Origin of the sequence: Mesorhizobium sp. M1365 (genome assembly GCF_040317865.1) — a bacterium.
In the GTDB taxonomy this organism is placed as follows: Bacteria; Pseudomonadota; Alphaproteobacteria; order Rhizobiales; family Rhizobiaceae; genus Mesorhizobium.
Map to the genome: position 1 here is coordinate 283680 of NZ_JAMYLG010000003.1, position 55133 is coordinate 338812.

Sequence of the window (55133 nt, forward strand, 5' to 3'; positions counted from 1 at the left end):
TCTCAACTACGGTTGAGGTTCTAGAAGTCCTCCCATACTGCGGCATGTACTCATTTGGACGTGAAGAACGCTCCAATACTTCAGACCAGCGTCTGAGAAAGCCTGGGGGACCGGATGACCAAGACAAGCACAAACAGGGTCGACTGGCGCGCGCTGTGGGCGAGCGGCGACCTGGCGCGCTTCTGCTTCATCAGCCTCGGCATCCTGCTGCACGCCACCAACGAAACCATGGTGGCAACGGTCATGCCGGCCATGGTCGGCGAACTCGCCGGCGTGCAACTGGTCGGCTGGTCGCTGGCGATCTACGAGCTCGGCGCCATCGTTGCCGGTGCGGCCGCCGGACGGCTGGTGAGCTATGTCGCGCTGCGCACCAACATGATGGTCGCCGCAATGCTCTATGCCGCCGGCGCGCTGGTCTGCGCCACCGCGCCTTCGATGCCGCTGTTCCTCTGCGGCCGCCTGATCGAAGGGCTCGGTGGCGGCGCGCTGGTGTCGCTCGCCTTCGTCTCGGTCGAGCGGCTGTTTGCCCGCGCGATCTGGCCGCAGCTTTTCGGCGTCATGTCGGCGATCTGGGGCGTCGCCGCCTTCAGCGGCCCCGTGCTCGGCGCGGTCATGACCGAATTCTCGTCCTGGCGCTGGGCCTTCGGCGTCTTTACCCTCGGAGGCACGGCCATGGCGCTGGCAAGCTTCATCGTGCTCGACACACCGGAAGCAACAAGGCCGCAGGCGACGGGCGGCTCGGCGCCGCCCTTTCCCTTTGCGGCACTTGGCTGCCTCGCCGTCAGCGTCGTGCTGATTGCCACCGCCGGCGTCGACATCGCCCTGCTGCGCTCGTCGCTGCTGCTCACCCTCGGCCTGGTCGGCCTGGCGCTGTTTATCTACATCGACGCACTGAAGCCGCGCTCGCGCCTGTTCCCGTCGCGGCTGTTCTCATGGCGCTCGCCGGTTGGCGCGGGCATGACCATGGTCGCCGCGTTCTCGGTGGCGACCTGCTCCTTTACCGTCTACGGTCCGCTGCTTCTGACCAGCCTGCACGGCATTCCGATCCTGACCACCGGCTACATCATCGCCGCCGAATCGATCGCCTGGTCGATCCTGTCGATCCTCGTCGCCAATGCGCCGCCGGAACGCGAGCGGCTGATCATCGTCGGCGGGGCGCTGATGATCGCCACGGGCGTCGCCGGTTTCGCCTATACGGTGCCGGCCGGCTCTATCCCGTTGATCCTGCTTTGTGCCTTGCTGCAAGGCGGCGGTTTCGGCATCGCCTGGCCGTTCGTCACGCGTGTCATCGTGGCATCGGCCAAGGAAGGCGAGCAGACGATCGCCTCGGCCGCTGTGCCGACCATGCAGCGCATCGGTTATGCCGTGGGTGCGGCACTGACCGGCATCGTCGCCAACGCCAGCGGCTTTTCCGAAGGCCTGAACCGTGAGGCCGCGGCAAGTGTCGCCGCCTGGCTGTTCCTGGCGTTTATCCCGCTCGGAATCCTGGGATGCCTTGCCGCCTTGCGGATTTCGGGGGCGACCGACACGAAGCCGGCGAAGCTGTCAATCTCCGTGGGGGAGATTGACTAGACAACGACCGTCTTCATCCGGTCGGCGATCAGCGCCGCGAGCCGCGTCGCCACCTCGTCCTTGCTCATCTCCGGCCATTCCTCGACGCCGGCCTTCGAGACGATCCGCACCTTGTTGCGGTCGCCGCCCATCACGCCCGGGGAACCATCTTCATGCGAGACATCATTGGCAACGATAAGATCGGCGCCCTTTTTTGCAAGCTTGGCCTGGGCATTCCTGACCAGGTCCTGCGTCTCGGCGGCGAAACCGACCACCAGCATCGGCCGCTTTTTGTGATGCCCGACACCGGCGAGAATATCGGGATTTTCCACCATCTGCAGCGCCGGTGGCCCCTCGCCCGCCACCTTCTTGATCTTTTCCCCGGCCGAACTTTGAGTGCGCCAGTCGGCGACAGCCGCGACGAACACTGCCGCGTCGGCCGGCAGCAGCTGCTCGACGGCGTCCTTCATCTCGACGGCCGTTTCGACGTGCAGCGTGGCGACGCCGGCCGGATCGGCAATGCCGACCGGGCCGGAGACGAGACGCACGTCGGCACCGAGCCTGGCCAGCGCCGCCGCAATGGCGTGGCCCTGCTTGCCCGACGACCGGTTGGCGATGTAGCGGACCGGGTCGATCGGTTCATGCGTCGGCCCGGAGGTGACAATGATCTTCCTGCCCGCCAGCGGCTTTGGCCGGCTGTCGAGCAGCGCCTCGATCGCGGCGACGATCTCCAGCGGCTCGGCCATGCGGCCCTCGCCCACCTCGTTGCTTTCGGCCATCTCGCCCTTCGCCGGGCCGACGAATGCGACGCCGTCCTTGCTCAGCGTCGCGCGGTTGCGGCGGGCCGCCGGATGCGCCCACATTTTCGGGTTCATCGCCGGCGCCATCAAAACTCGCTTGTCGGTGGCGATGAGCACGGTCGAGGCAAGGTCGTTGGCATGGCCATTGGCGAGCTTTGCCATCAGGTCGGCGGTGGCCGGCGCCACGACCAAAAGGTCGGCCTCGCGCGACAGCCTGATATGGCCGATGTCGTGCTCGTCCTGCCGGTCGAACAATTCGGTGAAAACATGGTCGGCCGACAGCGCCCCGGCCGACAGCGTAGTGACGAACTCCTGCGCCGCCGCGGTCATCACCACCCGCACTGCCGCGCCGCGCTCGCGCAGCCGGCGGATCAGGTCGAGCGCCTTGTAGGCGGCGATGCCGCCGCCGATGATCAGCAGGATGCGCTTGCCGGAGAGGATGCCTCGCGGGCTGGAGACGGCGACCACCGGCGCTGCTGGACTCTGCGAACTCGTCAGTTCGCGCAGTGTTTTCTCGATCTGGTCGATGCGACCGGCCGAACCGAACTGACCTTCGACCGCTGCGCGGATCATCACCCGCGCCTGGTCTTCCATCGACCGGCCATTCTCCGCCGCCAGTCGGCGCAGCAGGTCCTTGACCTCGTCATCAAGGTTGCGGATCGTGATGCTGGCCATCTGATTGCACCTTGCCCGGAATTGCTGAGTGCAATGATAGCAATGCAATCACTTTGCAACAAGCGCTAGAAAATACGCCAGGCGATATACACGAGCGTCAATGCGATCACCCACAGCGCCAGCCGGCCGGAGCGGGTGTAGCGCGCCTCGGCCTTGCCGATCGCGCGTGCGGTCCTTTCGTCGAAACGCAGGCCGTGTTCGGCCATCAGGTCGATCTCACGCGACAGCCGCTCGGTGCGGGCGGCGAGGTCCGGTGCCTGGCGGGCCAGCGCCAGCAGCGCGTTGGCACCGTCGCGCGCATCGGCCAGCAGGGCGCGCGGGCCGAGGTTGCGGGCAATCCAGCCGCTCACCACCGGCTCCGACGTCTTCCACATGTTGAAGGCCGGGTCGAGCGTGCGGGCGACGCCTTCGACGACGACCATGGTCTTCTGCAGCAGCACCAGCTCGGACCGCGTCGCCATGTCGAAGAGGTCGGTCACTTCGAACAGCAGCGTCAGCAGCTTGGCCATCGAGATGGTCTCGGCAGGCTGGCCGTGGATCGGTTCGCCGATCGCCCGGATCGCCTGGGCGAAGGCCGCGACATTGTGCTGGCGCGGCACATAGCCAGCCTCGAAATGCACCTCGGCGACGCGCTGGTAATCGCGCGTGATGAAGCCGTAGAGAATTTCGGCGAGGAAGCGGCGCTCCTTTTTGCCGAGCCGGCCGGCAATGCCGAGATCGACGGCGACGATAGTGCCATTGGCTTCTATAAACAGGTTGCCCGGGTGCATGTCGGCGTGGAAGAAACCGTCACGCAGCGTATGGCGCAGAAACGACTGGACGAGGTTGGCGGCAATCGCCTTCAGGTCGTGGCCGGCGGCGGTCAGGCCGGCAATATCGTTCATCTTGATGCCGTCGACCCACTCCATGGTCAGCACGTCACGACCGGTGCGCTCCCAGTCGACCGACGGCACACGGAAGCCGGGATCGTCCTTGGTATTCTCGCCGAGCTCCGAAAAAGCCGCTGCCTCCAGCCTCAAATCCATTTCGATCTTGGTAGTCTGGGCCAGCGTCTCCGTCACCTCGACCGGCCGCAGCCGGCGCGACGACGGGATGTACTTTTCCTGCAGCCGGGCGGCGAGGAAATAGCTTTCGAGATCGCGAAAGAAGCGGTGGCGCACGCCCGGCCGGATGACCTTCACCGCCACTCGCCTAACGACGCCGTCCTGCAGCGTTTCGGCGGTATGGACCTGGGCGATCGAGGCGGCGGCGACGGCCTCGCCAAAACTGACATAGAGCTCGTCGACCCTGCGTCCGAGCGAGGCCTCTATCGCGGCGACAGCCTCGGCCTTGGGAAACGTCTGCATCTTGTCCTGCAGCATGGCAAGATCAAGCGCGATATCGTTGCCGACGACATCCGGCCGTGTCGCCAGGAACTGGCCGAGCTTGACGTAGGACGGGCCGAGCCGCACGACCGCCTTGGCCAGCCTGTCGCCGCGCTCATAGGCAAGCGCCCGACGGCGGGTGAACAGCCGGGCCATGCGCCAGCCGAATTTCGGCAAGCCGAAGAGCTCGTCACCGGGCAAAGCCGCGATGACACCCTCGCGCACAAGCACCCAGCCGGCCCGCACGAGCCTGAAACCAGCGCCGATGCTGCTCATGGCTGGCTTTGCCCTGCCGGTTTCCTGAACTGGCGCAAGGCACGTCGGAAAATGCGGGCCAGCCTCAAAGCTTCCAGCCCGAATGAAGCGCGGCGATGCCGCCGGAATAATTGCGGAATGAGGCGCGCTCGAAGCCTGCGCGCGAAATCATCGCCGCGAAATTCTGCTGATTGGGAAACTTGCGGATCGATTCGACCAGATAGGAATAGGGCTCGTCATCGCCGGTCACCACCTTGCCGATCCGCGGAATGGCGTTGAACGACCATGCTTCATAGACCTTGTCGAGCAGCGGCATCTCGACCTCGGAGAATTCAAGGCAGAGAAAGCGCCCGCCAGGCTTCAGCACGCGATAGGCTTCGGCAAGCGCCACATCGATGCGCGGCACGTTGCGGATGCCGAAAGCGATGGTGTAGGCGTCGAAAGTAGCGTCGGCAAAAGGCAGTTCCTCGGCGTTGGCTTCGACGAAATCGGTATTTGCCGACAGGCCTTTTTTCTCGGCCCGATCGCGGCCGACGGCGAGCATCGAGCCGTTGATATCGAGAACCGTTGCATGAGCGTGCCTGCCGCTCGCCTCGACGATGCGGAAGGCGACATCGCCGGTGCCGCCGGCAACGTCGAGAACGCTCCAGCCCGGCCGCTTCGGTGGATTGAGCCAGGCGACCATGGCGTCCTTCCACAATCGATGCAAGCCGGCCGACATCAGGTCGTTCATCAGGTCGTAGCGGTTCGCCACCTTGTGGAAAACATCATTGACCAGGGACTGCTTGTCGCCTGGCCCTACCCGCTTGAAACCATAGGAGGTTTCCATGCCGCCCGCAGCAGTGGTTCTTTCAACCGACATCGTTTTGATCCGCCATAAAATCGGCGGGACCATAGCCGATCGATGGTGCGGGCGCTATTGTTTAAGGCGCGGTGTTCGGCCGCGCTTCGAAGCAGGTTCCGGAAAAGTGTCACACGGTTTTTCGACAGGAACTTGCGTCATAAGAAAAAGCCTGACGGGATAATTGAATGCCTTTGAAAGCAGAACTGCACTGCCACATCGAAGGGGCAGCGGCGCCTGAACTCGTCCTCCGCCAGGCTGAGAAATACGGCAAGGATGCCTCGCCCTACATCCAGGACGGCTCCTTCGTCTGGCACGACTTCACCTCTTTCCTCGCCGCCTACGACTTCTCGTCGGACCTGTTCCGCACCGAAGAAGACTATGCGCGGCTGGCCGACCATTACCTGACCAGCCTCGCCCGCGACGGCGCCATCTATTCCGAGGTTTTCACCTCGCCCGACCATGCCAACAAGGCCGGGCTGTCGCCAAAGGCCTATACCGACGCGCTCGGCGAAGGCATGGCCCGCGCCAAGGCGAAGACCGGCATCGAAGGCCGCATGATCGTCACCGGCGTGCGCAATTTCGGTGTCGAATCGATCGAGCGGGCGGCGCGTTTCGCCGCGCGCTGCGGGCATCCGCTGGTGACCGGTTTCGGCGTCGCCGGCGACGAGCGGATAGGCGACCTGGAAGATTATGTCAGGGCCTTCGAGATCGCCCGCGAGGCCGGCCTCGGCATCACCGTCCATGCCGGCGAATTGATGGGCTGGGAGAGCGTCGAGGCGGCACTCGACCACATCCGCCCGTCTCGCATCGGCCATGGCGTGCGCGCCATCGAGAACCCCGAGCTTGTGCGGCGCATCGCCGACGAAGGCGTCGTGCTCGAATGCTGCCCTGGCTCCAACATCGCCCTGAAACTCTTCGACAGCTTCGCCGACCATCCCTTCCCCGCCTTGCGGGCAGCGGGCTGCAAGGTGACGCTCAACTCCGATGACCCGCCCTACTTCTGGACCTCGCTGAAACGCGAATACGACATCGCTGCCGAGCATTTTGCGATGGACGACAAGGCGCTCACCGCCGTCACCAGGACGGCCATCGAGGCAGCCTTCGTCGACAGGAAGACCAGGGCGGTGCTGCTGGGCAGGCTCGGCGCCAAGGGCAGGTGAATGGTGAATGGTTCACCCGGCGCTTCGGTTCGTCAGCCGCGAGTTTTTCCGCGCAACCAAGGACTCGCAAACCAGTTCACTATTCACTATTCACCATTCACCATTCACTTGCGCAGTTGGAGAACACCATGAAGGGCGTCACCGTCGTCGACCATCCGCTTGTCCAGCACAAGCTGACCATCATGCGCAAGAAGGAAACCTCGACGGCCGGCTTCCGGCGGCTGCTGCGCGAGATCTCGCTGCTGCTCGGCTACGAGGTCACCCGCAACCTGGAACTGACGACGACGACCATCGAGACGCCGATCGAGACGATGGAGGCGCCGACGCTGGAGGGCAAGAAACTGGTCTTCGCCTCGGTGCTGCGCGCCGGCAACGGCTTGCTCGAAGGCCTGCTCGATCTGGTGCCGGCGGCGCGTGTCGCCCATATCGGCCTCTATCGCGACCATGAGACGCTGGAAGCGGTCGAGTATTTCTTCAAGGCGCCAGGCGACCTCGCCGACCGGCTGGTGATCGTCGTCGATCCGATGCTGGCGACCGCCAATTCGGCGATCGCTGCGATCGACAAGCTGAAAGGCCGCGGTGCCACCAACATCCGCTTCCTCTGCCTGCTGGCGGCACCAGAGGGCCTCGAGCGGTTTACCCAGGCGCATCCCGATGTTCCGGTCTTCACCGCTTCCATCGACCGCCAACTCAACGAAAAGGGCTACATCATGCCGGGTCTCGGCGATGCCGGCGACCGCATGTACGGCACCAAATAGATCCGTTTACCGATTGTTTACGCAAACGGCTGGTTTCCGCACTCGTTAAAGCGGCAATCACCATGTCGGACTAAGGATCGGCAACCACAAAGGCCGGTCCATGCTGCGCAAGCTCCTCATCCTTGGCGTGTTTGCCGGAACGTCGGCATCGCTGCCGATCGTGTATCAGTCCAATTCACAGGTAATCGAGCGGCTGTTGAAATCCGCCATCGGAGCCAGGCCGGCCGACACACAAACCAACCTGAATCTCGCCGCCGTCCCGGACAGGCCGGCAACGCCGCAGCCGCTCGGCCGCAAGGTCGTCGTCACCGCGGACGCGCGCGGGCATTTCATGTCGGTCTTCAAGTTGAACGGTCGCCAGGTCGACGGCATGATCGACACCGGTGCGACGCTCGTCGCCATCAACACCTCGACCGCGCGCAGGATCGGCATCTCGCTCAATTCGACGGACTTCAGCCATCAGGTCAACACCGCCAATGGTGCGATCAAGGCCGCCGTGGTGACGATTGATCGCCTGCAGATCGGCAAGATCACCGTCGAGGGCGTCGAGGCCGTCGTGCTCGATGACAGGGCGCTGCACACCAACCTGATCGGCATGAGCTTTCTGCAGCGGCTCGAAAAATACCAGGTCGAAGGCGGCAAGCTGCTGCTGGTTCAGTAGAACGTGATCCCGAACCGCAGGTCCGCGCCAGCGAAAAGTTGGGGACCAGTCTTCGGACAAGATCGTGGTCCAAAGAAAGATAGAACCCATCCGATACCGTCGGAATGGCTCTACCCGCGGGGCAGGATCCGCCGGATGACGGTTTTCTCCGTGGCCGGTTTGGAAGTGCCGATGGTATAGGCCGAAAGCACGGCGGCCGCGGCCGCTTCGGCATCCCCGGCATTGCGGGCATGGACCAGCGCCAGCGCTTCGCCGGCCCGCACTTCAGCGCCGACCGGCAACAGCCTGGTGATGCCGACGGCGTGATCGATCCTGTCGTCGGGCCGCGTCCGCCCGCCGCCAAGCCCGACCACGGCAAGCCCGATCTCGCGGGTCGCGATGCCGGTGACAAAGCCGTTCGCGCTCGCCTTGACCGCGAATTCCGTTGCCGCTTTCGGCAGATATTTTTCCGGATTGTCGACAAAGTCGACGGGACCGCCCAGTGCCGCCACCATGCGCGCGAAGATGGAAGCGGCGCGGCCGCCGGCCAGCGTCTCGGCGGCGCGGCGCAGGCCGTCCTGGTTGGACGACACCAGGCCTGCCGATTGCAGCATCTCGGCGGCCAGCGCCAGCGTCACGTCCTCCAGCCGCCGGTCGCGAAAGCGGCCGGTGAGAAAATCGACTGCGTTGCGCACCTCGACCGCATTGCCGGCGGCGGACGCCAGCGGCTCGTTCATGCCGGTGACCAGCGCCGAGGCCTTAAGGCCGGCGCCATTGGCGACGTCGACCAGGCTGTTGGCCAGTGCGGTTGCGTCGCGCGATTTCTCCATGAAGGCGCCGTTGCCGACCTTGACGTCAAGCACCAGCGAATTGAGGCCGGCGGCCAGCTTCTTCGACAGGATCGAAGCAGTGATCAGCGGCACCGATTCCACCGTTCCCGTCACATCGCGGATGGCGTAGAGCCTGGCGTCGGCGGGTGCGAGATCGGCGGTCTGGCCGATGATGGCGCAGCCGGTTTCGAGCACCGTCTTGCGGAAGCGCGCAACATCCGGCTGGCTGATATAGCCGGGGATGGCATCCATCTTGTCCAGCGTGCCGCCGGTATGGCCCAGACCCCTGCCGGAAATCATCGGCACATAGGCGCCGCAGGCAGCGACGATCGGCGCCAGCATCAAGGAGACATTGTCGCCGACGCCGCCGGTCGAATGCTTGTCGGTGACCGGACCGGGCAGATCCGACCAGTCGAGCACATCGCCGGAATCGCGCATCGCCATAGTCAGCGCCACCGCCTCGTCGCGGCTCATGCCGTTGAAGAACACCGCCATGGCAAAGGCGCCGACCTGCGCGTCGGTGACTGTGCCGGCGGTCAGACCCTCGATGAAGAACGCTGTCTCCTCAGCCGAGAGCTTCTGGCCGTCGCGCTTGCGGCGGATGATTTCCTGGGGAAGCATCAGGCGTCGACCCTGTGCTCCGGAAGCCCGTCCTGAAAAACACGCTGCAGAATGGTCGCCAGCCGCGCGCCGCCGACCGGTGCCATGTCCTTGGTCTCCTGGTGCGACAGCTCGGCTCCGGTCATGCCGGCGGCAAGGTTGGTCACGACCGAACACGCGGCGACGCGCAGCCCGAGGAAGCGGGCGAGAATGACCTCCGGCACCGTCGACATGCCGACGGCGTTGGCGCCCATGACGCGCGCCATGCGGATCTCGGCGGGCGTCTCGAAGCATGGGCCGGAGAACCACATATAGACGCCCTTGTGCAGCTTGGTACCGGTGGCCTTCGCCGCCTGCTCGATGGCGGAGCGGAGACCGGCGTCATAGGCTTCGGTCAGGCCGACGAAACGGCGGTCGCTCGGTTCGCCGATCAGCGGGTTGGAGCCCGAGAAATTGATGTGATCGGTGATCAGCATCACCGAGCCCGGGCCCATCCCGGGATCGACCGAACCGGCGGCGTTGGTGAGGATCAGCCTGGAGATGCCGAGGCCGGCGAGCACCTCGAGTGCCGGCCGCATCGCCGCCGCGTTGCCGTGCTCGTAATAATGCGCCCGGCCGGACAGCATCAGCACCGGCGTGCCGGCAAAGAGCCCCGCCACCACCTCGCCGGCATGGCCGCTGACTCCGCTTCGGGGAAACCCCGGCAAGTCGGCGTAGGAGATTCGCACCGCATCCTCGACTTGGTCGACAAGCCCGCCAAGCCCTGACCCCAGCACCAAGGCGGTAGTCGGCGCCAGCCCGTCCAGCCTTTCGACGAGGTGATCGAGCGCTTCCTTCATTTCAGCACATCGCCTTCAAACCCGTATGGCAGCAACTCGCCCATGGTCACGGTCTCGACCACGCCGCTATCATCGCAGAGATAGAACTTCGTCTCCGGCCGGCAGAATTCCGCCAGCCGCTGCCGGCAGCCGCCGCAGGGCGAGCATTTTGCCACGCGTTCGGCGATCACGGCGATTTCCGTGATTTTGCCGCCGCCGCCCATGATGTAGTTGGCAAGTGCGGTGGTTTCGGCGCACCAGCCCTCCGGATAGGACGCGATCTCGACATTGGCGCCGGTGAAGACACGGCCGTCCTCGGTGCGCAACGCCGCGCCGACCGGAAATTTCGAATAGGGCGCATAGGCCTTGGCCATGGCGGCTTTCGCCGCTTCGAACAGATCATGAGCCATAATAGATCAGCGTTCCTTGACATAAGGCACGCCGCCGGCGCGCGGCGGGATTGCCTTGCCGATGAAGCCGGCAAGCAGGATGACGGTCAGCACATAGGGCAGCGCCTGCATGAATTGCACCGGCACCTTGCCGATCAGCGGCAGCGGCGTGCCTTGCAGGCGGATCGACGCGGCGTCGAGGAAGCCGAACAGCAGGCAGGCGAACATGGCGTTGACCGGTTTCCATTTGGCGAAGATCAGCGCGGCCAGCGCGATATAGCCCTTGCCGGCGGTCATGTCCTTCACGAAGCCGCCATTCTGCACCATCGACAGATAGGCTCCGGCAATGCCGGTGAGCACGCCGGTGCAGATCAGCGCCCGATAGCGCAGCCAGGCGACTGATATGCCGGCGGTGTCGACCGCGGCCGGGTTCTCGCCGACGGCGCGCAGGCGCAAGCCGAAGCGGGTGCGAAACAGCACCCACCAGGTGAACGGCACGGCCAGGAAGGCGAGATAGACCAGCACGGAATGGCCGGAGATGAGTTCCGAATAGATCGGCCCGAGAATCGGAACGCTCCTGAGCGCCTCTGCGCCCGGCCAGATGATTGCCTCGAAGCGCTCGCCGGCGGCCAGCGCCGGCGTGCGCCCGCCTTGCTGGAACCAGGCCTGGCCGAGCATGATCGTCGATCCGGCGGCAATGAAATTGATCGCGACGCCGGAAACGATCTGGTTGCCGCGATGGGTGATCGAGGCAAAGCCGTGGATCAGCGCGAAGGCAACCGAGATGAGGATGGCCATGCCGAGGCCGAGATAGGCCGAGTGGAAGACCGAGGCGGCGGCCGCACCGGCGAAGGCGCCGACAAGCATCTTGCCCTCGAGCCCGATGTCGAAGACGCCGGCCCGCTCCGAATAGAGGCCGGCGAGACAGGCGAGCAGCAAGGGCACAGACAGGCGGATGGTCGAGTCCAGGACCTGTACGATGGCGTTGAAGAAATCCATCTCAGGCGCCCTTCCCCTTGACCGCTTCCATGCCGACCGATTTCGGGCTGAGCGAGGCGAACAACGCCTGGACGTAGGGCCGGAACATATGCTCGAGCGCGCCGGCGAACAGGATCACGAGGCCCTGGATGATGACGATCATGTCGCGGCTGATCACCGGCATCTCGAAGGCGAGCTCGGCGCCGCCCTGGTAGAGCATGCCGAACAGGATCGCCGCCAGCACGATGCCGACCGGGTGCAGGCGTCCCATCAGTGCCACCGCGATGCCGACGAAACCGGCGCCCGAAACGAATTCGAGCGCGACATTGTGCTGGTCGCCCATCGTCGGGTTGAGCGCCATCATGCCGGCCAGCGCGCCCGAGATCATCATCGCAATGATGATGATGCGGATCTCCGAAATGCCGGCATAACGCGCCGCTTTCGGGCTGTGGCCATAGGTGCGCATCTCGTAGCCGAGCTTCGTGCGCCAGATCAGCACCCACACCAGAAAGGCCATGGCTAGCGCCAGCAGGGAACTGACGTTGAATGGCGCCGAACGGATTTTGGCGCCGAACAATTCGATGACCCAGTTGAGCTTCGGCAATTGCGCGCCTTCGAGGAAGGTGCGCGTCTGCGGCGCCATCGAGCCGGGCGGCTTCAGCATCCCCACCAGCGCATAGACCATGACGCTGGCGGCGATGAAATTGAACATGATGGTGGTGATGACGATGTGCGAGCCGCGCTTGGCCTGCAGATAGGCCGGGATCAGCGCCCACAGCCCGCCCATCGCCGCGGCGGCGATAATGGCGATCGGGAAGGTCAGCCACCAGGGCAGCACGCTGTCGAAGGCCAGGCAAACAATGCCGATGCCGAGACCGGCGATATAGCCCTGGCCCTCGCCGCCGATGTTGAACAGGCCGCAATGCGCCGCAACCGCCACCGAAAGCCCACTGAAGATGAAGGTGGTGGCATAGAAAAGCGTGAACGCGATGCCTTGGCCGCGGCCGAAGGCACCCTCGACCAGGATGACGGCTGCACGCAGCGGGTTCTCGCCGACCAATATGACGACGAAGCCGGCGACGACGAATGCGACGAACAGATTGATCAGCGGGATCAGCACGTAATCGGCCCAGGCCGGCAGCTTGGCATAGGGGGTGCTCACTCGGCGGCCTCCCGGTGCTCGACGCCGGCCATCAGCAGGCCGAGCTCGCCCTCGGTCGCGTCGGGGCCGCGTTCGCCGACGATGCGGCCGGCAAACATCACCAGGATGCGGTCGGACAGCGAGCGGATCTCGTCGAGCTCGACCGAAACCACCAGCACCGCCTTGCCCTGGTCGCGCATGGCGATGAGGCGCTTGTGGATGAATTCGATGGCGCCGACATCGACGCCGCGTGTCGGCTGGCCGACGATCAACACGCCGGGATCTTGTTCCATTTCCCGCGCCAGCACGATCTTCTGCTGGTTGCCGCCGGAGAAATTGGCGGTCTTGAGGCGGCAGTCCGCCGGGCGGATGTCATATTTGACGATCTTGTCCCGGGCATCGTTACGGATGGCGTCGATGTCAAGGAACGGCCCCTTCAGATAGCGCGCGTCGTCCTGGTAGCCGAGGATCGAATTCTCGTTTTCCTCGAAGGCCAGCACGAGCCCGACATGATGGCGGTCCTCCGGCACATGGGCGAGGCCGCGCTCGCGCAGCTCGCCAGGGTCGGCGGCGCCGGTGAGGTCGATCGGCTTGCCGTCGAGCATGACCGAGCCCGAAACGGCATGCCTGATGCCGGAAATCGCCTCGAGCAATTCGGACTGCCCGTTGCCGGCGACGCCGGCAATGCCGACGATCTCGCCGGCATGGACGTCGAAGGAGACGTCGTCGACCATGGTGACGCCGCGGGAATCCTTGACCGTCAGGTTCTTGACCGCAAGCTTGACGCCGCCGGCCTTCGCCTCGCCCTTTTCGACGCGCAGCAGCACGCGCCGGCCGACCATCAGCTCGGCCAGCTCCTCGACCGTGGTCTTCCTGGTTTCGCGTGTCGCCACCATCGTGCCCTGGCGCATCACCGACACCGTGTCGGTGATCGCCATGATCTCGCGCAGCTTATGGGTGATCAGCACGATCGTCTTGCCCTGCTCCTTCAGCTGCCTGAGGATGCGGAACAGGTGGTCGGCCTCGGCCGGCGTCAGCACGCCTGTCGGCTCATCGAGGATCAGGATCTCGGCGCCGCGATAGAGCGCCTTGAGGATTTCGACGCGTTGCTGCAGGCCGACCGGCAACTCCTCGATGATGGCGTCGGGATCGACTTCGAGCCCGTATTCGCGCTCGAGCCGCTCCAGCTCGGAACGCGCCTTGGCAATGCTCTTCTTCAGCAGCGCATCGCTTTCGGCGCCGAGAATGACGTTTTCCAGCACCGAGAAATTGTCGACCAGCATGAAATGCTGATGCACCATGCCGATGCCGAGCGCGATCGCATCATTCGGTGTCTTGATCGATGCCGGCTGGCCGCCGACACGGATCTCGCCGGAATCGGCTTGGTAGAAACCATAGAGGATCGACATCAGCGTCGACTTGCCGGCGCCGTTTTCGCCGACGATGCCATGGATGGTGCCGCGCATAATCTCCAGATTGATGTCGCGGTTGGCGCGCACGGCGCCAAAGCTCTTGTCGATGCCGATCAGCTCGATTGCGGCTTGCGCCATGCAGCCTGTTCCCACTGTTATTTTTTTACCGCTTGGTCAAACGCCTAGCATGACGCCCAGTCTGTGCCAATTGGGTCCGTAGCAATTGGCCGGAGCAGGTTCACTCTCGACAAATCCCGCCATGCTTGTCAATTTCCAACGTGGCCGCAGCCTGCACAATCGCCTGATCGAGGATTTCAAATGACCATGCCCGAGGACCGGCTGACGACGCTGGAAATCCGCGCCGCCGAGCAGGAGAAGACCATCGAGGAACTGTCCGGCCAGATCGCCGAGCAGTGGAAGGTGATCGAGCGCATGCAGCGCAAGCTCGACGCGCTGGCCGAGCGCTTCCTGGCGCTGGAGGAACAGGCCGCGCCCGACGTGCCGGTGACCAAGCCGCCGCACTGGTGAGCGGGCCGACAAGACAAAACCGCCGGGCTTTCACCCGGCGGCTCGTCACTTCAGCAGTGCCAGTCGATCAATAACAGCAATCGATCAATACGGGCAGGCATTGTCCGACATGTAGTCGTGCACCTTGATGGTGCCGGCTATGATGTCGGCCTTGGCTTTTTCGACCGCCGCCTTCATCGCATCGTCGACAAGCGCCTTGTTGTTGTCGTCCATGGCGTAGTCGACCCCGCCTTCCTTGAGGCCGAGATCGTTGACGCCCGCCGTGAACTTGTCGTTCTTGGCATCCATGAAGGTGTTGTAGACGGCAACGTCGACGCGCTTGACCATCGAGGTCAGCACCTTGCCGGGCTGCAGGCCGTTCTGGTTGGAATCAACGCCGATGCCGAGCTTGCCGGCGTCGGCCGCTGCCTGCAGCACACCGACACCGGTGCCGCCTGCCGCTGCGTAGATTACGTCGGCGCCCTGGTCGATCTGCGTCTTGGCGATCTCGCCGCCCTTGGCCGGATCGTTCCAGGCTGCCGGCGTATCGCCGGTCATGTTCTGGATGACGTCGGTGGCCCCGGCCGCCTTGGCGCCGCCGACATAGCCGCAGCCGAACCTGCGGATCAGCGGAATATCCATGCCGCCGACGAAGCCGACCTTCTTGGTCTTGGAAGCCATCGCCGCCATCACGCCGACGAGGTACGAGCCTTCCTGCTCCTTATAGACCAGGGAGCGGACATTGGGCTTGTCGACGACCATGTCGATGATGGCGAATTTGGTCTCGGGGAACTCGGTGGCGATCTTGTCAAGCGCGTCAGCCCACGAGAAGCCCGCCATGACGATCGGGTTGCGGCCGTCCTCGGCGAAACGGCGCAGCGCCTGCTCGCGCTGGGTGGCGTTGCTGACCTCGAATTCCACATAGGGGATGCCGGTCTCGGTCTTGAACTTTTCAGCGCCGTGGAAGGACGCCTCGTTGAACGACTTGTCAAACTTGCCGCCGAGATCATAGAGGATCGCGGGTTGAATGTCCGCGGCGAAGGCCGGAAGAACCATTGCAGCTGCGGCCATGAGGCCGAGAACGATACGTTTCATGTGATCCACACCCCTGTCGGTTATTTGTCCATTATGCACCGCATGCCGGCCCGGTTCTCCGGCAGGCATACGGTGTCGGGCAGGAGTGTCTTCCTCCCGCTTCGGGTCAATCTGGCACGGCCCGAAACAAAATTCACGTGGAATTTTGACCCTTTGGAAAAGCATGGCGCCGCATCGCGGCGCCACAGCATATTCCTTGCGTCGGGGGCATAAAATCAGGCGGAGACGGCGGCCGGAATGGCGCAGGTGACGCCGGTTCCCTGCAGGCCGCAATAGCCGTAAGGGTTCTTCGCCAGATATTGCTGGTGGTCTTCCTCGGCGAAGTAGAATTCCGGCGCCGGCGCGATCTCGGTGGTGATCTTGCCGCGTCCGGCACCGCGCAGCGAAGCCTCGTAGGCATCGCGCGAGGCGAGCGCCGCCTGGTACTGCGCGTCGTTGAACGTATAGATCGCCGAACGGTAGGTGGTGCCGACATCATTGCCCTGGCGCATGCCTTGCGTCGGGTCGTGGCTTTCCCAGAACAGCTTCAAGAGCTCGGCATAGGACACGATCTTGGGATCGTAGATGACGAGCACGACTTCGGCATGGCCTGTCAGGCCCGTGCAGGTTTCCTGATAGGTCGGGTTGGGCGTGACGCCGCCGGCATAGCCGGCCGCCGTGACCCATACGCCCTCGACTTGCCAGAACAGGCGCTCGGCGCCCCAGAAGCAGCCCAGCCCGAACGTCGCCATTTCCATCCCTTCGGGATAAGGACCCTTGAGCGGCCTGTTCGAGACAAAGTGCTTCGATGCCGTCGGGATCGGCCGGTCGCGGCCGGGCAACGCCTCGGAGGGTTTCGGCAGGTTGAGCTTCTTGTTCAGCATGTCGCTAAGAAACATGTGTGGCTTCCTTTTCTTCTTGGTTGAGCCTTCCTGGTACGGGATCACCGGGTCAGGCTGGAAATGTCAGGTTGCGGCGAACCGCCCGCTGGGGCGCTGCCGCCTGTAACCGATGGCATAAAGAATGAACGCCAGCACCGCGAACACGGCAAAGCCGGGCTGGCTGAGCACCCAGGCGATGGCACCGTCCCACAGCAGCGGGTTGACCTTGTCGCGGACGAAGCTTTCGAAGGCGCTGCGCGTATCCGGCGAAACCGCGAGCCAGCTGGTGTTGAGCGGAGTCATCACCAGCGCCGAAGCCGCCACCGAGCGGGTCGCATCGAGCACGGCCATGATGACCGAAACCGAAAGCGCGATCATTGCGGCAAGACGGAAGATAAAGCGGAACATCCGGACCCTTCCTCCCCAGGAGTTTATCAGAATGTCGTGTGGACTGTTAAATAGGATCTGCGTGCTTTATCCGCAATCGCGACACGCGAAGTTGAACCTGCGGCAGCCGGGTTCGCCGGGACCGGTGGCGCGCCGGGGACGGCAAGCACACCTCGGCCGCTCCTTTCGATAGGCTCCCAACGGGTGCCCCGGCGACATGGGCTGAGCATCCGTATCCGGCAAAGCGAATAGGCTGCTGTTATGTCTTGGCATTCGGCACCGGATCGACTAGATGAGCCCCGCGTCTGTTGCTTTGACGGCTCAGGCGCGGGGAAAGGGTATCCGCTGGTTGACGGCGCCCACGGCCGGAATTCCGGCACCGGAATCCCAAAGGAGATGCATCTCCCCAACCGGCGCGGCGAAACCGGCCGCGTCGAAAATGCTAAAGAGACGGAGAGGTGGCCGAGTGGTTGAAGGCGCACGCCTGGAAAGTGTGTTTACGGGAAACCGTAACGCGGGTTCGAATCCCGCTCTCTCCGCCAGTTAAATCTCACCGGCTCGCCGAGTCTGAAGGGACACTGGACGGCGACTGCCGCTGCGATGCAGTATCTTGAGGCAGGCAGAGGGGGGCGCGAGCGGCTTTCATCTTCGCCGCACTCTTACCTCAGATCAGCCCACAACCGATCGGCCCGCGCTTCACCAGAAGCACGGGCTTAGTCGACACGGCACTGTCGCCGCCCCGTCTAGCGCGGGACCGCTTGTATTTCCGAGACTGAGCGCTCTGTTTCGGCGGAGAAAACCACGAAGGCAAAGATCAGCACGGCGGCAGCGACAATCATTGAGCCAGTGGCGACAATCGGCTCGAGCGCCGGATTTCCCTGCAGCATCAGGTAAAGCGCCGGCAGCATCACGACCAGGCCGAGATTGTAGACGCCGTAGTGGATCATCGCGCTCCTGCGGGCGGCCTTCGCCGGGTTCAGGGCATAGTAGCCGCCGAATATTGCACTGGTGACCCATCCCAGCAGGTTGATGTGCGCGTGAGCCGGAAACGCGCCGTGATCGCCTGAAATTGCCATCTGCAGGCCAGCTGCAATTCCCAGAATAAGAAAGACGATGGCTGTCTTGAAAAAGAGCTCCGAAACCTTAGGCATGTCATTCTCCCAAACCCGTTTTGCCGCCGCATCATGCTGTGGTTCCGGCGACCTTGCCAAGGGGACCGTCAGACCTGCATTTGTCGCCGGCCTGACAGCCCGTTGGCGGCCGGCCGCCGGGCCTGGCCGGTTGCGAGATCGGCCGGCAAAAAATATGCGCTCACGCTAATTTGATTGCAATATCACCCGCCAGGCTTCCATGTCGTTCTCACAAGGGAAGTGCCCTGCACGATGGTGGTGCCATACGCGCCAAAGGTCTGCCCGTCAGTGTTGCAGCAAGGCCTCGCCGAACTTCTCCCACAGCTGTGCGCAATCTGTTGCTCTGAGGCTGGGGGTTCCGACTGGGCCATATCTGATGACGGCGGCGTGAACATCATAGCCAACGATAGGTGCATTGGCGACAAAGTGGATAGCCTCGCCCAATCGGCGGGGGCCAATTGGCGCATCGGTTTTGTTGGTGATATCGAAGACACCACGAATATCCGCTTCCTGATTCCTGGCTGCCAACGCAGCCGCCATTACCCTTTCTTGCATCATCGAAATCTCTCCTATCGGTCTAAGTCTAAGAACCGCGGCTTGTGCCGGTCCGGCAGCTGACAACCGGCAAATCGAAGTGCCTTTTGCAGCATCTCGATTGGCTCTTGCTGCGAGCCACTCCGCCCGCTCCCGCGGCAAGCCGATAAGGCAACTGCCAGCGAAATCCGCAGGCACATCCACGGTCGCATCAAACACGGCCCACGTGCCAGTCGGCTCCTGAACGGGCAAAAACCTCATAACAGCGCCTGCTAATATACTATGCCGACTGTGAGGACGAGACTTTTTCCTGCATCAACTAAACGAATGAGAGCTGGTGTCGAAGTGCCGGGCGACGCTCGTCGAAAACAAATCGTCGGCGACATCGCCTGGATCGAAGGTGGGCCTGAGCAGCGATCCGGCCGCATTCGAGGTTCGCCGACAGGGACAAGCACAAGACGCAGCGCCGGCACGCCTCGTCAAATGTTACTTTCTGCCCTGCGGATAGATCGTCTCGCCGCGCTTCAGCATCTCCACGAACGCCGCGATCTTCTTCTTGCGTCCGGCTTCGGTTTTCATGTTGTGGATGCGGAAGGCGAGTGCGAAGCGGTTTTGGCCGCTGAGCTTTGCCAGCATCTCTTTCGCCGTGGGCTCGGCGTCTACTGCCGCCTGGAGGTCGTCGGGGATCTTCATCTCCTTGCCGCTCTTGTAGGCGCGCGCCCAGCGGCCGTCGGCCTTGGCCGCATCGACCTGCCTCAGCCCGTGCTCGGTCATCCGGCCCTCCTCGATCAGCCGGGCGACATTGTCGACATTGATCTGGCTCCAGGTGCTCTTCCTGCCGCGCGGGGTGTAGCGCTGCAGGTAGCTTTTGCCGTCCAAGGCCTTGCGCACTGCATCGATCCAGCCCCAGCACAACGCCGCGTCGATGGCTTGCTTCGGCGTGATCGACGGCAGTCCCGAATCGAGCTTATGGATCTTGATCCAGACTTCGTCCTCGCTGTCGTGATGCTCGCCAAGCCAGGCATGGAAGCTTTCGGCATCCCTGAACTCGCGCACCTTGGCGGGGTCGACCTTGACGGGCGCCATCAGCCGGTCCGCCCATGACGCGAGCGCGTAACGACGCCAAACCGCTTGCCGGCCGCGCGCGCGCTCACCTCAGCTCCGAGTTCGCAATCCGCAGGCCTGGTGATTCTCGCCGGCACGCATTCAGCCCGCACGATTGGGCGTTCCGAGGACATGGGATTTCGGCGGCAGCATGACGTTGTCGAATGTCTGCGTGAACATCGCCGCCGCAAAGAAAGCGACGGCGCGCAGGGTTTCGGTGCCGGTGTTGACGAGGTCGTGCCTGACCGGCGTCGGAAGTACCAGGACGCTGCCCGGCCCGACCGGGTGGGTGGTGCCGCCCTCAATGTGTAGCTCGCCGGTGCCGGCGATGATGTATTGCGTCTCTTCGGTGGCGTCGCTGTGCCAGCCGAGCCGCTTGCCGGGCTCGATCTCGTAGACAATGACCGAGGACTGGGTGGTGCCGTGCCCGCCGTAAACCGCGAAAGCGCCGGCCCATTTGACCGACGGATCGTCCTCTGCCCAAACCAGCGAACGTTCGAGCCTGTCGGATGCGACGACTGCTGTCATGGCTTCGTTCCTCTCAGCGAATTGCGAACACGAATCTAGATGATTTTTCTGGTCTGCGTCAGCAAAACTGGCTGCTGACCGTTCCCTCGTGCATTGCGCGTGACGATTTGTCGGGCCGCGATCCGACCTATTCTACTCTCGGGCCGGATCACTGAGCCGATACCCCAATGCAACCAAGCCTTTACCTTTTAGTCAGTTTTGAGTTGCCCCTGCGTTGCGTTCGTGGTCCGGTACAACCAGGGCGCTCAATGCGGCATTCGGCAACGGTCGCCTCACCGACCGTCAGGGCAACACACCGTCGAGCCAATACAGGAGATAGCAATGGGCATTTTCGACAGTATCAAAGGTGCGATTTTCGGAAACGCGGTTGCGGGCGAAGCGCCGCCGGCGCAACCGTCTCCCGCGCCTGCTTCGAGCACGGCCACCCAGCCGACGGCGCCTACCCGATCCGCCCCGGCTGCAACCCCGGCTCCGGCCGCGCCGGCCGCGCCGTCCTCTGCCCCTGACATCGCTGCCATTCTCGACAAGGCGGTGGCCGCGAGGGGGCAGAAACTCAACTGGAAGAATTCGATCGTCGACCTGATGAAGGCTCTGAATATCGACAGCAGCCTCGGCGCCCGCAAGGAGCTTGCCCACGAGCTGAACTACACCGGCGATATGAACGACACTGTAACGATGAATCTGTGGCTGCACGACGCACTGATGAAAAAGCTGGCCGAGAACGGCGGCAAGCTTCCGAGCGACCTGGCCGCCTAGAGTCACAAGACAAGCAATTCCAGGAAAACGTGTGAACGGTTTTCCGTCCGGAATTGCGTCAAACAAAAAAGACAGACCGGTTCTGCCCGCACCGTGGTTCTTGCTGCGCCGGCTTCGGCCGCAACCGAGCAGACCACACTGCCAAGCATCAGACTGCCCGTAAATAAAACTGAGACCGATCCCGGCCGCCGGGATTGGGTCCATGGCGAAGTCGCATGGCACAAAAGCGCTGCCCTCGCGCCCGGATTGCCTCCCGCAAAACCGACGATTTCGGTCGCTGCCCACGCGCTGGTAGGACCACCATTTTGCTGGCGAAACGCGACGTTCGGCGTATCATTCTCTCGGGAGAGGGTTGATGGTGGGAGGAAGCCAATGAACGTGGTGAAGCGGGTGACGGTCGCCGACTTGACAGCCCAAGAGCTTGTTTCATCTGCGCTTTCACGGTTCGGTGCCGGCGACACCATATCGACGAGGGCGATGCTGGACATCGTTCGCAGGACGGCTCCGGCCTGCGGCAACAGTGACGACGATCTGGTCGAGCTTATCGTCATGACGGCGGTTGGTAGGACCATGGGCGTCGTGTTCGACCATCGCTCCCATTAAAACAATCTGGAACGAACATCAGGCTGCGCCCAGGAGCAGTGGCGGGCGGTGGCAGCGCCGCCAAAGAGGCCGGCCTGTTTGTGCGTGAAGGTCGGCCTGGCACCAAGCCCTTGCTTTGAGCAAAACCGCTGCTCATGCCGGGTCATGCCCGAAGCCGGTAGTTGGGCGACACGCTCGAAGGAACTCGCTGAAATCTTGCCCGTTATGCTCTCGTTGAGATGAGGAGAGCTGCCATGGCCGACGACAAAACCGAGACCGACAGTCGCGACCGCTCACGAGTGGCGGGCGGCGAAGACTACGAGGTACGTCACTTCGCCGAGGAAGCGGGCATTACCCCTGAGCAGGCGCGCACGCTGATCAAGCGCCACGGCACCGACCGCAAGGTGCTGAACGAAATCGCCGAGAGCATAAGAGCGTCGTAATGGCTGACAAGAAAACCGCAATGGCCGACCGCAAGACGCGCGATCTGGACGAAAAGCAGGCTCTGCGCCTGGCCGAAACCACCGACGTTTCGCCGAAGCAGGCGAAGGATCTGATGCGCAAGCACGGCAAGGACAGCCCGAAGGTCGAGAAGGAAGCCAAGAACTTCAAGGCCGAGGGCTGAGCTGCCCAGCCGGTTGGACGCGCGGCATGGGGCCGCGATCCTGCGGCTTATCGGTTTTCTAACAAATTCGGCCTATCCCTTCCGCTATCGCGGCTCAGGGATGCCATATGCGCGGGATATCTGGTGGGGCGAGGCCGTCGATAGACGACATACGGCATGTGAGGCTGATGTTTTGCCTGGTGGCGGCGGTCGTGATGGCGGCGGCGCTCCTCGCCTTTGCCCACTCCCTCCTGCAGGATCCCGATAGCTGGTGGCACATCAAGGTCGGCATGGATATGCTGGCAAGCCGCACATTCCCCACCGTCGACATCTATTCCTACACTTTTGCCGGCCAGCCATGGATCGCCAAGGAATGGCTTAGCCAGGTTCTCCTTGCAATTGCCTTTCAAGCCGGCGGCTGGAACGGCGTGGTGCTGCTGGCGGCTGCAGTAATCGCGCTGACGGCCTTCTTGACGTCGTGGTATCTCAGCGCGTGGTTGAAGCCGACGCTGGCGATAGGACTGACGCTGGTTCTCGCGCTCTTGATCGGGCCAATCTATGTCGCCCGGCCGCACATCTTTACCTTGCCCATCATCGTCGTCTGGACCGCTGGTCTTTTCCAGGCCGCACGCAACGAGAAAGCACCGCCCTTATGGCTGCTGGCGCTGCTTTGCCTGTGGGCCAATCTCCATGCCACCTTCACCTTCGGTTTCGTCATCGCCGCCTTCGCCGGGCTCGATCTCGTCATGCGCACACGCTTGTCGAACCCCCGGCTGCTGGCCAAGTGGATCGCTTTCGGGCTGCTTTGCCCGCTGGTCAGCCTGCTCAATCCCTATGGCGTCAAGGCCATACTCGCCACATTCACCGTGGCCTATGGCAATGAGGCGGTGCCTTACATTGCGGAGTGGCAACCCTTCGACGCCGCGCGGCACACCCTCCAGGAGGTAGCCCTGCTGGTGGCGCTTTTCGGGCTGCTCGTGTCGAGATTGCGCATTGGCTGGGCCAAGGCGCTGTTCCTTGTCTTCACGTTGCACGTCTATCTCACCCACATACGGTTCATGTACCTGTTCTTTCTTCTCGTGCCGGTGGTCCTTGCCGTCGAGGTCGCGCAACAATATCCAGCGCTTTCAGCCGAGAAATGGGCGGCGGAAAAGCGTGACGGACTTGAACAATTTTTCGCACGGCAATTTTCCAGGATTTGTGCTGGACTTGCCGTTTTGCTGGTTTTGGCGGCTGCCGCCTTGACGAGCTATCCGGTCGCGCCGAGCCAGAAGACCTCGGCGAGGGATGCACTGGCCTTTGCCCAAACCCATAATCTGTCGGGCAATCTGCTGAACTCCTACGATTTCGGCGGCACGCTGATTTTCCATGGTATCAGGACGTTCATCGACGGCCGCGCGGATCAGCTCTTCCTGAATGGCTTTACGGAAACGGATGAGCAGACGGGGCACAGCCGGGGCAAGCCGATCCTGAAAGCCCAACTCGACAAATATACGATAGGCTGGGCGTTGTTGACCGCCGACGACAGCCGCATTCCGTTCTTCGACGAACTGGGCTGGAAGCGGGCCTATGCGGACGATTACGCGGTGATCTACACCCGCGCGGACTGAGCCCCGGCAGCTTCGCGCGCCGGTGCGCACCTCCCTCCTGAAGCTTCGGCCAGCGCCGAGGCGGCGAAATCCTTATGGGATTTTGATTTCTTTGCTCCGCGTCCCGTCTCGAACCTTTATGGCACTTTGATCCATATTCACAGGAGCGGTGTATCCAGCCGCCCATATGATGCGGCGACGGGTTGGGCAGTTTTGTCCAAATTAAAAGAACAAACACGATATAGGAAAATGCATTATGGACATATTTGTTGTCGCGATTGGAATCGCGTTCTTTGCTCTATGCTTCGGCTACATCAAAGCCTGCGACAAGCTGTAAGTTTAGGGGATCGTAACATGCTTTTCGACTATATCCTCGGCGGCGCCGTGACCTTGTTTCTTCTCGCCTACCTGACATACGCCCTCGTTCGCCCGGAACGCTTCTGATCTCCGCTGGCAAGGAGCCAACCCCATGACAATCAACGGATGGCTGCAGATCCTCGTCTATTGCGGGATCGTCGTTCTGCTGGCCAAGCCGCTCGGCGGCTACATGCATCGCGTTTTCAGCGGCGAGCGCACATTCCTGTCGTCAATTCTGGCCCCGCTCGAGCGCGGGCTCTACCGCATATCAGGGACCAGCGAGCGCGAGGAGCAGCACTGGACCTCCTATGCGGCCGCCCTGCTGTTCTTTAACCTGGCCGGCTTCCTGGTGCTCTATTTCCTGCAACGGCTGCAAGGCGGCCTGCCCTACAATCCGGCCGGCATGACCGCCGTCGAACCTGAGCTGGCCTTCAACACCGCCGCCAGCTTCATGACCAACACCAACTGGCAGAACTACGGCGGCGAAAGCACGATGTCCTATCTCGTGCAGATGGCCGGCTTGACCGTGCAGAATTTTCTGTCGGCGGCGACTGGCGTCGCCATTGCGGTCGCATTGATCCGCGGCTTTGCCAGAGCCTCAGGCAAATCGATCGGCAATTTCTGGGTCGATATGACCCGCGGCACGCTCTACCTGCTTTTGCCCTTTTGCATCGTGTTGACTCTCGTCTATGTCTATCTCGGCATGCCGCAGACGCTCGCTGCCTACGTCAACGCGACGACGCTCGAAGGCGCGCAACAGACTATCGCGGTCGGGCCGGTCGCTTCCCAGGTTGCCATCAAGATGCTCGGCACCAATGGCGGCGGTTTCTTCAACGCCAATGCAGCGCACCCGTTTGAAAATCCCGACGCGATCTCGAACCTGATCCAGATGGTGACGATCTTTGCCCTCGGCGCGGCGCTGACCAATGTCTTCGGCCGCATGGTAGGCAACCAGCGCCAGGGCTGGGCAATTCTGTCGGCGATGGGCGTGCTGTTCATCGCTGGCGTTGCCGTCTGCTACTGGGCGGAAGCCGCCGGCAATCCGCTTGTTCATGCGCTGGGTGTCGACGGCGGCAACATGGAGGGCAAGGAGAGCCGCTTCGGCATCGCCCTGTCGGCACTGTTTGCCGTCATCACCACGGCCGCATCCTGCGGCGCGGTCAACGCCATGCATGACAGCTTCACCGCACTCGGCGGCATGATCCCCATCATCAACATGCAGCTCGGCGAGGTCATTGTCGGCGGCGTCGGCGCCGGCTTCTACGGTATCCTGATGTTCATCGTCATTGCCGTTTTCGTCGCCGGGCTGATGGTCGGACGCACGCCCGAATATCTCGGCAAGAAGATCGAGGCCAAGGAGGTCAAGATGGCTATGCTGGCCGTGCTCTGCCTGCCGCTTGCAATGCTGATCTTCACTGCTATCGCGGTGGTGCTGCCGACCGGCGTTGCTTCCATCGCCAATGCCGGCCCGCATGGCTTCTCCGAGGTTCTCTATGCCTACACCTCGGCCGCGGCGAACAATGGCTCCGCCTTTGGCGGCCTCAGCGGCAACACGCCCTGGTACAACGTAACGCTCGGCATCGGCATGCTGATGGGCCGGTTCCTGGTCATTATTCCGGCGTTGGCGATTGCTGGCTCGCTGGTTGCGAAGAAGACCGTCCCTGCCTCCGCCGGCACCTTCCCGACCGATGGTCCGCTGTTCGTCGGGCTGCTGGCCGGTGTCATCCTGATCGTCGGCGGCCTGACCTTCTTCCCGGCCCTGGCGGTCGGACCGATCGTCGAGCACCTGGCGATGATTCACGGTCAGACATTCTGAAACGGCGATGCCCTGGTTCAAGATCATACCTCGAAAGGTCCGGCATCGCCCCGAGCCGGAGGGGGAGAAAACGCCCCCTCCTTTCCCGACGCTGTCCACATTCCTCGCTATTGCGGCAGCCTTGATCATGATCTGGCTGCTGGCTTACGGGCCGCCGCACCTTCGTTCGGCACACGATCGACCGGTCAACAACATCGACACTGGAGCTACCAAATGAGCCCGTCGAAATCCGTGAGCATCATGGATACCCGCATTCTGTGGCCCGCTATCGGCGGTTCCTTCAGAAAACTGAACCCGCGCACCTTGATGCGAAACCCGGTGATGTTCGTCGTCGCCGTCGTCTCGGCGCTCACCACCGTGCTGTTCGTCAAGGATCTCGTTACCAGCGGCGGCGATCTTGGCTTCACGCTGCAGATCATCATCTGGCTGTGGTTCACCGTGCTCTTCGCCAATTTCGCCGAAGCGGTGGCCGAAGGCCGCGGCAAGGCGCAAGCTGACTCGCTGCGTCGGGCGCGAACCGAGACGCAGGCCAAGCTGTTGAACGGTGGCGACCGCAGCAAGTTCAAACTGGTGCCCGGCACCAGCCTGAAGGTCGGCGACACCGTGCTTGTCGAAGCCGGCGACATCATCCCCTCGGACGGCGAGGTGGTCGAAGGCGTGGCGTCGGTCAACGAGGCGGCCATCACCGGCGAATCCGCACCGGTCATCCGCGAATCCGGAGGCGATCGTTCGGCGGTGACCGGCGGCACGCAGGTCTTGTCCGACTGGATCCGCGTGCGCATCACTGCGGCTGCCGGTCATACGTTCCTCGACCGCATGATCTCGCTGGTCGAGGGCGCCGAGCGCCAGAAGACACCCAACGAGATCGCGCTCAACATCCTGCTCGTCGGCATGACGCTGATCTTCGTGCTGGCGACGGCGACGATCCCGAGCTTCGCCTCGTATTCGGGCGGCTATATCCCGGTGACCGTGCTGGTCGCCCTGTTCGTTACCCTGATCCCGACCACAATTGGCGCCCTGCTGTCGGCTATCGGCATTGCCGGCATGGACCGCCTGGTGCGCTTCAACGTGCTCGCCATGTCGGGGCGCGCCGTCGAGGCGGCCGGCGATGTCGACACGCTGCTGCTCGACAAGACCGGAACCATCACGCTGGGCAACCGTCAGGCGACGGCATTTCGTCCGGTCAAGGGCGTCACCGAACAGGAACTGGCCGACGCGGCTCAGCTTGCCTCGCTTGCCGACGAAACGCCGGAAGGCCGCTCGATCGTCGTCCTGGCGAAGGAAAAATACGCTATCCGCGCCCGCGACATGGCAAGCCTGCACGCGACTTTCGTGCCCTTCACCGCGCAAACCCGCATGAGCGGTGTCGATCTGGAAGGCTCCTCGGTCCGCAAGGGCGCAGTCGATGCGGTACTTGCCCACGTCAACCTCTCGACCGTTGCCACAGGCAGTATGCGCCCCGGCAGCGACACCGTCCGCGACCTTCAGGCGATCGCCGACGAGATCGCCAAATCGGGTGGCACTCCACTCGCGGTCGAGCGCGACGGGCGCCTGCTCGGCGTCGTCCATCTGAAGGACATCGTCAAGGGCGGCATCGCAGAACGCTTTGCCGAATTGCGCCGCATGGGCATCCGCACGGTGATGATCACCGGCGATAATCCGATGACCGCGGCGGCGATCGCGGCGGAAGCCGGCGTCGACGACTTCCTTGCCCAGGCGACGCCCGAGGACAAGTTGAAGCTGATCCGCGACGAGCAGGCCAAAGGCAAACTGGTCGCGATGTGCGGCGATGGCACCAACGATGCGCCGGCCCTTGCGCAGGCCGATGTCGGCGTTGCCATGAACACCGGCACGGTCGCGGCGCGCGAGGCCGGCAACATGGTCGATCTCGACAGCGATCCGACCAAGCTGATCGAGATCGTCGAAATCGGCAAGGCGCTGCTGATGACGCGTGGCTCGCTGACCACCTTCTCCATCGCCAACGACGTGGCCAAGTATTTTGCCATCATCCCGGCAATATTCGCCGCCTTCTACATCGCCCCGGGCCAGACCGCCGGGCCGCTGCAAGCGCTCAATGTCATGCATCTGGCGACGCCGCAGAGCGCTATCCTCTCGGCCATCATCTTCAACGCGCTGATCATCATTGCGCTGATCCCGCTGTCGCTGAGGGGCGTCAAATACCGCGCGGTCGGCGCCGGTGCGCTGCTCAGCCGCAATCTCATTGTCTATGGCCTTGGCGGCGTCGTAGTGCCCTTCGTCGGCATCAAGATGATCGACATGGCCATCACCGCTCTCGGTCTCGCCTAAGGAACCACGTCGATGCTCAATCAAATCAGGCCCGCGATCGTCATGATCGTCTTCTTCACCATTCTGACGGGTTTGGTCTATCCGATCGGCATGACCGGCATTGCCCAGGCGCTGTTTTCGCGCCAGGCCAATGGCAGCCTGATCGAGAAGGACGGCAAGCTCGTCGGTTCCGAGCTGATCGGCCAGGCTTTCGAAAGCGACCGCTACTTCCATGGCCGCCCGTCGGCTGCCGGCGACGGCTACAATGCCGCCGCCTCGGGCGGCTCGAATCTCGGCCCGACCAACCCGAAGCTCATCGACAGGATCAAGAGCGACGCCGAAAAGCTGAGAGCCGAAAACCCGAGCCAGCCGGTACCGATGAATCTGGTCACCTCGTCCGGCAGCGGCCTCGATCCGCATATCAGCCCCGATGCGGCCTATTTTCAGGTTGCCAGGGTGGCCAAGGCCAGGGGCGTCGATGAATCCAGGATCAAATCGCTTGTCGACAGCCATGTCGAAGATCGCGAATTGGGATTCATCGGCGAGGCGGTAGTCAATGTGCTGGCCCTCAACCTTGCGCTGGACGATGCCATGAAACAGTGAAGGACCGGCGCCGGGATCGACACCGAAGCCGGCGCCGTTCATGATTGACCCGTATGCCAGACGACAGACGCACCGCCGAAACCAGGCCCTCTCCCGACGCGCTGCTCGAGCATGCCGAGCGGGAGGAGCGCGGCCGCCTGAGGATATTTCTCGGCGCCGCCCCCGGTGTCGGCAAGACCTACGAGATGCTGATGTCGGGCCGCGCCAGGCTGGCCGACGGGGTCGACGTGGTGATCGGCATCGTCGAGACGCACGGCCGCAAGGAAACCCAGACGCTGGTCGAAGGCTACGAGGTCATTCCTCGCCTTGAGATCGATTACAAGGGGCGGATCCTTGAGGAGATGAATCTCGACGCCATCCTCGCCCGGCACCCGGCGCTAGTTCTGGTCGACGAACTCGCCCACACCAACGTCGCCGGCAGCCGTCACCCCAAGCGCTATCTCGACGTCCAGGAAATCCTGACGCACGGCATCGATGTCTACACGACGCTGAATATCCAGCACGTCGAGAGCCTGAACGATGTCGTGGCGCAGATCACCCGCGTCAGGGTGCGGGAAACTGTCCCCGACTCCATAATCGACCAGGCCGACGACATCGAGATCATCGACCTCACCCCCGACGATCTGATCAAACGGCTTGAGGAAGGCAAGGTCTACATCCCCAGCACCGCCCAGCGCGCCATCGAGAACTATTTCTCGCCGGGCAATCTGACGGCGCTCCGGGAATTGGCGCTCCGCCGCACTGCCCAGCGGGTCGACGAGCAGTTGCTGACCCACATGCGGGCCCACGCGATACCCGGGCCTTGGGCGGCGGGGGAAAGGGTTCTCGTCTGCGTCGATGCGCGTCCGGGCGGGGCGGCCCGTGTACGCTATGCGCGGAGGTTGGCCGACCGGCTCCGCGCCCCTTGGACGGCGCTTCATGTCGATACCCCTCATTCAGCGGCCATGCCCGAGGAGGACAAGGATCGGCTGGCGACGCAGCTGCGCCTTGCCGAGCAGCTCGGTGCCGAGGTGACGACCATTCCGGGTCAGAACGTCGCGCAAGACATCGTTCGGCATGCGACGGCGAACAACTTCACCCATATCGTGATCGGCAGGCCGACCCGATCGCGTTGGCGGGAATTGATCGAAGGCTCGCTCACTTACGATCTCATCCGCAATGCCGGCGACATCAGCGTCCATGTCATTTCGGGAAACGAACGCAACGCCGAGGCGACTTCGAGGACCGTCAAGGCGGCGGACGAGCAGTGGCAGTTCGAGATCTGGCCCTATCTCAGGGCCACGGCCTATGTTGTTGGCTCGCTCGCCTTCGCCGTCCTTCTCGACCAGTTTCTCGACGTCCGCAATCTGGCGATCATCTTTCTCATTGGGGTCCTGACGTCGGCGGTGACCGGCGGTCTCTGGCCGGCTTTGTATGCCTGCCTCATCAGCGCCATTGCCTTCAACTATTTCTTCCTAGAACCACGCTACACGCTGACGATCGAGGATCCGGAGAGCATCGTTGCGCTGGCTGTCTTCCTGGTTGTTGCGGTCATTGGCAGCAATCTAACAGCGCGCGTGCAGCGTCAGGCGGTCGCCGCGCGCTCGCGGGCACGCGCCACAGAAGATATTTATCTCTTCTCAAAGAAGCTCGCCGGCGCTGGGACGCTTGATGACGTTCTCTGGGCGACTGCCTTCCAGATCGCCTCGATGCTGAAGCTGCGCGTGGTGCTGCTTCTGCCGGAGAACGGCACGATTGCGGTCAAAGCCGGCTACCCACCCGACGACACGCTGGCCGAGGCCGACATCGCAGCAGCCCGCTGGGCCTGGGAGCATAACCGCGCCGCCGGGCGCGGCGCCGACACGCTGCCCGGAGCAAAGCGCCTCTATCTGCCCTTGCGGACCGGACGCACGGCGGTAGGCGTTGTCGGCCTCGACAACGACAAGCAAGGTCCGCTGCTGACACCCGAGCAGCAGCGTCTGCTCGATGCGCTCGCCGACCAGGCGGCGGTCGCCATCGAGCGCATCCAGCTCGTCGCCGATGTTGACCGGGCCAAGCTTGCGGCCGAGGCAGACCGTCTGCGCTCGGCCTTGCTCACCTCCATTTCCCACGATTTGAAAACGCCGCTTGCCGCCATCATGGGCGCGGCCGGAACACTCAGGGACTTCGAGGCCGCGCTTCCCGAGCAGGACCGGGCGGAACTGCTGTCGACCGTGCTCGATGAAGCGGAGAGGCTTAACCGCTTCATCGCCAATCTGCTCGATATGACCAAGATCGAATCCGGCACGATGGAGCCGAACTATGCGTTTCACTATCTCGGCGACATTGTCGGTTCAGCTCTGTATCGGGCCCGCAAAATCGTCGGCGAGCATAAGACCGAGATCGACATTCCATCGGATCTGCCGATGTTGCGGGTCGACCCCGTTCTGTTCGAACAGGTGCTGTTCAACCTCCTCGACAATGCTGCAAAATACGCGCCGCCAGGTTCGACGATCCGCCTGCAAGCCTGGGCCGACAACGGCTTCGTCATCCTGCAGATCATGGATGAGGGACCAGGCATTCCGCCAGCGGATCTAGAGCGCGTTTTCGACACTTTCTACCGTGTGCGCAAGGGTGACCAGGTGCGTGCCGGCACGGGGCTCGGCCTGTCGATTTGCCGCGGCTTCATCGAAGCGATGGGCGGGACGCTCTTGGCGGCAAACAGGTCCGACCGCTCGGGGGCGGTTTTCACCATCAGGATGCAACTGGTGCCGGCGGAACTGCCCAATCTCGGCGAACCCGAGACGGGCCATCAAAATATGGACGATCTGGCATGACGAGCCTGGACGTCAGGATATTGGTGGTCGACGACGAACCGCCGATCCGGAAACTGCTTCGCGTCGGGCTTGGCAGCCAAGGCTATGCGATCAGCGAGGCGCCGAACGCCAGGGCGGCGATTGAACTCATCGCGACGGAAAAGCCGGACCTTGTGCTGCTCGATCTCGGCCTGCCCGGCATGAGCGGGCATGAGCTGCTCCGCAAATGGCGGGATGATGGCCTGGACATTCCCGTGGTTATTCTTTCCAGCCGCACCGACGAGGCCGGCATCGTCTCGGCCCTCGAACTCGGCGCCGACGATTATGTCACCAAGCCATTCGGTATGAACGAGCTTGTCGCACGCATCCGCGTCGCGCTTCGCCACAAGTTCCAGCAGCAGGGTGAGAGACCGGTGTTCCAGACCGGCGACCTCTCCGTCGATCTGGTGAAGCGCGTCGTCAAGATCGAGGACAAGGAGATAAAGCTCTCGCCGAAGGAATACGACATTCTTCGCACCTTGGTGCAGCACGCCGGCAAGGTTCTCACCCACCAGTTCCTGCTGAAGCAGGTCTGGGGCGATTCCACCGACGTTCAATATCTCAGAGTCTATGTCCGGCAACTCAGGCTAAAGATTGAAAAGACGCCCGACCAGCCCCGCTATATCACGACCGAGACCGGCGTCGGATACCGGCTGCGCGAAGTCGATTGACGCGACGAGCATCCGAAGCCGAAATGCCTCTTCCAATCTGCTTCAAATCAGCGGCGGCCATGGCGTCGCCGGACAAAAGCCCTATATTAAAAGAAGATTGGTTTTGTGCGGGAATGAACGAATGCCACGGCTTCGTCTATTGACGTTTTTAGGGTCGGCAATGCTGACTGCGTCGATGCTGTCGGGCGTAAATCCTGCTGCATCGGCACAGGTCGGCAGTCCCGCCGATCGCAACGTGTTGATCCAGCAAGACCAGTTGCAGATGTTGGAGAACAGGCTGCGGCGGCAGCAATACCAGCAGCAGCAACAGCAGTACCGTGCCCTGGATCGCCAAATCCCAATACCGCAACGGCAGGAGGTGCCGCAGATGAGGCCAACTTGCCAGTTGCTGCCGTCAGGGAGCGGCTTTGTCAGCACCTGCCGCTGACGACCGGTCCCTTTCATTTATTTAGCCGACTTATATACTGGGGAAACCGCTCCGCCTGCGCCCCATTGAAAGCGGGCGAGTTTGCAACGCTGCCCTTGCCGTCTGGGCACCGATTCGACTGGATTATCGAATGGCAGCCAGCAAGAAGAAGGTTGTACGCAAGGCAAGGAAGGGCGACGGGGTTCGCCAGGTCGCGGCGATTCCCTTTCGGCTGAACGAGCATGGCGATGTCGAGGTGATGCTGGTCACATCGCGAACGACGAGGCGCTTCATCGTACCGAAGGGCTGGCCGATGAAGGGCAAGAGCGGCCGCAAGGCAGCCACCATCGAAGCACAGGAAGAAGCCGGTGTTCTCGGCAAGACACTGAAACAGCCTGCCGGCACCTACCACTACTGGAAGCGGCTGGCGAACCGCTTCGTTCGCGTCGATGTCGTCGTCTATTTGCTTGAGGTAACCGAGGAACTTGCCAAGTGGCAAGAAGCCAAGAGACGGCAGCGGGCATGGCTGACGCCGACCGACGCGGCGTTGCTGATCGACGAGCCGGATCTTTCGACGCTGGTGAGGAACATCAGGATTGCCGAACTGGAGCATAATCCCAAAAAGCAGAGTCCGGCGTTCGGAAAAGATCCCGCTCAATAGAAGATGGAGGCATGCCCCAACTGTGTCGGGATGGAATTGGTTTCCAGCGCCCGCCGCCCCCGTCTCTTGAACCGATGCCTCACTGACTGCCATCGTCTTCCTCGGGCAGAGGCCGCGCCGGCGTGCCGGTATAGGCCCACAGCCATTCGCGCGGCAGTGGCCCTTTGTTGCGTTCGCTCTCCTGCGACTGTTCCCATGCATGTGCGAGGATGCCGACGGAGCGCGACAGCACGAAAAGGCCCCGCGTCAGCGGCGGCGGGAAGCCGAGCTCGCCGTAGATGACGGCCGTGGCGCCGTCGATATTGAGCGGGATTTTTTTGCCCTTGCGCCGCGAAACCTCGGCCTCGACCATCTCGGCGATATCGGCGAAGCGCCCGCTGACGACGCCGCGCGCGGCAAAGTCACGGGTCAGCTCGATGAGGCGGGGCGCCCGCGGGTCGACCGGGTGGAAGCGATGGCCGAGCCCGGGCACATAACCGTCCTCCCCAGCAAGGAAATGATCAACCCGCAGCGACACGGCGCCCGTGAGGGGCACGCCGGCGTCCACTTCAGCGGCGATGTCGCCGTAGAAGGAAAGCGCCTGTTCGCCGGCGCCGCCATGCACATCGCCAAGCACGTTGATGGCAGATGCCATGGCGCTGTTGATGCCGACGCCGCACGTGATCGCCATGCGGGCGATGGCGATCGACGGCGCCTGCGGCCCATGGTCGACGGCAGCACCCAGCGCGATGCCGAGCAGCGCCGCCTGCTCCTCGCTCGGCAGTTCGCCGCGCAGCATGAGCCAGATCATTGCCGGAAAGCTGACGCGACCGATCAGATCCTGGATTTCATAGCCGCGCAGCCGGATGACGCCGGGGCGCATCTCGATGATGCCGGTCTGCCACCATTCCTCGCCGCGCGCGCGGCCAGCCTTGTTTTCCGTGTCGCTCATGGCTTCTTTTCCGTGCCGCTCATGCCTTCGCTCTTTTCTTGGCGCGTGGCGGCAGGTTGGCAAAAACTTCGTCCATATGCTCGCCCAGCCCCGGCGGCGGCCTGCTCGGCAAAGGTGCCTCGCCATCGACCATGAAGCCGCCGCGCACCACGGTCAGCGGCCTAGCCATCCCGGACACGGCCTGGAAGCGTACCGTCATGCCGCGCTCGATCACTTGTCTCTCTTGCAGTACCTGCGGGATTGTCAGCACCCGGCCTGCCGGCACGCCGGCGCGATTGAACGTCTCCTCCCAGGCGGCGGCCGAGCCGCTCGCCAAGGCATCCTCGATCAGCGCTTTCAATGCAATGCGGTTCTGCTTGCGCGTTTCGCGCTCGGCAAAGCGGACATCCGACGCCAACTCCGGCCGACCGATCAACCGGCACAGTGTGACGAACTGCTCTTGCTTGTTGGCGGCGATGTTGAGCAAGCCGTCGCCGGTGCGAAACGCGCCAGACGGTGCGGCCGTCATGTTTTCATTGCCCATCGGCTGCGGCTCGACGTCCGCCGTCAGATAGTTCGACACCGGCCAGCCGAGCGCAGAAAGCGTGCATTCGAGCATCGACACGTCGAGGAACGCGCCCTCGCCAGTCGTCTTCTGCTTGACCAGTGCGGCGGTAATGGCGAAGGCTCCGACCAGCCCGCCAAGCGTATCGGCGACGGGATAGCCGACACGCAGCGGCGCCGTTTCCGGTGTACCGGTGATGCTCATGATGCCGGAAAGACCCTGGATAATCTGGTCGTAGGCTGGATTGTCGCGCATCGGCCCGGTCTGGCCGAAGCCCGATATCGCACAGTAGACAAGGCTTGGCCGGACCTCCTTCAGCCTGGCATGGCCAAGCCCCAGCCGGTCCATTACGCCGGGGCGGAAATTCTCGACCAGCGCGTCGGCCGAAGCGACCAGATCGAGGAAGCGTTCGCGGTCGGCCTCCTGCTTGAGATCGAGCGCCACCGAGCGTTTGCCGGCATTCTGCGCCAGGAACGAAGCGCCCATGCCCGCCCGGTTGAGCTCCGGCGAGGCGCCGAGCTGGCGCGCCAGATCACCACCTTGCGGCGTCTCGACCTTGATGACGTCGGCCCCGAGCAACGCCAGCTGGTAGGCGCAATAGGGGCCGGCCAGCACATTGGTCAGGTCAAGGACGCGGATGCCGGAAAGCAGGTCTGTCATGACGTCACGAACAGCTCAGGCATCGCCCGGCACGTGCTCCGGTCCACGCATGCGCCTGTGCTCGATGTAGGCCCAGATATGCGGTCCAACCAGGCCGATGAAGGCCAGCGTCAGCAGCGTCAGCGACAGCGGATGCTTGTAGAACACCGTCCAATCGCCGTTCGAGATGGTCATCGCGCGGCGGAACTGCGTTTCCGCAAGCGGCCCGAGAATCATGCCGATGATGACCGGCGCGGTCGGGAAATCGAAACGCCGCATCAGGAAGCCGGCGGCACCGAGCAGATAGAGGATGACGAGGTCGATCGGCGATTGCGAGATACCGTAGGTGCCGACCGTGGCGAACACGAGGATGCCGGCATAGAGCTGCGGCGCCGGGATCTTCAGCAATCGCACCCAGAGCCCGATCAGCGGCAGGTTGAGGACGACGAGGATGACATTGGCGATGAACAGGCTGGCGATCAGCCCCCACACCAGGTCGGCCTGCGTCGTCAGCAGCAGCGGCCCCGGATTGATACCGTAGCTCTGGAACGCCGACAGCATGATCGCGGCCGTCGCCGAGGTCGGCAGGCCGAGCGTCAGCATCGGCACCAGCACGCCGGCCGCGGATGCATTGTTGGCGGCCTCCGGCCCGGCAACGCCCTCGATGGCGCCGACGGTGCCGAACTCCTCCTTGTGTCTGGAGAGTTTCTTCTCGATCGCATAGGAGAGGAAGGTCGGGATTTCGGCGCCGCCGGCCGGCATGGCACCGATCGGGAAGCCGATCAGGGCACCGCGCAGCCATGGCTTCCACGAGCGCGCCCATTCGGCCGCGGTCATGTAGAGCGAGCCCTTCAACGGCACGATATCGTCCTTGCCGGCATAGCGGCGCGAGGCCATGTAAAGCGTCTCGCCAACGGCGAACAGGCCAACGGCGACGACGATGACGTCGACGCCGTCCAACAATTCGCTCATGCCGAAGGTGAAGCGCGGCTGCCCCGTCTGCAGGTCGACGCCAATCATGCCGACGACGAAGCCGACGAACAGACTGGTCAGGCCGCGCACCGAAGACGAGCCGAGCACCGCCGAAACCGTGATGAAGGCCAGCACCATCAGCGAGAAATATTCGGCCGGGCCGAAGGCCAGCGCGAATTTGACGACGATCGGCGCCAGGAAGGCAACGCCGATCGTGCCCAGCGTGCCGGCGACGAAGGAGCCGATCGCCGAGGTCGCCAGGGCCGCACCGCCACGGCCGGAGCGGGCCATCCGGTTGCCTTCCAGCGCGGTGACGATGGTGGCGCTTTCGCCAGGCGTGTTGAGCAGGATCGATGTCGTCGAGCCGCCATACATGGCGCCGTAGTAGATGCCGGCAAACAGGATGAAGGATGCCTCCGGCGCCACCTGATAGGTGATCGGCAACAGCAGCGCGATGGTCAGTGCCGGCCCGAGGCCGGGCAGCACGCCGATGGCAGTCCCCAGCGTGGTGCCGACCAGGCACCATATGAGATTGATCGGCGAGAAGGCGACCGAAAATCCGTGCGCGAGATGGCCAAGCGTTTCCATGGCGTCAGCCCCTCAGCATGGCAACGATCGAATCGACGGTCGCATTCAGCTGGTTTTCGATGAAGCCGGCACCGATATTGACGCCAAGCGCCCTGGCAAAGCCGAAATAGGCGGCCAGCGCCAGGATCAGCCCGAGCAGCACGTCACGCAGCGGACGCCGGCTGCCGAAACCGTGGCAGATGAGAACGAACATGATGACAGATGCCGCGGTAAAGCCGAGCGGCTGGATCAGCACCAGATTGGCGATCAGTCCGAGGGCGACGATGCCCATCGCCTTCCAGTCGGTCGGCGTCTCCTTTTCGTCCTCCGGCTGCCATCCGCCCCGCAAGGCGGCAATGATGAGCAGCAGCGACAGGATCATCATCCCGGTCATGGTGATGTAGGGAAAGACGGTCGGACCGACCTTGGAATAGAGCGGCGAGACCGGGATTGCCAGCGTCTGCCAGGCAACCGCACCCGCACAGGCGAGGAGCCCAACGCCGATCAGCAGTTCGGGCACTGCAAGGCGCGGCGGCGCCTGCTGGTCGCTGGTGCTCATCATCGTCCTCCCAATGCCAGCCCCGAGGGCCGGTTCTCCCTGGACCGGTCTCACTCGGCCGATCTCGGCCTAGTTTCACCTCCGGCGCCGCGTATGTCCATGCGGCTGGCGAAAATCGGCAAGGGTTGGGCGCAGGCCGCCCCTTGCCGAGAGCATCACGCCAGGCCGAGGTCCTTGAGGATCGTCCCGATGCGGGCCGTGTCTTCGGCGACGAATTTCGCATAATCGTCACCGGTGAGCAGGATCTGCGTCCAGTTACGGTTCTTGCATTCGGTGGCCCAGGCGTCGCTCTTGGCCATGGTCTCGATCAGCTTGATCATTGCTGCCTTGTCGGCGTCCGAGACGCCGGGCGGTGCGAAGACGCCGCGCCAGTTGAACAGCTCGACATCGATGCCGGCTTCCTTCATCGTCGGCGCATCAATTCCCTCCTGGCGTTTATCCGCGGAGATGGCCAGCAGCCGCAGCGCACCCGCCTTGACCTGTTCGGCGAACTCGCCATAGCCGGAGATGCCGGCCGCGACCTGGTTGCCGAGCAGCGCCGACAGCGCCTCGCCGCCGCCGGCAAACGGCACATAGGAGAGATTGGTGGCCGGAACACCGACGGTCTTGGCGATGAGGCCGAACAAGATGTGGTCCGAGCCGCCAGCCGAACCGCCGGCGACCGGAACCTGCGTCGGGTCGGCTTTGAGGGCGGCAACAAAGTCGGCCGCAGTCTTGAATGGCGAGGCGGCCGGCACCACAAGCGCCTCGAACTCGCCAGTAAGGCGGGCGATTGGCGTGACTTCGGTAAGGTTGTTAGCCGCCTTGTTGGCGATGATCGCGCCGACCATGACCATGCCAGCCACCATCAGCGCATTGCCCTTGCCCTTCCACTGGTTGACGAATTGCGGCAGGCCGACAGTACCGCCGGCGCCGCCGACATTGGTGATCTGCGAGCCGGAGATCAGTTTTTCGCTGCGCAGCACCTGGTCCATGGCGCGCGCCGTCTGGTCCCAGCCGCCGCCCGGCGCCGCTGGCACGAAAATCTGCAGCTGCGGCGCGTCCTGCGCGAAGGCGGGAATAAAATGCGATGCCGCGAGTCCGGCAGCACCTGCTGCCGCGGTGCTCATCAAGAATCGGCGTCTGTTCAGCATGGGATTCCTCCAAATCGCGACACCTCCTCCGGTGCCTGCCAGAAACGTGGCCTGACTTCAGACCCGCTCGATAAAATTCATGCAGAGTTTGCGTCTTCCTGTCAAAGACAGAACACGCCGCATGCGGCACAATCGGCCTGCACGATTTTCAGGCTGGCGAACCGGACGCCCGAAGACGACGTGGCAGGCAGTGCCAAACAACATCCGTCAGGGTTGCCGCTCCAGCAGGATGGTCGGCTTGCCTTGGTAGACGGTTCGCAGCACTTCGCCATAACCACATTTTGCCGCGACGTTCAGCGATCCGGTGTTTTCCGGATCGATGATGCAGACGGTCTTCGCGGCGCCGAACGTCTCGTCGCCCCAGGCAAGCACCCGTGCGACGACTTCGCTGGCCAACCCGTGGCCATGCGCGCCCAAAACCAGAGCCCAGCCGGCCTCCGGAATGCCCTCGATCGACGGCGTCATGTCGCGTTTCAGATCGTGAAAGCCGGCCTCGCCGATGAAGCGGCCAGTCGCTTTTTCCTCGATCGCCCAGAAGCCGTAGCCCAGAAGCGACCACAGGCCGGCGTGGCGCAGGAAGCGCATCCAGCTTTCCTCCCGCGTGCGCGGCTTGCCGCCGATAAAGCGGGTGACGGCGGGATCGGCCCACATCGCGACATAGGCGTCGAAATCGTCAAGCCGGTGCGGCCGCAGGACCGTGCGCGAGGTCTCAATTACTGGGGCGACAATTGTATGCGGACTGGCCATGGTCATGTCTCGGTTGTTGCCCGTGCAGGTCTTCCAAAAGTGGGGACAGCGACACGCCCGAGACGGGAAATCCAAATCCGTTGCGAAAAACAAGAGCCAAGGCTGTGTAGATCATCTTCCAGGCTGATGTGAATCCTGCCAGGCGGTGTTAGTTTTTCTCCAGTACTGGTTCAGGCGCGTTGGGTTCCGGCGCTGCCGTCCGACAGAGGGAAAACAGCATGGACACGACCGACCTTGTGCTTGCCATCTTCCATCATCTGCTGGTGTTTTCGCTGGCAGGCATCATCGGCGCCGAGTTCGTCCTGATCCGCAGCGACTTGTCCGCCGCGACGCTGAAGCGGCTTGTCGGCATCGATCGCCACTACGGCATCATCGCCATGCTGATCATCGTCGCCGGCATCGGCCGCGTCATCTATGGTCTCAAGGGCTGGGAATTCTACGTCTACAACTGGATGTTCTGGGCAAAGATGGCCGCCTTCGCAATTGTCGGCCTGTTGTCGATTATCCCGACCGTCCGATTCCTGTCCTGGAACAGGCAGGCGAGCGCCAGTCCCGGCTTCCAGGTGCCTGCGGCGGAGCTAGCGTCCGTTCGCAGCTATGTCCGCACCGAGGCCTTCATCTTCCTCTTGATCCCGGTGTTCGCGGCGGCGATGGCGCGCGGCTACGGTTATTAAGATAGGTCGGAGGAAGGGCATCGCGCGGCCCAACCTTTCCACTCATTTGCGCGGACAAACGTGCAGTTTGCCGTTCGAGGCTGATTGTCATTTGTCGGGTTGCGCTAGTTATTGCTCCATCTACATTCGGTTTTGAGAGGAACTCCGCGCAGCGGTTGGTAATTCGTATCCTGGGAGGAATCACGATGAGAAAATTCGTCGCCGCGCTGGCTGCCGTTGCGGCCGCCATGCTTTACCCACCGGCCGCTGGCGCGCAGACCTACCCCGAACGCACGATCAGCATTGTCGTGCCGTTTTCGGCCGGCGGCCCGACTGACACCGTCACGCGTCTTGTCGCGGAAGCCATGTCGAAGGACCTCGGCCAGCAGGTCATCGTCGAGAATGTCGGCGGCGCCGGCGGCACACTGGGCGCGGGCCGCGTCGCAAATGCCGAGCCTGACGGCTACACGCTGCTCCTCCATCACATCGGCATGGCGACAAGTGCTACGCTCTACAGAAAGCTCGCCTACGACACGCTGAACGCATTCGAATATGTCGGCCTCGTCACCGAGGTGCCGATGACCATCGTCGGCCGCAAGGACCTCGAGCCGACCGATCTGAAGGGGCTGGTCGACTACGCCAAGGCTAACAAGGACAGCATCACCGTTGCCAATGCCGGGATCGGTGCCGCCTCGCATCTGTGCGGCATGCTGTTTATGAGCGCCATCGGCACGCCGCTGGTCACCGTACCATATAAGGGCACCGGCCCGGCCATGACCGATCTTCTCGGCGGCCAGGTCGACATCATGTGCGACCAGACGACCAATACCACCAAGCAGATCCAGGGCGGCACGATCAAGGCTTATGCCGTAACCTCGCCGCAACGGCTAGACGTGCTGCCGGACGTGCCGACGACGATAGAGGCCGGTCTTCCCCAGGTGCAGGTCGGCATCTGGCACGGCATCTATGCACCCAAGGGCACGCCGGCCGAGATCACCGAACGCCTGTCGAAATCTCTGCAGGTGGCGCTGAAGGACCAGAACGTCGTCGCCCGATTTGCCGAACTCGGCACCAAGCCGTCGCCCGAGGCCGATGCCACGCCGGCCGCGCTCAAGGCCAAGCTGGAAAGTGAGATTGCGCGCTGGAAGCCGATCATCGAAGCGGCCGGCCAGTACGCCGACTAAAGGTTTTTAACGGGGCGCCGCCGGCGCCCCGTTTTTACACCGGCATCGGCACGCCCGTGAGGCGGGCCGGGAGGACGTCATGAAACCTTTCGCAATCGACAGAGCCAACGGCATATGCGCCGCGCTGTTGATCTTTATTGGCGTCTTTTTCGCGCTGCAGTCGCTGGGCCTCGAAATCGGCACCGCCTTTCGCATGGGGCCGGGCTATTTCCCCCTGGTTCTGGCGATCGTGCTCATTCTGCTCGGCGCCGTCATCCTAGTCGAGGCAGTGCGCTTCGAGAGCGAGCCGATCGGTTACATTGCGTGGCGCGGCATGCTGTTCATCCTGCCTGCTCCGATCTTCTTCGGCCTGACGGTGCGCGGCCTCGGCTTCATCCCATCGATCTTCCTGGCGGCGCTGATCGCATCGTTTGCCAGCGGCCGCATGAAGCCGCTGACCGCGCTCGTGCTGTCGGCCGGCCTGACGCTGTTCGCGTTCGCCATCTTCAGCTACGCACTCGGCCTGCCGTTCCGGCGTTTCGGCCCGTGGTTGCCACTGTCGTTGTGAGGAGATGAAATGGAACTCCTCAACAATCTCGCACTCGGCTTTTCGACGGCCACATCTTTGGCAAACCTCGGTTTCTGCCTGATCGGTGTCCTTCTCGGCACGCTGATTGGTGTCCTGCCCGGTATCGGCGCCACCGCAACCATTGCCATGCTGTTGCCGATCACCTTCCAGATCGGCGATCCGGTTTCCTCCCTGATCATGCTCGCCGGCATCTATTACGGCGCGCAGTATGGCGGCTCGACTACCGCTATTCTCATCAACATGCCCGGCGAATCCTCGTCGGCCGTCACCGCCATCGACGGCTACCAGATGGCCAGGAAAGGCCGCGCCGGGGCGGCACTGGCGACCGCGGCGATAGGCTCGTTCTTTGCCGGCACGGTGTCGACCTTCCTCGTCGCCATCTTTGCCCCGCCGCTGACGGCGATAGCGTTGAAATTCGGTGCTGCCGAGTATTTTTCGCTGATGATTGTCGGTCTGGTCTCGTCCGTCGCGCTCGCCCACGGCTCGATCGTCAAGGCGCTGGCCATGGTCGTGCTCGGCCTGCTGCTCGGCCTTGTCGGCACCGATATCTACACCGGTACACCCCGTTTCACGCTCGGCATCCGCGAATATGCCGACGGGCTGAATTTCGTCGCAGTGGCGGTCGGTGTCTTCGGCGTCGCCGAGATACTGCGCAACCTCGAAAACGAGCATGAGCGTTCCGTGCTGATCCGAAAGATCTCCGGCCTTATGCCGACCCGCGAAGATTTTCGGCGCATGGCGGCTCCCATCGTGCGCGGAACGATCATCGGTTCGGCGCTCGGCATCCTGCCGGGAGGCGGCGCGATCCTTGCCGCCTTTGCCTCCTACACCGTCGAAAAACGTGTCTCGAAAAATCCCGGGGAATTCGGCAAGGGCGCCATCGAAGGCGTCGCCGGACCGGAATCGGCCAACAATGCCGGCGCCCAAACCTCCTTCATCCCGATGCTGACGCTCGGCATTCCGGCCAACCCGGTAATGGCGCTGATGATCGGCGCTATGATCATCCAGGGCATCGTGCCCGGCCCCAATGTCGCCATCGAACAGCCTGCGCTGTTTTGGGGTATCATCACCTCGATGTGGATCGGCAATCTGATGCTGATCATCTTGAACCTGCCGCTGATCGGGCTTTGGGTGAAACTTCTTACCATCCCCTACTACGTGCTCTTCCCGATCATCATGGCGTTCTGCTCGATCGGCGTTTACAGCGTCAACACCAACGTCTACGACCTCTATGCCGTCGCCTTCTTCGGCTTGCTTGGCTACCTCCTGACCAAGCTGCGCTGCGAACCTGCGCCGCTGCTGCTCGGCTTCGTGCTCGGCCCGCTGCTCGAGGAAAACCTGCGCCGCGCCATGATCCTCTCGCGCGGCGATCCGAGCACCTTCGTGACGCGGCCGATCAGCGCCAGCCTGCTCCTCATCGCGCTTGCCGTGCTCGTCATCGTGTTTCTCCCCGCGGTCAAGAAGAAGCGCGAGGAGGTGTTTGTCGAAGAGAGTTCCTGAACGTGGACGGCGCCACATGCGAGGAACTTCACAGTCGCTTGCCGGGCACTGACTCAGTAGCCGCTTCTCCTGGCCCGAGCGGCGCGATCTCCACCAGCGGTGCAGGCACGCTGGTCGTCTTTTCCTTGGCCTTGCAGATATCGGCGATGACGCAGGCCGGGCAATCCGGCTTGCGCGCCTTGCAGACATAGCGGCCGTGCAGGATCATCCAATGATGCGCGTGCCGCATATATTCATCCGGAATGATCTTCAGGAAACCTTGCTCGACCTGTTCCGGCGTCTTGCCCGGCGCCAGGCCGAGCCTGTTACCGATGCGGAAGATGTGCGTGTCGACCGCCATCGTATGCTGGCCGAATGCCACATTGAGCACGACGTTGGCGGTCTTGCGGCCGACACCCGGCAGCTCGACCAGTTGATCGCGATCCTCAGGCACCTCGCCGCCATGGTCGCGGATCAGCGCCTCCGACAGCGCGATGACGTTCTTGGCCTTGTTGCGCCATAGCCCGATGGTGCGGATATGGTCGCCGAGCTTGGCCTCGCCCAGCGCCAGCATCTTTTGCGGCGTGTCGGCAATTTTGAACAGCGCCCGCGTCGCCTTGTTGACGCCGGCGTCCGTCGCCTGAGCCGAAAGCACCACCGCCACCAACAGCGTGAAGGCGTTGATATGTTCGAGCTCGCCCCTCGGTTCCGGCCGCTGAACGGAAAAGCGCCGGAAAATCTCATGCACCTCGGCCGCGCTGTAAAGCGCCCGCGATCTTGCGGGCCGCGGACGCCGCTTGGCGTTCGAGCCGTCGCGGCGGCCGGGCAACAGGTCTTTTTTTAGCGCAGAAGAGTTTTTGGGCTTGGGGCTTGTCATTGCCTTCCTATAATATTCCCCAATGAGCGACACAAACGCCTCATTTCAGGCCGACGAGCCATTTTTCCAGGCGCTGCTGACACCGCACCGGTCGCTGGGCAAGACCGGCTTTGCCATACTGATGGGCGCCCTGCTGTTCGGCTGGCTGGTGACCGGAGCTTTTTTTCTGTCGCGCGGCGCCTGGCCGGTGTTCGGCTTCTTCGGCCTCGACGTGATCGCCGTCTACATCGCCTTCCGCGCCAATTATCGTGCCGCCCGGGCTCGCGAGGAGGTATCGGTGTCGCGCACCAGCCTCGACATCCGCAAGACTGCCCCGTCAGGCAAATCGGAAGCACACCGCTTCAATCCGTTCTGGGCGCGCTTTTCGATCGCCCGCCACGCCGAGATCGGCATCACCAGAATGGCGGTCGAGGCGCAAGGAAAAACCGTCTCGATCGGCGGCTTTCTCAACCCCGCCGACCGCGAGAGTTTTGCCACCGCATTTTCGCGCGCTCTGGCAGCCGCTAAGGCGCGCTGAGCCAGCGTTTCAGAACCGATAGCGCAACAGCCTGCCGATCTTGCGCAATGCTGGAATGTATTTCCAAAGGCGAACAAACAGTTTCGCGAACCAGCGCATGCGAGCGGCATGTTCCGGCTTATAGGCAGGGATGTCCTCGACGAACCGCAGCTTCGGAACGGCTCGCTCCAACTCATGCGGGTTCTCGATGCTCCAATGGACCTCGGCACCGGTGGCGCGGAAGGAGGAATTGAGGCGAATGATCTTCAGGCCCAGGCGACTATAGGCATCGAAAACCAGTTCGCCGCTCGAAAGATGTCCCACCAAACGAGAAAACAGTTGCTGCCCCTCTTCGGCGCCCAGGTAGGGAGTCAGGCCTTCCGCCACGACTATGGCCGGGCGATCCCGAGGTACTTCGTTCAGCCATCCCGGTTCGGTGACCGACGAAGCGATCAGGTGGTAGTGATCCCGCACGGGATAGAGCTTGCGCCTGAGGTCGATGACTTCGGGATAGTCGACGTCGAACCAGTCCACGCCGGCTGGCGGATCGATACGGAATACGCGCGTATCGAGCCCACACCCGAGATGCAGTACGATGGCGTCAGGATTTCGGGCGAGAAAGTCCTGAACGCAGACGTCCAGCGTCTTTGCCCTGATTGCTAGACCGACGCCGAGATTGTTGTCGACCTTGAGCCGTGAGAAATCATAGTCGATGTTGCGCACCGCCTCGTCGGCAAAGTAGTCCCTGAGCAGCGAATTGGGCAGCCGGCTCTCCAGCGCCTTGCCGTAAAGTGTCAAAAGCAAAGTCTCCTTTGCCCCGGTCAGGTTTACTTTTTCACCAGCCACGACCGTCCTCCCCATTCAAAGCCCAGCTCTATCTGGGTACATGCCGCGGGAAAGCAAGTTTCGGGTGGTGATCGGCGCCGCGAAGGACGATATTCGCACTCAAGGAGATACTGCCATGAACGCCCAAATGCCTCTCAAAACGACAGCAATCCTTCAGAAAGACATCACGCCTGAAGGTGGAGACTACGAAATCGTCCGTCGTGCCATCGAAAAGATCAGCCTCGACTATCGCGACCAGCCTTCGTTGGAAGTGCTGGCCGAGGAGGTCGGCGAGACGCCGACCGGGCTGCAGAAGCTGTTCACCCGCTGGGCCGGCCTGTCGCCCAAGGCTTTTCTGCAGGCCGTCACCCTCGATCATGCGCGCAAGCTGCTCGATGCCGGCATGCCGCTGCTTGAAACCTCGTTCGAACTCGGCATGTCCGGCCCAGGCCGGCTGCATGATCTGTTCGTCACCCACGAAGCGATGTCGCCGGGGGATTACAAGACCCGCGGCGCAGGGCTCACCATCCGCTACGGCTATCATATCTCGCCTTTCGGCATCGCGCTGATCATGGTGACTGACCGCGGCCTCGCCGGCCTCGCCTTCAACGACCCCGGCGGCGAGCGTGCGGCCTTTGCCGACATGTCCAGCCGCTGGCCGAATGCGACCTATGTCGAGGACATGGCGGCGACGGCACCCTATGCCGCGCGCATCTTCGATCCGTCGCTGTGGCGCGCCGACCAGCCGCTGCGCGTTGTCATGATCGGCACAGACTTCCAGGTCCGTGTCTGGGAGGCCTTGCTGCGCATTCCGATGGGCCAGGCCTGCACCTATTCCTCGATCGCGGCGCGCATCGGCGCACCGAGTGCCAGCCGGGCTGTCGGTGCCGCGGTCGGTGCCAATCCGATGTCCTTCGTCGTGCCGTGCCACCGGGCTCTCGGCAAGTCCGGCGCACTCACCGGCTACCATTGGGGTCTGACCCGCAAACGCGCCATCCTCGGCTGGGAGGCGGGACAGGTCTCTTCTTGAATAGCCAACGAATGGAACGATTGGAGCGATGCAAGGACCGCTAGGGTGACAAGCAGCGATCTTACGGAGTAGCTTCCCGCGCAATTAGAGTGGTATGCGCTAGCGGGAGGCACTTCTTGATCGTCGTCATCGGCTCCATCAATCTCGATCTCATCGCCAGTGTCGACCGCTTGCCCGGTCCCGGCGAGACCGTGCGCGGCTCCGGTTTCGCTACTGCCCCCGGCGGCAAGGGCGCCAACCAGGCGCTGGCCGCCGCCCGCGCCGGCGCCAAGGTGCGCATGGTCGGCGCGGTCGGCAAGGACAGCTTCGCCAGCGACGCTCTGGCGCTGCTGCGCGACGGCAAGATCGACCTGTCCGGCGTCGGCGAGACCTTTGCCTCGACCGGTACCGCGTTGATCATGGTCGGCGCCGACGGCGAGAACGTGATCGCCGTTGTGCCGGGCGCCAATGATTCGGTCGTGCCGGGTGACCTTTCCAAGGCTTTCGTAAAAAACGACGACGTCGTGCTGCTGCAACTGGAGATCCCGCTGCAGACCGTCGAGGCAGCACTCGACGCGGCAAGGACAGCCGCCGCGATCACCGTGCTCAACACCGCCCCTTTCCATGGCGACGCGGCCGGCTTCCTCGGCAAGGCCGACTATGTCGTCGCCAACGAAACCGAGTTCGACCTCTATGGCGAGGCGCTGTCGTTGAATGGCCGCGACCGCCCGGCACGGATGCGCGACTATGCCGCGAGAACCGGCCGCACCATCGTCGTCACGCTTGGCGCGGACGGCGTTCTGGCGGCAACGCCGGACGATCTCCTGATGGTTCCGGCGCTGAAGATCAGTCCGCTCGATACGGTCGGCGCCGGCGACACGTTCTGCGGCTATTTTGCAGCCGGGCTGGCAGCCGGCCTGCCGCTCGACCAGGCGCTTGCCCGCGCTGCCGCAGCCGGTTCGCTGGCCTGCCTGAAAGCCGGTGCACAGCCGGCCATCCCGCTGGCCAGGGACGTCGATGCCGCTCTGCAGAAATCTACAGGCTGAAGCCGGATGACAGCCATGCGCCCGACGACCAAGCATGCGGTGCCGCCCGCCGGCGACATCTGCCGCCTGTCTGCCGTGGCGCTTGCCGGGAAGATCCGGCGCCGGCAGCTTTCGGTGCGCGAAGTGGTCGCGGCATTCCTCGACAGGATCGAGGCGGTGAACCCGCTGGTCAACGCTATCGTTTCATTGCGTGAGCGTGCCGACATCCTGCGCGAGGCCGACAGCGCTGACGCTCATCTGGCGCGAGGTGGAGATACCGGATCGCTGTTCGGCCTGCCGATCGCGATCAAGGATCTTGCGCTGACAAAAGGCCTGAGAACCACCTTCGGCTCGCCGATCTTCGCCGATTTTGTGCCTGAGGAAGACGACTTCTTCGTCGAGCGCGTCCGCAAGGCCGGCGCGATCATCATCGGCAAGACCAACGTTCCCGAATTCGGGCTCGGCTCCAACACCTACAACACCGTGTTCGGACAGACGCTCAACGCATTTGACCCGGCGCTGACCGCCGGCGGCTCGAGCGGCGGTGCGGCGGTCGCGCTGGCGCTCGACATGGTTCCCGTTGCCGATGGCAGCGATTTTGGCGGTTCCCTGCGCAATCCCGCTGCCTACAACAATGTCTATGGCTTCCGTCCATCGCAGGGATTGGTGCCGGCCGGCCCTGACCTTGATGTGTTTCTTGCGCAAATGGGCGTCGAAGGGCCGATGGGGCGTAAGGTGCGGGACATGGCGCTGCTGCTCGACGTGCAGGCCGGCTACCATCCTCGCGCGCCGCTGTCGCATGATAAGCCAGGCTCGTTTCTCCAAGGGGTGGAAACGCCGGCGGCCGGCGGGCGTATCGCCTGGCTCGGCGATCTCGAAGGTCATCTGCCGGTTGAAGCAGGCATTCTACAGCTTTGCGAGGCAGCACTCGGCCGGTTCGCGGGTGTATCCTTCGAGGCCGAGCCGCTGATGCCGGAATGCGACTTCGAAGCGCTGTGGCAGGCATTTGTAACGCTTCGGCAGGCGAGCAGCGGTTGTGCGCTCAAGGCGCATTACGACGATCCCTCGAAACGCAGCCTGCTGAAGCCGGAGGCCGTGTGGGAGGTGGAACATGCACTGCGCCTCACCGCGCCGCAGATCCATGCCGCCACGGTGAGGCGCTCGTCCTGGCACCGAATACTGCTATCGCTCTTCGAGCGTTTCGACCTGATTGCGCTGCCAGCCGCACAGGTCTTTCCCTTCGATGTCGTCACCCACTGGCCAAGGGAAGTGGCCGGGCGTGCCATGGACAGCTATCACCGCTGGATGCAGGTCTCAGCGCTCGCCACGCTGGGCGGCTGCCCGGCGGTCAACGTACCGGCGGGCTTCGACGCCAGGGGCAGGCCAATGGGCATGCAATTGATCGGGCGGCCGCGCGGTGACCTCTCCGTGCTGAGGGCGGCTGCCGCCTATGAGACAACGCTGCCATGGCAGGCCGGCGCCTGCTGAAATCAACTCCGCATTGTCGGCGCCTCGCCGGCTTGCACGCAACTCATCGCCATGCATTGATCGCGACAGCGCGCCGCACGAGCGGCATCTGTGGAGGGAAAAAATGTCGTTGGAACTCTACGCCACCTATGTCGTCGCCTGCATCGTCATCATCCTGGTGCCGGGGCCGACGGTGACGCTGATCATTGCCAACAGCATCCGCCATGGCTCGCGCGCAGGGCTCGCCAATGTCGCCGGCACCCAGGCCGGGCTAGCCATCATGATCGCCATCGTCGGCATCGGATTGACTTCGCTGATCGCGGGCATGGGCCACTGGTTCGAGTGGGTCCGGCTGATCGGCGCCGCCTACCTGATCTGGATGGGCGTGCAGATGTTCCGCTCGAAAGGCAAGCTGAACGCCGACGGAACGGCAAAAAGGCCACGTGGCGGCTTCTTCCTGCAGGGCCTGCTGGTGGCGATCAGCAATCCAAAGACGCTAGTGTTCTTCGGCGCCTTCTTTCCGCAGTTCATCGCTCCCGAAGGCAATTACGCACTACAGATCGGCGTCATGGGTCTCACCGCGATGATCTTCGCCGCAGTCTCGGATTCGACCTACGCGCTGGCCGCCGGCCGCGCCGGACGCCTGCTGTCGGCCGGCCGCCTCAAGCTCTTGTCGAGGATCAGCGGCAGCTTCCTGGTCGGCGGCGGCCTGTGGCTGGCCTTTTCCAAGGCGAAGTAACGGCCGCGAGCCCGGCGACGCCAACAGCAACATCCTGGAATAGGAAAGCCGATTGAAAGTCGGCCTTCAGGCCACCACATGGATCAACAGTTGGGGATTCATGTCTATGCCGTGGAGTTACGCGGATTTGAAAAGGAACGCGTTTGGCGTGATCCTGTTCATCGCTTTGTTCGCGGCGATGGTTCCGTCGGCTCTGAACAAATGGGCGAATGACGCAAGTCCGATCCGATCGGTCGACCCGGTCGATGCGACGATCAAAAGTGGACAGGGTAAAGGGCGCAATATCCAATATCTGCTGGTCCTTGAGAACGGTTCGACGGTCCTCGTTTACGACGACCTCCCGCATCTGATCGGCTCGCGCGTAGGCATCGAGCGCGTCACGCGCGACAATGGCTTCGTCTTTTACCGGTTTGCAAATTGAACGACGATCGATCGATAAGCTGTTTTCAAAGGTGACGCGAGTGACATGGCTTTTTCGGGGAATCGCTCTTGAACAAAGCCCCTATGCTACTCAACTCTAAGGTATGGGGCCGGCAAATCTTTCTCTTAGAACCCGCATTCTTTTGCTTCGGGAAGAGTTTCGCGACAGAGTTGTTGGCATCACAATCTTGTGTGCGCTCGCTCTCGCGATCGCTGTGCCGATTGTAACCAGGCAGAACAGTCCGATCACTGGCACACAACTCGTAGGAGGCACCGTCGAAGATGTTGCGACGATGCCTCTAAATCCGAGGGGTTCCGTCGGACATGGACTTTATTATAGATATGAAGTCCGCCTCTATGAGGGCAACGCTCGGATATTTGTCGATGGTGAGGTGGAAACACCCCACATGATTGGATCGGAAGTCTCGATCGAAGAACAACAACGCCAGGACGGTACCACCACCTACCGCCTGCTCAACTACTGAGCAGCCCTAAAGCCGCCCCAGCCGTTCCAGCAACAGCGCGAAAAACGCATCATGGTCGATGTCGCGCATCACCATGGCGTTCTTCGGCCGCTTGGTCACCCCCCACCAGTCGATCACCGTCATGCCCATGGTGAGCTCCGAGGCGGTTTCCACGCTGACATTGCAGTTGCGCCCCTTGAACAGCTTCGGCTTCAGCAGATACGCGATCACGCAAGGATCGTGCAGCGGGCCGCCGTCGGTACCGTATTTCTCCTCGTCGAAACGTTCGAAGAATTCCAGCATGTCCGCGGTGGCCGTGCCGACCCTGGTGCCGAGCTTGCGGAAGGCCTTCGTACGCTTGGCGGTGGTCAGCGCCTTGTGGGTGACGTCGAGCGGCATCATCACGATCGGAATGCCGGATTTGAACACGACATCGGCAGCATGCGGATCGACATAGATGTTGAACTCGGCGGTCGGCGTGACGTTGCCGCCCTCGAAGAAGCCGCCGCCCATCAGCACGATTTCCTTGATGCGCGGCGCGATTTTCGGCTCGCGGATCAGCGCCAGCGCAACGTTGGTGAGCGGCCCGAGCGCGCACAGCGTGATCGTGCCGCTCTCCTCGTTCATCAGCGTCTCAACGATGAAATCAACCGCATACTCGTCCTGCAGTTTCATCTTTGGTTCGGGCAGTTGCGGCCCGTTGAGGCCGGTCTTGCCATGCACTTCCTCGGCGGTGACGAGTTCGCGCGCCAGCGGCCGGATGGCGCCTGCATAGACCTTGACGTCCGGCCGGCCGGCCAGCTCGCAGATCTTGCGGGCGTTTTTTTCGGTAAGTTTCAGCGGCACGTTGCCGGCCACCGCGGTGATGCCGACGATCTCCAGCTCGGCGCTGCCCAGCGCCAGCAATATGGCGACGGCATCGTCCTGGCCGGGGTCAGTGTCGATGATGATCCTGCGGGATTGGGGCATTTCAATTCCTTGTTTTGGCAAGTCTTTTTGGGCGGGACGTGTGACGGCTTGAAGTCTGCCGGGCGGCGGACCATATCAAGACCATCGGGAAAAATGCCATCCGGGTTTTTCCACTTTATGTCGCTCTTGAGAGGACACTGTAACATGAGCCGAATGACGCCTTTTTCCAGCCCGCTTCTCCTCGGTTTCGATTCCATGGAAAAGACGCTGGAGCGGTTGGCAAAGTCCGGTGACAGCTATCCTCCCTACAACATCGAGCGCCTCAGCGGTGCCGACGGCAAAACCGAAAGGCTGCGTATCACGCTCGCCGTTGCCGGTTTCGCGGAAAGCGATCTCGATGTCACAACGGAGGAGAACCAGTTGGTCGTGCGCGGCCGTCAGAACGACGACACCGAGCGCGAATTCCTCCACCGCGGCATCGCCGCGCGCCAGTTTCAGCGCTGTTTCGTGCTGGCCGACGGCATGCGGGTGATTACGGCGGAATTGAAGAACGGCCTTCTGTCGATCGATCTCGATCGGCCGGAATCCGAACGGCTGGTACGAAAAATAAATATATCGGTGAAAGACTGATTTTTGCCGATAGCTCTCATGCGGGATGGCCTTGAGCGGCGTCTCGCGGCAAGGAGGCTTGAAATGACCAGAACTAACGAAAATATCATCATGACCAGCGGCGAATTCGCCCATCTCGGCGAAGGTTCTGTCGCCTATCTCAGGAAAGTGTCGAGCGACGATCTGCGCGGCCGTTTCCCGGGCCTCGGCGAAATCGCGCCCGGGCTGGAACTGTGGGCCCTGTTTGCCGCCAATGGCCAGCCGATCCTGCTTTCGGACGCTCGCGACCGGGCACTGGCTGGCGCGCTGGAAAACGATCTGACCCCGGTCGCTATCCACTAACGTCGTTATCCACTGACAAATACGGCGCAGCGATCTGGTTGGAAACGGACAGGGCCGCTCACGGCGGCCCTTCAACGGATTTAATCAAAACCTCAGGCGGCGTGCGAGGCCTGTGTGTCCGACAGCAGCGCGTGGATGGCTACGGCGTCGCGCGTGCCCCTGATCTTGGCAACCGTGTCGGCGTCGCGCAGCACCCGCGCAATGCGCGACAGCGCCTTGAGGTGGTCGGCGCCGGCGCCTTCGGGAGCCAAAAGCAGAAACACCAGGTCGACCGGCTGATCATCGAGGGCCTCGAAGTCCACCGGTGTCTCCAGCCGGGCAAAAACGCCGGCGATCCGCTTCACCCCGGCCAGCTTGCCGTGCGGAATGGCGATGCCGTTGCCGACGCCGGTGGAGCCGAGCCGCTCGCGCTGCAGGATGGTGTCGAACACCTCTCGCTCCGGAATGCCGGAAATCGCCGCCGCCCTTTCGGACAGCAATTGCAGCAGCTGCTTTTTGGAGTTCGCCTTCAACGCCGGCATGATTGCCGGAATGCTGACGAGATCGCTCAGATCCATGCTTGAAATCCCTTGTTCGCCTGCCGTCGCCAGTCCCCACGCTCGCGTGCGGCTGGTTTTTACCCCTGCGCGACCTTGGCCGTGGACGGGTCGATCCAGCCAATATTCCCGTCCGGCCGGCGATAGACGATGTTGAGATGGTCGTTTCCGGCATTGCGGAAGACCAGGACCGGGCTGTCCTTGGTGTCGAGTTCGATCACCGCTGACGCCACCGACATGGTCCGCAGCGTCATGGTCGATTCGGCGACGATGGCCGGCGCGAAATTCTCCGGTATGTCCTCCTCGTCGTCGGCAAGCGGCGCCATCACCGTATAGGCGACGTCGGTGAGCTCGCCGTTGCTATTGCCTGAATTGTGCGACTTCAGCCGGCGCTTGTAGCGCCTGAGGCGTGTTTCCAGACGGTCCGCCGCGGTATCGAAGGCAAGCGTTGGATCCTGGGCATCGCCGGTCGCCTGCAGCGAAGCACCGGAGTCCAGCCGGATCATGCAATCGGCCGTGTAGCGCGACCCCGATTTGACGACTACGATTTGCCCTGAAAAGCCCCGATCGAAATATTTCCCGATCACTTCCCCGACACGGTCGTTGATGCGCGTACGGAACGCATCGCCGATATCCATGTGTTTTCCCGATATGCGCAGTGTCATCTGAAAACTGACCTTCCTTGCTCAGGCTTCAAACTGTCCCGAGTTTATACTCGTGGTCCGCGCGCACAAGCTTTTGCGGCGTCACTTGCGCCGATTTTAGATCCGAACTTTCCGGTTGATCACAAGCCGCCTTCTTGGCCGTCCCGTGGCCTACATCGTGACGGACCATCTCTCGTGCGGGCATCGGCGAACTCAAATCCACTCGCCAGCCCGTCCCATGCGGGCGGGCTTCTAGCCACTTCGTCGCCGCTTGTCAATGAAGGGCGAAAGCTGTGGAAATTCCGCCGGAGATCAACGGCCGGCGCTGGCCAAAGCGCGTTTTTCGCGCCGCCGCTGCACCGAAGAGGGTATGTTCATGCCTTCCCGGTATTTGGCCACCGTGCGCCTGGCGATGTCGACGCCGCTTTCCCGCAGCATGTCCACGATGGCATCGTCGGAAAGCACATCGATGGCTTTCTCCTCGTCGATCAGCTGCTTTATGCGGTCGCGCACCGCTTCCGACGAATGCGCATCGCCGCCACCTGACGAAGCGATCGAGGCGGTGAAGAAATAGCGCAGCTCGAACACGCCGCGCGGCGTCAGCATGTATTTGTTTGCCGTGACCCGGCTGACCGTTGATTCGTGCATGCCGATGGCGTCCGCCACCGTGCGCAGGTTGAGCGGCTTCAGGTGCCGCACGCCGTGGACGAGAAAAGCGTCCTGCTGGCGCACGATCTCAGAGGCCACCTTGAGAATGGTCTTCGCCCGCTGGTCGAGGCTGCGCGTGAGCCAGTTGGCGTTCTGCAGGCATTCGGCAAGGAAATCCTTTTCCGCCTGGTTTTTCGCATGTGGCGTGACCTGGGCGAAATAGATGTGATCGACCAGCACGCGCGGCAGCGTCTCGGCATTGAGCTCGACCGTCCAGCTGCCGTCATTGGCTGCACGCACCTCGATGTCGGCCACGATCGCATCGCTGGCACCGCGCGAAAACGCCATTCCCGGCCGTGGGTCGAGCGCCCGGATCTCGGCCAGCATGTCGAGCAGATCCTCTTCGTCGACGCCGCAAATCCGCTTCAGCGTCTGGAAATCGCGCCGTGCCAGGAGTTCGAGATTGGCGATCAGCGCCTTCATCGCCGGATCGAGCCGGTCGCGCACGGCCAGCTGCAGCAACAGGCATTCGGCGAGGTCGCGGGCGAATATGCCGGCGGGCTCGAATGTCTGGCAGACCGCCAGGACCGTTGCCATCGCCGTGGCGTCCGCGCCGAGGCGGGCGGCGATCTCGGCCATATCG

59 protein-coding genes and 1 tRNA gene (1 of these 60 only partly in view) are annotated in these 55133 nt (G+C 62.9%); 32 read left to right on the forward strand and 28 right to left on the reverse strand.

Features of this window, described 5'->3' with window-relative positions; translation table 11 throughout:
* Positions 1-114 precede the first annotated feature (114 nt).
* The gene (locus tag NKH04_RS05560) at positions 115-1572 is read left to right on the forward strand and encodes an MFS transporter (RefSeq protein WP_352918284.1); all 1458 of its coding nucleotides are present in this window, start codon (positions 115-117) and stop codon (positions 1570-1572) included.
* Here NKH04_RS05560 and coaBC read toward each other — a convergent pair.
* From coaBC to ubiE, 3 genes are all read right to left on the reverse strand, one after another.
* Positions 1569-3026 carry a bifunctional phosphopantothenoylcysteine decarboxylase/phosphopantothenate--cysteine ligase CoaBC gene (gene coaBC / locus NKH04_RS05565; protein ID WP_352767729.1) on the reverse strand — a complete coding sequence of 486 codons (1458 nt, stop codon included), beginning with the start codon at positions 3024-3026 and terminating at the stop codon, positions 1569-1571. The two genes, NKH04_RS05560 and coaBC, sit on opposite strands and share 4 nt — an antisense overlap.
* 65 nt (positions 3027-3091) lie before the next feature.
* Positions 3092-4666, reverse strand: coding sequence for a 2-polyprenylphenol 6-hydroxylase (gene ubiB / locus NKH04_RS05570; protein WP_352918286.1), 1575 nt, complete (start codon positions 4664-4666; stop codon positions 3092-3094).
* A gap of 64 nt (positions 4667-4730) precedes the next feature.
* Positions 4731-5507 (reverse strand): bifunctional demethylmenaquinone methyltransferase/2-methoxy-6-polyprenyl-1,4-benzoquinol methylase UbiE, encoded by a 777-nt coding sequence (gene ubiE, locus NKH04_RS05575; RefSeq protein WP_352469477.1) that lies wholly within the window; start codon positions 5505-5507, stop codon positions 4731-4733.
* A 167-nt stretch (positions 5508-5674) separates the two neighbouring features.
* On the opposite strand from ubiE, the gene NKH04_RS05580 reads away from it, so the two are divergent.
* The 3 genes from NKH04_RS05580 to NKH04_RS05590 all read left to right on the forward strand — a co-directional run bounded on the left by NKH04_RS05580 (position 5675) and on the right by NKH04_RS05590 (position 8068).
* A complete protein-coding gene (locus NKH04_RS05580; RefSeq protein ID WP_352918288.1) occupies positions 5675-6649 on the forward strand; it encodes an adenosine deaminase in 975 nt (324 codons plus the stop codon).
* Positions 6650-6777: 128 nt separating this feature from the next.
* On the forward strand, positions 6778-7407 hold the full coding sequence (gene upp / locus NKH04_RS05585; RefSeq protein WP_023675320.1) for a uracil phosphoribosyltransferase: 630 nt from the start codon (positions 6778-6780) through the stop codon (positions 7405-7407).
* 100 nt (positions 7408-7507) lie between these two features.
* Complete coding sequence (locus NKH04_RS05590; RefSeq protein WP_352767076.1) at positions 7508-8068, forward strand: TIGR02281 family clan AA aspartic protease; 561 nt, start codon at positions 7508-7510, stop codon at positions 8066-8068.
* Between the two features lie 110 nt (positions 8069-8178).
* Here the strand turns inward: NKH04_RS05590 and deoA are convergent, their stop codons facing one another.
* The 6 genes from deoA to NKH04_RS05620 are packed head-to-tail and all read right to left on the reverse strand — an operon-like array spanning position 8179 to position 14353.
* Entirely contained in the window at positions 8179-9498 is a 1320-nt protein-coding gene (gene deoA, locus NKH04_RS05595; protein ID WP_352918290.1) for a thymidine phosphorylase, read from the reverse strand.
* Positions 9498-10316: a purine-nucleoside phosphorylase gene (locus NKH04_RS05600; RefSeq protein WP_352539395.1), complete on the reverse strand. Its 819-nt coding sequence runs from the start codon at positions 10314-10316 to the stop codon at positions 9498-9500. The genes deoA and NKH04_RS05600 overlap by 1 nt, the downstream gene beginning before the upstream one ends.
* Positions 10313-10705, reverse strand: coding sequence for a cytidine deaminase (cdd, locus tag NKH04_RS05605; RefSeq protein WP_352488680.1), 393 nt, complete (start codon positions 10703-10705; stop codon positions 10313-10315). Before cdd ends, NKH04_RS05600 begins: the two co-directional genes overlap by 4 nt.
* Before the next feature lie 6 nt (positions 10706-10711).
* Positions 10712-11683, reverse strand: coding sequence for an ABC transporter permease (locus NKH04_RS05610; protein WP_352469471.1), 972 nt, complete (start codon positions 11681-11683; stop codon positions 10712-10714).
* 1 nt (position 11684) lies between these two features.
* The gene (locus tag NKH04_RS05615) at positions 11685-12824 is read right to left on the reverse strand and encodes an ABC transporter permease (protein WP_352539396.1); all 1140 of its coding nucleotides are present in this window, start codon (positions 12822-12824) and stop codon (positions 11685-11687) included.
* On the reverse strand, positions 12821-14353 hold the full coding sequence (locus NKH04_RS05620; RefSeq protein ID WP_352682437.1) for an ABC transporter ATP-binding protein: 1533 nt from the start codon (positions 14351-14353) through the stop codon (positions 12821-12823). Before NKH04_RS05620 ends, NKH04_RS05615 begins: the two co-directional genes overlap by 4 nt.
* 180 nt (positions 14354-14533) lie before the next feature.
* On the opposite strand from NKH04_RS05620, the gene NKH04_RS05625 reads away from it, so the two are divergent.
* Positions 14534-14743: a SlyX family protein gene (locus NKH04_RS05625; protein ID WP_031211352.1), complete on the forward strand. Its 210-nt coding sequence runs from the start codon at positions 14534-14536 to the stop codon at positions 14741-14743.
* 84 nt (positions 14744-14827) lie between these two features.
* On the opposite strand, the gene NKH04_RS05630 is transcribed toward NKH04_RS05625, so the two are convergent.
* From NKH04_RS05630 to NKH04_RS05640, 3 genes are all read right to left on the reverse strand, one after another.
* Positions 14828-15817, reverse strand: coding sequence for a BMP family lipoprotein (locus NKH04_RS05630; RefSeq protein WP_352918293.1), 990 nt, complete (start codon positions 15815-15817; stop codon positions 14828-14830).
* A gap of 215 nt (positions 15818-16032) precedes the next feature.
* Complete coding sequence (gene msrA, locus NKH04_RS05635; protein ID WP_352918295.1) at positions 16033-16695, reverse strand: peptide-methionine (S)-S-oxide reductase MsrA; 663 nt, start codon at positions 16693-16695, stop codon at positions 16033-16035.
* Between the two features lie 66 nt (positions 16696-16761).
* Positions 16762-17085, reverse strand: a complete 324-nt coding sequence (locus tag NKH04_RS05640; protein ID WP_352469464.1) for a hypothetical protein — start codon at positions 17083-17085, stop codon at positions 16762-16764.
* Between the two features lie 431 nt (positions 17086-17516).
* On the opposite strand from NKH04_RS05640, the gene NKH04_RS05645 reads away from it, so the two are divergent.
* Positions 17517-17606: transfer RNA gene (locus NKH04_RS05645), tRNA-Ser, on the forward strand.
* A 201-nt stretch (positions 17607-17807) separates the two neighbouring features.
* On the opposite strand, the gene NKH04_RS05650 is transcribed toward NKH04_RS05645, so the two are convergent.
* From NKH04_RS05650 to NKH04_RS05665, 4 genes are all read right to left on the reverse strand, one after another.
* On the reverse strand, positions 17808-18215 hold the full coding sequence (locus NKH04_RS05650) for a hypothetical protein (protein WP_352677553.1): 408 nt from the start codon (positions 18213-18215) through the stop codon (positions 17808-17810).
* 264 nt (positions 18216-18479) lie between these two features.
* Positions 18480-18752 carry a hypothetical protein gene (locus NKH04_RS05655; protein WP_352469463.1) on the reverse strand — a complete coding sequence of 91 codons (273 nt, stop codon included), beginning with the start codon at positions 18750-18752 and terminating at the stop codon, positions 18480-18482.
* A 462-nt stretch (positions 18753-19214) separates the two neighbouring features.
* Positions 19215-19814, reverse strand: coding sequence for a YdeI/OmpD-associated family protein (locus NKH04_RS05660; RefSeq protein ID WP_352918296.1), 600 nt, complete (start codon positions 19812-19814; stop codon positions 19215-19217).
* A 120-nt stretch (positions 19815-19934) separates the two neighbouring features.
* Complete coding sequence (locus tag NKH04_RS05665; protein ID WP_352465923.1) at positions 19935-20360, reverse strand: cupin domain-containing protein; 426 nt, start codon at positions 20358-20360, stop codon at positions 19935-19937.
* A 321-nt stretch (positions 20361-20681) separates the two neighbouring features.
* Here NKH04_RS05665 and NKH04_RS05670 point away from each other — a divergent pair, with 321 nt between their 5' ends.
* The 13 genes from NKH04_RS05670 to NKH04_RS05730 all read left to right on the forward strand — a co-directional run bounded on the left by NKH04_RS05670 (position 20682) and on the right by NKH04_RS05730 (position 33504).
* Complete coding sequence (locus NKH04_RS05670; RefSeq protein ID WP_352539401.1) at positions 20682-21116, forward strand: DUF3597 domain-containing protein; 435 nt, start codon at positions 20682-20684, stop codon at positions 21114-21116.
* Between the two features lie 372 nt (positions 21117-21488).
* On the forward strand, positions 21489-21719 hold the full coding sequence (locus NKH04_RS05675) for a hypothetical protein (protein ID WP_352469460.1): 231 nt from the start codon (positions 21489-21491) through the stop codon (positions 21717-21719).
* Positions 21720-21952: 233 nt separating this feature from the next.
* The gene (locus tag NKH04_RS05680; RefSeq protein WP_352918298.1) at positions 21953-22141 is read left to right on the forward strand and encodes a DUF3606 domain-containing protein; all 189 of its coding nucleotides are present in this window, start codon (positions 21953-21955) and stop codon (positions 22139-22141) included.
* Positions 22141-22323: a hypothetical protein gene (locus tag NKH04_RS05685; RefSeq protein ID WP_352814468.1), complete on the forward strand. Its 183-nt coding sequence runs from the start codon at positions 22141-22143 to the stop codon at positions 22321-22323. The genes NKH04_RS05680 and NKH04_RS05685 overlap by 1 nt, the downstream gene beginning before the upstream one ends.
* 167 nt (positions 22324-22490) lie before the next feature.
* Complete coding sequence (locus NKH04_RS05690; protein ID WP_353044053.1) at positions 22491-23912, forward strand: hypothetical protein; 1422 nt, start codon at positions 22491-22493, stop codon at positions 23910-23912.
* A gap of 333 nt (positions 23913-24245) precedes the next feature.
* Positions 24246-24335 carry a K(+)-transporting ATPase subunit F gene (locus NKH04_RS05695; protein ID WP_023675300.1) on the forward strand — a complete coding sequence of 30 codons (90 nt, stop codon included), beginning with the start codon at positions 24246-24248 and terminating at the stop codon, positions 24333-24335.
* A gap of 25 nt (positions 24336-24360) precedes the next feature.
* Positions 24361-26064, forward strand: coding sequence for a potassium-transporting ATPase subunit KdpA (kdpA, locus tag NKH04_RS05700; RefSeq protein ID WP_352539403.1), 1704 nt, complete (start codon positions 24361-24363; stop codon positions 26062-26064).
* Positions 26065-26277: 213 nt separating this feature from the next.
* Positions 26278-28371 carry a potassium-transporting ATPase subunit KdpB gene (gene kdpB, locus NKH04_RS05705; RefSeq protein WP_352539404.1) on the forward strand — a complete coding sequence of 698 codons (2094 nt, stop codon included), beginning with the start codon at positions 26278-26280 and terminating at the stop codon, positions 28369-28371.
* A gap of 12 nt (positions 28372-28383) precedes the next feature.
* Positions 28384-28953, forward strand: a complete 570-nt coding sequence (gene kdpC, locus NKH04_RS05710; protein ID WP_353044045.1) for a potassium-transporting ATPase subunit KdpC — start codon at positions 28384-28386, stop codon at positions 28951-28953.
* A 53-nt stretch (positions 28954-29006) separates the two neighbouring features.
* Positions 29007-31748, forward strand: coding sequence for a DUF4118 domain-containing protein (locus NKH04_RS05715; RefSeq protein WP_352767753.1), 2742 nt, complete (start codon positions 29007-29009; stop codon positions 31746-31748).
* A complete protein-coding gene (locus tag NKH04_RS05720; protein ID WP_352818277.1) occupies positions 31745-32437 on the forward strand; it encodes a response regulator transcription factor in 693 nt (230 codons plus the stop codon). Before NKH04_RS05715 ends, NKH04_RS05720 begins: the two co-directional genes overlap by 4 nt.
* A 160-nt stretch (positions 32438-32597) precedes the next feature.
* Positions 32598-32864, forward strand: coding sequence for a hypothetical protein (locus NKH04_RS05725; protein WP_352469452.1), 267 nt, complete (start codon positions 32598-32600; stop codon positions 32862-32864).
* A 130-nt stretch (positions 32865-32994) separates the two neighbouring features.
* Positions 32995-33504: an NUDIX hydrolase gene (locus tag NKH04_RS05730; protein ID WP_352469451.1), complete on the forward strand. Its 510-nt coding sequence runs from the start codon at positions 32995-32997 to the stop codon at positions 33502-33504.
* Positions 33505-33583: 79 nt separating this feature from the next.
* Here NKH04_RS05730 and NKH04_RS05735 read toward each other — a convergent pair whose 3' ends face one another.
* The 6 genes from NKH04_RS05735 to NKH04_RS05760 all read right to left on the reverse strand — a co-directional run bounded on the left by NKH04_RS05735 (position 33584) and on the right by NKH04_RS05760 (position 39602).
* Entirely contained in the window at positions 33584-34435 is an 852-nt protein-coding gene (locus NKH04_RS05735; RefSeq protein ID WP_352469450.1) for a citryl-CoA lyase, read from the reverse strand.
* 19 nt (positions 34436-34454) lie between these two features.
* Positions 34455-35639, reverse strand: coding sequence for a CaiB/BaiF CoA transferase family protein (locus tag NKH04_RS05740; protein WP_352469449.1), 1185 nt, complete (start codon positions 35637-35639; stop codon positions 34455-34457).
* A gap of 15 nt (positions 35640-35654) precedes the next feature.
* Positions 35655-37178, reverse strand: a complete 1524-nt coding sequence (locus NKH04_RS05745; protein ID WP_352469448.1) for a tripartite tricarboxylate transporter permease — start codon at positions 37176-37178, stop codon at positions 35655-35657.
* A gap of 4 nt (positions 37179-37182) precedes the next feature.
* A complete protein-coding gene (locus NKH04_RS05750) occupies positions 37183-37716 on the reverse strand; it encodes a tripartite tricarboxylate transporter TctB family protein (protein ID WP_352469447.1) in 534 nt (177 codons plus the stop codon).
* A gap of 155 nt (positions 37717-37871) precedes the next feature.
* On the reverse strand, positions 37872-38849 hold the full coding sequence (locus NKH04_RS05755) for a Bug family tripartite tricarboxylate transporter substrate binding protein (RefSeq protein WP_352453995.1): 978 nt from the start codon (positions 38847-38849) through the stop codon (positions 37872-37874).
* Positions 38850-39056: 207 nt separating this feature from the next.
* Positions 39057-39602, reverse strand: coding sequence for a GNAT family N-acetyltransferase (locus NKH04_RS05760; RefSeq protein WP_502896413.1), 546 nt, complete (start codon positions 39600-39602; stop codon positions 39057-39059).
* Positions 39603-39814: 212 nt separating this feature from the next.
* Between NKH04_RS05760 and NKH04_RS05765 the strand changes: the two genes are divergently transcribed.
* From NKH04_RS05765 to NKH04_RS05780, 4 genes are all read left to right on the forward strand, one after another.
* The gene (locus tag NKH04_RS05765) at positions 39815-40270 is read left to right on the forward strand and encodes a DUF2214 family protein (protein WP_352469445.1); all 456 of its coding nucleotides are present in this window, start codon (positions 39815-39817) and stop codon (positions 40268-40270) included.
* A gap of 185 nt (positions 40271-40455) precedes the next feature.
* The gene (locus NKH04_RS05770; RefSeq protein WP_352469444.1) at positions 40456-41433 is read left to right on the forward strand and encodes a tripartite tricarboxylate transporter substrate-binding protein; all 978 of its coding nucleotides are present in this window, start codon (positions 40456-40458) and stop codon (positions 41431-41433) included.
* 79 nt (positions 41434-41512) lie between these two features.
* Positions 41513-41980 (forward strand): tripartite tricarboxylate transporter TctB family protein, encoded by a 468-nt coding sequence (locus NKH04_RS05775; RefSeq protein ID WP_352469443.1) that lies wholly within the window; start codon positions 41513-41515, stop codon positions 41978-41980.
* A gap of 9 nt (positions 41981-41989) precedes the next feature.
* Positions 41990-43501 (forward strand): tripartite tricarboxylate transporter permease, encoded by a 1512-nt coding sequence (locus NKH04_RS05780; protein WP_352502656.1) that lies wholly within the window; start codon positions 41990-41992, stop codon positions 43499-43501.
* A 28-nt stretch (positions 43502-43529) separates the two neighbouring features.
* Here NKH04_RS05780 and nth read toward each other — a convergent pair whose 3' ends face one another.
* Positions 43530-44357 (reverse strand): endonuclease III, encoded by an 828-nt coding sequence (gene nth, locus NKH04_RS05785; RefSeq protein WP_352918304.1) that lies wholly within the window; start codon positions 44355-44357, stop codon positions 43530-43532.
* Between the two features lie 22 nt (positions 44358-44379).
* On the opposite strand from nth, the gene NKH04_RS05790 reads away from it, so the two are divergent.
* Positions 44380-44874: a DUF2244 domain-containing protein gene (locus NKH04_RS05790; protein WP_023675281.1), complete on the forward strand. Its 495-nt coding sequence runs from the start codon at positions 44380-44382 to the stop codon at positions 44872-44874.
* Between the two features lie 9 nt (positions 44875-44883).
* Here the strand turns inward: NKH04_RS05790 and NKH04_RS05795 are convergent, their stop codons facing one another.
* On the reverse strand, positions 44884-45699 hold the full coding sequence (locus NKH04_RS05795; RefSeq protein ID WP_352469440.1) for a class I SAM-dependent methyltransferase: 816 nt from the start codon (positions 45697-45699) through the stop codon (positions 44884-44886).
* Positions 45700-45814: 115 nt separating this feature from the next.
* Here NKH04_RS05795 and NKH04_RS05800 point away from each other — a divergent pair, with 115 nt between their 5' ends.
* From NKH04_RS05800 to NKH04_RS05825, 6 genes are all read left to right on the forward strand, one after another.
* Positions 45815-46708 carry a methylated-DNA--[protein]-cysteine S-methyltransferase gene (locus NKH04_RS05800; protein ID WP_352453988.1) on the forward strand — a complete coding sequence of 298 codons (894 nt, stop codon included), beginning with the start codon at positions 45815-45817 and terminating at the stop codon, positions 46706-46708.
* Between the two features lie 116 nt (positions 46709-46824).
* Positions 46825-47733 carry a ribokinase gene (locus tag NKH04_RS05805; protein ID WP_352818293.1) on the forward strand — a complete coding sequence of 303 codons (909 nt, stop codon included), beginning with the start codon at positions 46825-46827 and terminating at the stop codon, positions 47731-47733.
* Positions 47734-47739: 6 nt separating this feature from the next.
* On the forward strand, positions 47740-49200 hold the full coding sequence (locus NKH04_RS05810) for an amidase (protein ID WP_352469437.1): 1461 nt from the start codon (positions 47740-47742) through the stop codon (positions 49198-49200).
* Positions 49201-49303: 103 nt separating this feature from the next.
* Complete coding sequence (locus NKH04_RS05815) at positions 49304-49918, forward strand: LysE family translocator (protein ID WP_352469436.1); 615 nt, start codon at positions 49304-49306, stop codon at positions 49916-49918.
* Positions 49919-49970: 52 nt separating this feature from the next.
* On the forward strand, positions 49971-50339 hold the full coding sequence (locus NKH04_RS05820; RefSeq protein ID WP_352469435.1) for a hypothetical protein: 369 nt from the start codon (positions 49971-49973) through the stop codon (positions 50337-50339).
* A 103-nt stretch (positions 50340-50442) separates the two neighbouring features.
* Positions 50443-50823 carry a hypothetical protein gene (locus NKH04_RS05825; protein WP_353044046.1) on the forward strand — a complete coding sequence of 127 codons (381 nt, stop codon included), beginning with the start codon at positions 50443-50445 and terminating at the stop codon, positions 50821-50823.
* A 6-nt stretch (positions 50824-50829) separates the two neighbouring features.
* On the opposite strand, the gene NKH04_RS05830 is transcribed toward NKH04_RS05825, so the two are convergent.
* The gene (locus NKH04_RS05830) at positions 50830-51771 is read right to left on the reverse strand and encodes a nucleoside hydrolase (protein ID WP_352469434.1); all 942 of its coding nucleotides are present in this window, start codon (positions 51769-51771) and stop codon (positions 50830-50832) included.
* 144 nt (positions 51772-51915) lie between these two features.
* Here NKH04_RS05830 and NKH04_RS05835 point away from each other — a divergent pair, with 144 nt between their 5' ends.
* Both NKH04_RS05835 and NKH04_RS05840 read left to right on the forward strand, forming a co-directional pair.
* Positions 51916-52341 carry an Hsp20 family protein gene (locus tag NKH04_RS05835; protein ID WP_352469433.1) on the forward strand — a complete coding sequence of 142 codons (426 nt, stop codon included), beginning with the start codon at positions 51916-51918 and terminating at the stop codon, positions 52339-52341.
* Positions 52342-52404: 63 nt separating this feature from the next.
* Entirely contained in the window at positions 52405-52662 is a 258-nt protein-coding gene (locus NKH04_RS05840; protein WP_023675269.1) for a BQ00720 family protein, read from the forward strand.
* A gap of 92 nt (positions 52663-52754) precedes the next feature.
* Here NKH04_RS05840 and ptsN read toward each other — a convergent pair whose 3' ends face one another.
* From ptsN to rpoN, 3 genes are all read right to left on the reverse strand, one after another.
* A complete protein-coding gene (ptsN, locus tag NKH04_RS05845) occupies positions 52755-53219 on the reverse strand; it encodes a PTS IIA-like nitrogen regulatory protein PtsN (RefSeq protein WP_352469432.1) in 465 nt (154 codons plus the stop codon).
* Positions 53220-53278: 59 nt separating this feature from the next.
* Positions 53279-53863 carry a ribosome hibernation-promoting factor, HPF/YfiA family gene (hpf, locus tag NKH04_RS05850; protein ID WP_023675267.1) on the reverse strand — a complete coding sequence of 195 codons (585 nt, stop codon included), beginning with the start codon at positions 53861-53863 and terminating at the stop codon, positions 53279-53281.
* A 291-nt stretch (positions 53864-54154) separates the two neighbouring features.
* Positions 54155-55133, reverse strand: partial view of an RNA polymerase factor sigma-54 gene (rpoN, locus tag NKH04_RS05855; RefSeq protein WP_352469431.1) — the 3' portion only. 548 nt of this gene lie beyond the right edge of the window; only the last 979 of its 1527 coding nucleotides appear in the window; its start codon lies off the right edge, out of view — the gene reads right to left on this strand; the stop codon is at positions 54155-54157.

Coding starts and splice junctions, on each gene's coding strand:
- NKH04_RS05560 (WP_352918284.1), top strand. CDS start 115: ATGACCAAGACAAGCACAAACAGGGTCGACTGGCGCGCGCTGTGGGCG.
- coaBC (WP_352767729.1), bottom strand. CDS start 3,026: ATGGCCAGCATCACGATCCGCAACCTTGATGACGAGGTCAAGGACCTG.
- ubiB (WP_352918286.1), bottom strand. CDS start 4,666: ATGAGCAGCATCGGCGCTGGTTTCAGGCTCGTGCGGGCCGGCTGGGTG.
- ubiE (WP_352469477.1), bottom strand. CDS start 5,507: ATGTCGGTTGAAAGAACCACTGCTGCGGGCGGCATGGAAACCTCCTAT.
- NKH04_RS05580 (WP_352918288.1), top strand. CDS start 5,675: ATGCCTTTGAAAGCAGAACTGCACTGCCACATCGAAGGGGCAGCGGCG.
- upp (WP_023675320.1), top strand. CDS start 6,778: ATGAAGGGCGTCACCGTCGTCGACCATCCGCTTGTCCAGCACAAGCTG.
- NKH04_RS05590 (WP_352767076.1), top strand. CDS start 7,508: ATGCTGCGCAAGCTCCTCATCCTTGGCGTGTTTGCCGGAACGTCGGCA.
- deoA (WP_352918290.1), bottom strand. CDS start 9,498: ATGCTTCCCCAGGAAATCATCCGCCGCAAGCGCGACGGCCAGAAGCTC.
- NKH04_RS05600 (WP_352539395.1), bottom strand. CDS start 10,316: ATGAAGGAAGCGCTCGATCACCTCGTCGAAAGGCTGGACGGGCTGGCG.
- cdd (WP_352488680.1), bottom strand. CDS start 10,705: ATGGCTCATGATCTGTTCGAAGCGGCGAAAGCCGCCATGGCCAAGGCC.
- NKH04_RS05610 (WP_352469471.1), bottom strand. CDS start 11,683: ATGGATTTCTTCAACGCCATCGTACAGGTCCTGGACTCGACCATCCGC.
- NKH04_RS05620 (WP_352682437.1), bottom strand. CDS start 14,353: ATGGCGCAAGCCGCAATCGAGCTGATCGGCATCGACAAGAGCTTTGGC.
- NKH04_RS05625 (WP_031211352.1), top strand. CDS start 14,534: ATGACCATGCCCGAGGACCGGCTGACGACGCTGGAAATCCGCGCCGCC.
- NKH04_RS05630 (WP_352918293.1), bottom strand. CDS start 15,817: ATGAAACGTATCGTTCTCGGCCTCATGGCCGCAGCTGCAATGGTTCTT.
- msrA (WP_352918295.1), bottom strand. CDS start 16,695: ATGTTTCTTAGCGACATGCTGAACAAGAAGCTCAACCTGCCGAAACCC.
- NKH04_RS05640 (WP_352469464.1), bottom strand. CDS start 17,085: ATGTTCCGCTTTATCTTCCGTCTTGCCGCAATGATCGCGCTTTCGGTT.
- NKH04_RS05650 (WP_352677553.1), bottom strand. CDS start 18,215: ATGCCTAAGGTTTCGGAGCTCTTTTTCAAGACAGCCATCGTCTTTCTT.
- NKH04_RS05655 (WP_352469463.1), bottom strand. CDS start 18,752: ATGATGCAAGAAAGGGTAATGGCGGCTGCGTTGGCAGCCAGGAATCAG.
- NKH04_RS05660 (WP_352918296.1), bottom strand. CDS start 19,814: ATGGCGCCCGTCAAGGTCGACCCCGCCAAGGTGCGCGAGTTCAGGGAT.
- NKH04_RS05665 (WP_352465923.1), bottom strand. CDS start 20,360: ATGACAGCAGTCGTCGCATCCGACAGGCTCGAACGTTCGCTGGTTTGG.
- NKH04_RS05670 (WP_352539401.1), top strand. CDS start 20,682: ATGGGCATTTTCGACAGTATCAAAGGTGCGATTTTCGGAAACGCGGTT.
- NKH04_RS05675 (WP_352469460.1), top strand. CDS start 21,489: ATGAACGTGGTGAAGCGGGTGACGGTCGCCGACTTGACAGCCCAAGAG.
- NKH04_RS05680 (WP_352918298.1), top strand. CDS start 21,953: ATGGCCGACGACAAAACCGAGACCGACAGTCGCGACCGCTCACGAGTG.
- NKH04_RS05685 (WP_352814468.1), top strand. CDS start 22,141: ATGGCTGACAAGAAAACCGCAATGGCCGACCGCAAGACGCGCGATCTG.
- NKH04_RS05690 (WP_353044053.1), top strand. CDS start 22,491: ATGTTTTGCCTGGTGGCGGCGGTCGTGATGGCGGCGGCGCTCCTCGCC.
- NKH04_RS05695 (WP_023675300.1), top strand. CDS start 24,246: ATGCTTTTCGACTATATCCTCGGCGGCGCCGTGACCTTGTTTCTTCTC.
- kdpA (WP_352539403.1), top strand. CDS start 24,361: ATGACAATCAACGGATGGCTGCAGATCCTCGTCTATTGCGGGATCGTC.
- kdpB (WP_352539404.1), top strand. CDS start 26,278: ATGAGCCCGTCGAAATCCGTGAGCATCATGGATACCCGCATTCTGTGG.
- kdpC (WP_353044045.1), top strand. CDS start 28,384: ATGCTCAATCAAATCAGGCCCGCGATCGTCATGATCGTCTTCTTCACC.
- NKH04_RS05715 (WP_352767753.1), top strand. CDS start 29,007: ATGCCAGACGACAGACGCACCGCCGAAACCAGGCCCTCTCCCGACGCG.
- NKH04_RS05720 (WP_352818277.1), top strand. CDS start 31,745: ATGACGAGCCTGGACGTCAGGATATTGGTGGTCGACGACGAACCGCCG.
- NKH04_RS05725 (WP_352469452.1), top strand. CDS start 32,598: ATGCTGACTGCGTCGATGCTGTCGGGCGTAAATCCTGCTGCATCGGCA.
- NKH04_RS05730 (WP_352469451.1), top strand. CDS start 32,995: ATGGCAGCCAGCAAGAAGAAGGTTGTACGCAAGGCAAGGAAGGGCGAC.
- NKH04_RS05735 (WP_352469450.1), bottom strand. CDS start 34,435: ATGAGCGACACGGAAAACAAGGCTGGCCGCGCGCGCGGCGAGGAATGG.
- NKH04_RS05740 (WP_352469449.1), bottom strand. CDS start 35,639: ATGACAGACCTGCTTTCCGGCATCCGCGTCCTTGACCTGACCAATGTG.
- NKH04_RS05745 (WP_352469448.1), bottom strand. CDS start 37,178: ATGGAAACGCTTGGCCATCTCGCGCACGGATTTTCGGTCGCCTTCTCG.
- NKH04_RS05750 (WP_352469447.1), bottom strand. CDS start 37,716: ATGAGCACCAGCGACCAGCAGGCGCCGCCGCGCCTTGCAGTGCCCGAA.
- NKH04_RS05755 (WP_352453995.1), bottom strand. CDS start 38,849: ATGCTGAACAGACGCCGATTCTTGATGAGCACCGCGGCAGCAGGTGCT.
- NKH04_RS05760 (WP_502896413.1), bottom strand. CDS start 39,602: ATGACCATGGCCAGTCCGCATACAATTGTCGCCCCAGTAATTGAGACC.
- NKH04_RS05765 (WP_352469445.1), top strand. CDS start 39,815: ATGGACACGACCGACCTTGTGCTTGCCATCTTCCATCATCTGCTGGTG.
- NKH04_RS05770 (WP_352469444.1), top strand. CDS start 40,456: ATGAGAAAATTCGTCGCCGCGCTGGCTGCCGTTGCGGCCGCCATGCTT.
- NKH04_RS05775 (WP_352469443.1), top strand. CDS start 41,513: ATGAAACCTTTCGCAATCGACAGAGCCAACGGCATATGCGCCGCGCTG.
- NKH04_RS05780 (WP_352502656.1), top strand. CDS start 41,990: ATGGAACTCCTCAACAATCTCGCACTCGGCTTTTCGACGGCCACATCT.
- nth (WP_352918304.1), bottom strand. CDS start 44,357: ATGACAAGCCCCAAGCCCAAAAACTCTTCTGCGCTAAAAAAAGACCTG.
- NKH04_RS05790 (WP_023675281.1), top strand. CDS start 44,380: ATGAGCGACACAAACGCCTCATTTCAGGCCGACGAGCCATTTTTCCAG.
- NKH04_RS05800 (WP_352453988.1), top strand. CDS start 45,815: ATGAACGCCCAAATGCCTCTCAAAACGACAGCAATCCTTCAGAAAGAC.
- NKH04_RS05810 (WP_352469437.1), top strand. CDS start 47,740: ATGACAGCCATGCGCCCGACGACCAAGCATGCGGTGCCGCCCGCCGGC.
- NKH04_RS05815 (WP_352469436.1), top strand. CDS start 49,304: ATGTCGTTGGAACTCTACGCCACCTATGTCGTCGCCTGCATCGTCATC.
- NKH04_RS05825 (WP_353044046.1), top strand. CDS start 50,443: ATGGGGCCGGCAAATCTTTCTCTTAGAACCCGCATTCTTTTGCTTCGG.
- NKH04_RS05830 (WP_352469434.1), bottom strand. CDS start 51,771: ATGCCCCAATCCCGCAGGATCATCATCGACACTGACCCCGGCCAGGAC.
- NKH04_RS05835 (WP_352469433.1), top strand. CDS start 51,916: ATGAGCCGAATGACGCCTTTTTCCAGCCCGCTTCTCCTCGGTTTCGAT.
- NKH04_RS05840 (WP_023675269.1), top strand. CDS start 52,405: ATGACCAGAACTAACGAAAATATCATCATGACCAGCGGCGAATTCGCC.
- ptsN (WP_352469432.1), bottom strand. CDS start 53,219: ATGGATCTGAGCGATCTCGTCAGCATTCCGGCAATCATGCCGGCGTTG.
- hpf (WP_023675267.1), bottom strand. CDS start 53,863: ATGACACTGCGCATATCGGGAAAACACATGGATATCGGCGATGCGTTC.